We start from the raw sequence: 57,671 nt of genomic DNA, 5'->3' as shown, positions 1-57,671 counted from the left end.
ATCAGCAAAGTGAAGTTTACCGTTTCGGTAATCCGATCGTAGATGAATGGGAAGGCAAGGTGAATGCTTGGCCTCTAGACGAAGGCTTGATTGATTATGTAGCAGCGGATAGCTACGGTACAGAATCCGATTTAAACCCGCTTTACGCAGCCAATGTGATCGCATCCACTAGCCTAGTCATTGGTGGCGTAAAAGTAGACACCACTAATATTACTCCTGAGCTTATTGCCGAAAGCTTGCAAGAAGCCGATGGCGTTGAAGCCAACGTTGCCAGTGGTTACCACGCCATTGAGTTTTTACTATGGGGGCAAGATCTAAACGGCACCAATCCAGGCGCTGGCGAACGCCCTGCAACGGATTTTGATGTAAATAACTGCACAAATGGCAACTGCGATCGTCGCCGTGATTATTTAGTGGCGGCTACCGATTTGCTTATTTCAGACTTAGAAGAAATGGCAAACAATTGGAAACAAGGTGGTGCTGCTCGTGTTGCTTTATTAGAGCAAACGCCTGAGCAAGGCCTGGCGACTATTCTTACCGGCATGGGAAGCCTTGCGTACGGTGAGTTGGGTGGCGAAAGAACGAAACTTGGTTTGATGTTACACGACCCTGAAGAAGAGCACGATTGCTTTTCTGATAACACACATTGGTCACATTACTATGATGCAAAAGGCATCAAAAATGCGTACTTAGGCGAATATCAGCGTGTCGACGGTAGCTGGGTGAAAGGCGCGTCTTTGTCTAACCTCGTTGCTAAGCAAAACAAACAGCTCGACAACGAAATGAAGCAAAAACTTAATGACACTGAGGCCGCAGCACAAGCAATGGTTGATGCTGCAGGAAAAGGCCAAACCTTTGATGTCTTGATTGCCATGAACAACACCAAAGGCAATCAACTTGTGCAAAATTTTGTCGATTCATTGGTCGATGAAACTCGCACTACCGAAGACATTATTCACCTACTCAACCTTGAGGGCATTGCGCTAGAAGGTTCAGACAGCTTGGATAACCCTAGTGCTGTCTTTGATAATTAATGATGCGCTTGCAATAAAAACGGCTCTGCATTTAAAACATGGATGAATAAAATGTGTCATATGAGACCTTTACTACCATAAGGTAAAGGTCTCTGTATATTAAGTTGTGGTATTCGTCTGTTTATGACAGCAAATTTCAAGGCTTGTGTGTTTTTCGTTGCTGGCGCGTGCGCTGGCTTTTTTTGCTTTCAGAACCTAGCAATGGCCAGTGATTATTCCACGCCGTTGTCAGGTCTTCGAGTAGAAGACAAATTTGAATTTCATATCGGTGAAGGCGTTTTTCAAAAATTTTGGGTGCCTGCCCCCTCTTCGACAACAGCCAGCGATGGATTAGGCCCTCTATTCAATACTCGTTCTTGCAACAATTGTCACATCAACAATGGCCGAGGACACGCCCCAGAAGCGAATATTAGCGGCCTATCCGTACCGTCTTTTTTAATTAGACTAGGCAAGAGCTATCCCGTATTGGATGAAAACACGATCTACCCTCACATTGGTGACAAACGTTACGGCCATCAGTTTCAAGGCCAAAGCACCCTTGGCGTTTTGCCGGAAGGTGATTATTCTCTTACCTACAGCACGCACATTGAAACATTAAAAGATGGCACCCAAGTCACACTGAGACAACCTAACCTGCATTGGAATACGCTTCATTATGGCGATTTTGAAACCGACACGGGGTTTACTATGCTGGTATCACCTGCCCTCGTTGGAATGGGATTATTGGATAACATTCCAGACGAAATGATTATGGCAAATGCCGATCCTGATGATAAAAATAACGATGGCATTAGTGGCCGAGTAAGTTGGGTTTTCAATAAGCAAGAAAAAGTGATTGGCCGTTTTGGTTATAAGGCGTCTGTCGCCAACATCAGTGCGCAAAATCAGTCCGCTTTTAATACCGATTTGGGGCTATCAACGCCACTAAATCCGTCAGCCTCTGGCGATTGTACCGCATTACAGACAGACTGCATGACCAGCGCAAACGGTAACAGTACACATTTAGACAACCTAGAAGTTGACAAGCAACAAGCCAGACTGGTTGATCTTTTTATTTCCCTCTCCTCCCCCCCAGCAATGAGAAACCTAACCAGCACAGACTTTTTAGATGGGAAACGTCTTTTTGACGACGGTGGCTGCGCCAGCTGTCATACTCCCAAAATGCAAACTGGTGACCATTCAAGCTTTGCTGTGCTCAACAACCGTACCTTTTACCCTTTTACTGACATGCTACTGCACGATATGGGAGAGGGTCTTGCTAGCGGATTTCCTAGCTTTTCAGCCAGTCCAAGAGAATGGCGCACAGCACCTTTATGGGGAATCGGCTTGTCTGAAAAAGTGTCTGGCAGAGTGGGCTTTCTTCATGATGGTCGAGCGAGAAATATTGAAGAAGCCATTTTATGGCATGGCGGTGAAGCCAAAGGCAGTCAAGAATTTTATAAAAGCCTACACAAAGAGCATCGCAACAAACTCATTTATTTTCTGGAGTCTCTCTAATGAAACATCTGTCAAAACTCATGGCATTCACCATGAGTACCATTACACCTCTATTGGCATCAGCCGGTACGTGGGAAGGCCCTCTTACTGGCATCACGTCTCAGATTGTTACCCAAGGTTATCAAGCCTACTCAGCGTCCTCAAAATCATTACAAGATCTTAGTAGCGCCTTGTGTGCTTCGCCATCAGCACAAACATTAGAAGCAGCAAAGACCGCCTTTAAAATCAACGCTCAAGATTGGCAGCAGGTACAGTGGCTCAATTTCGGTCCTGTTACGTATTTCATGCGCTATTACGCCTTCGAATATTGGCCAGATAAAAAAGGGGTTACCCAACGTCAGTTAAGAGCGCTGGCACAAGGTGATCCATCTATCATGGATGCGCCAAAATTTTGGACATCCGCTAGCATAGCGGTAAGAGGCTTAACAGCCATCGAAAGCCTACTTTATCACCCTGATTTTACGCCAGTACAATCAACCAGCCATTGTCTGCTACTTGAGAAAATCACAGCACATCACGCAAAGAGTGCGGATGCTGTATTCAAACAATGGCAAGAAGGCAAGGCAGAAGATTGGGTCTTTGACGAAGAGGGTATGGGCTTTGATCCTGAAAAAGTAGCATTAGAGCAATTTTTACAACAATGGCTAGAGCACATGTCAGCAGTAAAAGACGCTAAGCTTGAAACCCCCATTGGCTATAATGGCCGAGAAAATCTCAAACTTGCTGAATTTTATCGCAGTAATCTCTCTTTAAAAGCTATACAAAAAAACGTGCAAACCTACCGGGAAATTTATCACACGGGTTCGCCTTCTTTGTTTGACCTTGCCAAGCAAAGCGATGCAAATCTGGCCGAGCAATTAGAGCAGCAGTTAACGGAAAACACCAAATTAGCGCTACAGTTGCCCGATGACTTTTTTCACGGTAACTACACAAAAGAGCAACGCTTTGATCTTGCACAACCTCTCGTAAAATCCATCTCAAACAGCCAATCTTATTTATCCAGTCTCGTCACGAAACTTGGCTTTCAAATTGGCTTCAACAGCAGGGACGGAGATTAAGCATGTTATCGAGACGATCATTTTTACTGTTGAGTGGCGCTCTTATAACTACATCATCTTGGGCGGCTCTTAGTCAGCAAAAAACAGGCGAAACACTATACGCTTCAGCCTACTCACTCGACAAAAACACGCATTTTTTTGGCTTATTTAACGATGAAGGTACGATCCTTTGGACGGCGCCATTACCGGATCGGGCCCATGCGCCAGTTGTCCACCCTAACCAGAGCATCATTGGCATTGTCGGTAGACGGCCAGGTTTTTTTATGGATTTCTTTGATGTGTCAAGCAGCCAGAGAATAAAACGTATTGAACCAAGTAAAGACCATCATTTCTACGGGCATGCACTTTTTTCCGCCGATGGCACTCAGCTCATTACGCAGGAAAATTACTATCCAACTGGCGAAGGAAGGATCTTTATACGGGATTGGCCAAGTGGAAACATTTTACAATCGTTCAACAGCAATGGCATAGGTCCCCATGAGTCTGTTTTTTTAAATGACCAAGTGTTGATTATCGCCAACGGTGGGCTCATGACCCACCCAAGAGAAGACAGAGACATATTAAATCTTGATACCATGCAACCCAATGTCACTTACCTTTCCTTGAAAGATGGTCGTATTTTAAATCAAGCTTCCCATCGTGACGAATTACACCAATTGAGTATTCGGCATCTTGATGTGAACCCTAAAGGGACGGTTGCACTGGGTTTTCAGTATCAAGGCGATATATGGGATCAAGTTCCATTGGTGGCTTTATCTCGACTAGAACACCCCGAACTGGATTACCTTCCTATGCCGGAAGACATTAGAATTCGCTTTAAGCAGTACTGTGGTAGCGTTTGTTTCGATAAGTCTGGTGACATCTTGGCTATCAGTACCCCCAGAGGCGGCCTAGTTGCCTATTGGCATGTGGATACAAAAACCTTTTTAGGCGTTGAAAATTGCCGCGATGTTTGTGGTCTTGTTGCAACAAGTAATGCCCATGAGTTTTTATTGACCAGTGGCACAGGGGCGCAGCTAAAAAGCAACCCAGTACAAAATATCAGCAAAATGGTCAAGAATCATACCAACATTCAATGGGATAACCATTTTAGGCACATTAATATTTAAATTTTTATCTAAAATTTAAAACTAACGTGGTGAAATTCATATTTTTTAGGTAATGTCTCATTTCGAGCCGCAAATAACTGCGGCTTCTTTTTTGACATTATGAAGTTGATTAATGTTTATTGATTTTCTAAAGCGGTATTTTTTACTTAATTCTGACTCAGCGACTGAAGGACATGAAAAAGTCTTCCAGCAAAGCGCGTTAAGGATTTTACTCGCCCTCACCATCTGTATCTTTGTTGTCTCTGAATTTCACACTCTTTATTTTATTAACGAAACCTCTTTTCTAACAATAAACGCAGGCTACCTCTGCTTACTCACTGGCTTACTTTACTTTAGTAGAAAGTACACCCAACTCACCGCCATCTTATTTTTACTTACATTAATCACCACCAGTTTTTTATTGTTGACCCTGAGTGACGAATTTCACGCTGAAAAGTACGCCCTCATCTCTCTTTATTCGTTACCCTTGATCACACGACTGCTCTTTAGCTTTAAAGCCTCGCTGGCGGCAATGGTGATCAATATATATCCTTTCTATTTGATGACAACAGACAGCCTTAGCAACATACAAACCGATCTTACCGCGTCTTTTTACTTCCAACTGCTCACCTTTGTCACACTCAATATTGGCTTACCACTTGCCGTTTCTCGAATTATTCAGACTCTCGAAAACAACGCTTCGCACATGCAACTGCTTTACCAAAAACTCAATGACAATTACGCACTCTATGAAGAGTTCTTTGAGAATACAGGCACACCAACCTTACTGTGTGACCAGCGCGGAAAAATACTAAAAGCCAATCAACTCGCTCGGGAGCTATTATCTGATTCGGAGCAAAATACTGTTAGCAATTCCACTATCGCTAATTGGCTGTCGCCAACAGGCGCAGCAGGAAGATTTTTCTGGCAATCTAACGTCGCAGAATGCACTCTCAAGCAAAAAGCCAACGTTCATATTGAAGTACGTCGAGCCTCTTTAACACAACATGGCTACTATGTTTTGCACTTACAAAACACCACGCAACTAAAAGCCATCCAGCAAGAGCTTGAAAACACACAACAAACAAATAGCCGACTTGCGCATTTTGATTTACTCACTCTCTTACCTAATTACAGACATTTTTGCAGTCAAACCAATCAACGTATTAATGAACAAAATCGGCATCTAACTGGCGCCATGTTCATTATACGCATTAGTCAGTTCAAACTACTTAATAAACAATATGGCAAGGACAATGCCAACAAAATCATTCTTAACTTCGCCAAAATGCTACAAAAAAAGCTCTCAGAACACACCATTATTGGTCGACTACGTGGCGTTAAGTTTTCGTGTTTCGTGCCTCTGAGTCAGGCTTACCTTATTCAAAAAAATCTCTCCGCCCTGATTCATTCTGTTCTGCCTAGCCAGATAACCGTTGAAGGCAGTAAATTGAATATGGACTACCAAGTAGGCATTGCCTACTATCAAACGGATGGTAAAACAGCGGAAGAATTACTAGAACACTGTGAAATGGCATTAGAATATTCCAGTAGCGCTGAGCGTTTCTCCTATTACAATCGCACCCTAGAAAACAAGCTGATAGAAGAACACAAACTTGGCCTAAAACTTAGTACAGCCATTAAGAACAAACAAGTCAGTATATGGCTGCAGCCTCAAGTAAGGCCAAATGGGCAAATTTGCTCGTTTGAAGCTCTAGCTCGCTGGCAAACTGACGGGCAATTTATTCCTCCGACCACCTTTATTAAAATTGCCGAAAAACTGGGTTTATTACCACTGCTTGCGGAAAATCTCGTTCGCGAACTTGTTAATACTCTATCCTCATGGCACAAAGAACGCATTTACACTCCGATTGCTTTTAACCTAGCGGGTCAAGAATTGATGAACGATGCTTTTTTTGCATTGTTAATGACGCTAATTGCTGATAACCCGTGGCTAAAAGACATGTTAGAGTTAGAAATAACAGAGACTAGCTCTGTTATGACACATCCGCTTATCCATAAACGCCTAAGGAGTTTGTCTCAATATGGTTACTCAATCGCCATAGACGACTTCGGCACAGGCCAAGCGTCGTTAGGGCAGCTTGTTGATATCCCTGCCAACATACTCAAAATAGACCGTCGTTTTGTTTCTCCGCTACCTGGGGATCAGCGCCATGTGGATATTGTAAAATCCACCATTCAGCTCGCAGAGTCTCTTGGTATGACAGTCATCGCTGAAGGCATAGAAACCAAAGAGCAGGCCAACCTTCTTGCTGCACTGGGCTGCCAGACACTACAAGGCTACTACTTCGCCAAACCGTCACCAATGTCGGACTGGACGGCTAAAGACAATGCCAAAGCAAAAGAATTGCGCATGGTATACTGACGCCATCAGCCCTTTCCCGTATATCTATGCCTTTCTTAATTCAGACACAAAAAAGCCAGCATTCATAATAGAACACTGGCTTTTGAATCAAATCAAATGACCGAACTGAATATGCTAGAACGCCATGTTCACAGCCACAGAGACAACATTGGCTGAAGATTCATAGTCAGCTTTTAGCTTGCCACGGGCAGTATCTTCTGTAAGATTCGTACGATTGACAGACACATCGTCGATCATCACATGGGTAAAGGCCAAAGTTGCTGATGTCATATCATTGAAATCATACGTGCCCCCCACAGAGATCCACTTACGATCCCCATCTGGCGTACGTGCTGAGCGATATTTATCCGTCACAGGAGAGTTATCCATGGCCACACCGGTTCGCAATGTCAATTTATCAGAATAGGCGTAAGTCAAACCAGTTGAATACATCCATTGATCTTCAAAACCAAAAGTAAGCACAGAATTACCTTGAGTGCTAGGGCTCTCAAAATCAATATTTAGACCATCAAGAGCACCCCAACCTGTTTTTATGGCGGAAAAACCAATTATTAATTTCTGGGTTAAATCATGCTCCATGCTTAAAGTCAGTACGGAAGGTAGCGTTATCGAATCACTGACTGTCGTATTAATTAAGTTTGGTTGACCTAAGCCTGTTAGAGCAGCATTTAAACCAGTGACATTCGTATATTTAACATCCCCTTTAAAATCAAAGTCCACTTCACTACGATAACCCAACCCTAGCCGTGTCCCTTTAATTGGTTCCAACGCCACACCCAAGCTATATCCATAGCTAGTATCATCAGCTTCAATACGGCCATCACCCTCTCGACCAACAAACCCAACAGCGGACGCTAACACTACTTCCGCTTTATGCGCCTGTACACTGGCGCCAACGGATGCCCAGCTGTTAATTCGATGCGCTAGTGAAAAACTCAACGCAATGTCCTGAAGTGAGGTTTCAGTGGCATGAAAACGACCCGCCCAGTCATCGCCATAATCTCCCGATAAACCAAATGGGGCGTTTAAAGATATGCCAGCGACGGTTTTATCAGACAGAGGCTTTGCAAAGTAAAACGACGGCACAAACGTATCATCAACAGAATCACTGTTTGTCGTAGAACCTACAATAGCCGTTCCACCTGCTGCAGCTGCGTTATTGGCTGCAATATTCGTCACGTCCATACTCGGCATAACGTAAGCACCGGACACGAACACAGTCGTTTCTTTAGCATTCACAAAAAGCGCTGGGTTCCAGAAACTGGCAGAGATATCCGCATTAGACGCCGCGACACCAGCCAAGGCTTTACCTGACGCTGTCGCACTATGATCATTTAAAGCAAAACCTGCGGAGTATGCAGAAGACGCTGCTGCCACAGAGGCCGCAACAAGACTTGCTCTAAACAAGAATTTTGAGGAGGTAGTCATAAATAAGCTCCATTGTTATTTTTATTGGGAATAATATTGTTATCTTACAAAACACTTATACGCTTCAAGTATAGAAGCACATACCCTGATATTACCAGTAAGTATTTCTTCCGCAATAGCATATTTACACAATATCATTCGAAAAAACAAAAACAGCTAGGAAAAAATAGCATCTAGATAACGAGCTAATAAAAAGGTAGCAGAGAATTTAACATATTGGGAAATAACGTAACATAAAGACAAAAAATGTCTTATGACAGAGCAAGTAAGAGGAGAAAGTAAAAATAAAAGGAATGAACTGAGAAGTGAGTCACATGTACTGTCGTACTTTGATAGATTTGCAAAGCGTCACCTACTTCACAATGTTTAACTCTGCGTTAAGGCTAAGCACAAAACTTAGTCGTTAACAGCATCCATTATTTAGATAAAAAAATAATGGCGGAATGGACGGGACTCGAACCCGCGACCCCCTGCGTGACAGGCAGGTATTCTAACCAACTGAACTACCACTCCAACACAATTGTCTTTAACGTCTCAACAGACGTGCCTTTTGCATCGGCAAGATGGTGGGTGTGGAGGGGTTCGAACCCCCGACATTCGCCTTGTAAGGGCGACGCTCTCCCAACTGAGCTACACACCCGTTCGAAAAGCTATACTCTTTGCCATACTCATCAAGTAAGTAATGGCGGAATGGACGGGACTCGAACCCGCGACCCCCTGCGTGACAGGCAGGTATTCTAACCAACTGAACTACCACTCCAACACAATTGTCTTTAACGTCTCAACAGACGTGCCTTTTGCATCGGCAAGATGGTGGGTGTGGAGGGGTTCGAACCCCCGACATTCGCCTTGTAAGGGCGACGCTCTCCCAACTGAGCTACACACCCGCTCGTTAGTTTTACATCCTCTGGGAAGAAGATGGCGGAATGGACGGGACTCGAACCCGCGACCCCCTGCGTGACAGGCAGGTATTCTAACCAACTGAACTACCACTCCAACACAATTGTCTTTAACGTCTCAACAGACGTGCCTTTTGCATCGGCAAGATGGTGGGTGTGGAGGGGTTCGAACCCCCGACATTCGCCTTGTAAGGGCGACGCTCTCCCAACTGAGCTACACACCCAACAGTATCTAACGCCATTACCAAGCTTACTTATTAAGTAAGTGGTGCCGCCACCAAGAGTCGAACTCGGGACCCTCTGATTACAAGTCAGATGCTCTACCAACTGAGCTATAGCGGCTTAACGCTAAATCAAATTGTGATTTACTTATTATCACTAAGTAAATGGTGCCGCCACCAAGAGTCGAACTCGGGACCCTCTGATTACAAGTCAGATGCTCTACCAACTGAGCTATAGCGGCTTAACGCTAAATCAAATTGTGATTTACTTATTATCACTAAGTAAATGGTGCCGCCACCAAGAGTCGAACTCGGGACCCTCTGATTACAAGTCAGATGCTCTACCAACTGAGCTATAGCGGCATTACATGACGCAGTTTACTTTTAAAAACTTCCTAAGAAGTGGTGCCGCCACCAAGAGTCGAACTCGGGACCCTCTGATTACAAGTCAGATGCTCTACCAACTGAGCTATAGCGGCATTACATGACGCAGTTTACTTTTAAAAACTTCCTAAGAAGTGGTGCCGCCACCAAGAGTCGAACTCGGGACCCTCTGATTACAAGTCAGATGCTCTACCAACTGAGCTATAGCGGCTTTACTAAAAGCAAAATCTTTTTTTACTCTTTTCCATATTAAGAAAAGAACTTCGACCAAAACTGGTGCCGCCACCAAGAGTCGAACTCGGGACCCTCTGATTACAAGTCAGATGCTCTACCAACTGAGCTATAGCGGCATTTCTCAAATTTTGGTCGGGACGGCAGGATTTGAACCTGCGACCACTAACACCCCATGCTAGTGCGCTACCAGGCTGCGCTACGCCCCGAAAACTTACATCGAAAGAGTTAAACTCTGTCTCTGTCAGCGGGTGCGTATATTACTATAACAAATTGAAAAGGGAAGACTTTTATTAAGTTTTTTTCAATTTAATCATCATACTAAAATTCAGCCAGATATTTGCTTAAACATTGATCTAAATATCTTTCTCGTTCAAGTTTATGGCCAACATCGAAGGGTGGCAAATATCACATAGAAAGCCCCAGAAAGACTCAGCAGTATCCCTCCCCTATTCTGTAGAATTAAAAAAGCCATCCTACTGGATGGCTTTTAATAACCTAAATAGCAACCTTACTCTTGCATATAGTCTTCCACTTTCGACTTAAGCTTCTGCCCAGGCCGAAAAGTAACAACGGTACGCGCTGTAATTGGAATTTCTTCGCCCGTCTTAGGATTTCGACCAGGACGCTGACTCTTCTCGCGCACTTCAAAGTTACCAAAACCTGACAACTTAACTTGCTGTCTTTCTATTAAAGAATGACGCACGACATCAAAAAAACCTTCTACAAGGTCTTTTGCGTCTTTTTTGCTTAAACCAATAGTGTCCACCAAGTTTTCAGCAAGATCCGCTTTTGTCAACGATCCCATAAATCTACCCCCTTACAACGGCTCCCAACTGCTCAGACAAGGCTGCGACAGTTTGTTCGACTGAGTTGTTCACTTCTTCATCACTAAGAGTGTGTGAAGGATGCTGCCACGTCAAGCCCAAAGCGACACTTTTTTTCGTTTCATCAATGCCTTGCCCCTGATAAACATCAAAAACCAACACATTTTTTAGCGCCTCACCGGCAGCCGAAGCAATGACTTTTTCCAACGCGCTAACAGGCACAGAACGATCAACCAACAAGGCCAAGTCACGACGAACTTCAGGGAAACGAGAAACCGCCTCGTATTCTGGCAAGGTCGCATTTAACACAGCCGACAAAGCAATATCAAAAACATAAATAGGCTGATTTGCACCTAATGTCTTAGAGAGCTGAGGATGCAACTCCCCCATCAAACCGACAAACTGACCATCCAAGAAGATATCAGCAGAACGGCCTGGGTGTAAAAACTCGCACTCAGAACGCTCATAAGTTGGTTTGCCGCCATTATTCAAAGCAAACAAAGCTTCTACATGTGCTTTTAGATCATAAAAATCGACTTTTTCATTGCCGTGGTACCAAGCTTCAGCATGACGAGAGCCTGCAATTAAACCCGCGACCTGTTGCTGCTGGTCTAATTCTGCCAATGCCTCAACTGATCCAATGAAGCGACGACCCGTTTCAAATAGACGAACACGAGACTGCTGACGATTTTGATTATAAAGATACGCTCTCACTAAGCCTGGGACCAAACTAGGACGCATTACTCCCATATCAGCCGAAATAGGATTCGCTAATGGCACTGGCTCAATATTCGGCAAAAACTGTTTACTCAATACGGGATCGATAAAACTGTAAGTGACCGCTTCTTGATAACCCTGAGATACCAGAATAGAACGCAACACTTGAATTTGTGTTTTTGATTCTGGCAAAGGCGTAAAATTCACCGCCGCTTGAGGCATAGAAGAAGGAAGGTTATCGTAACCGTAGATACGAGCCACCTCTTCGATTAAATCAGCCTCAATCGCAATATCAAAACGATGGGATGGCGCTTTGGTCGTCCAGGCATCGTCTGTCACCTCAACCATCTCTAAGCCAAGACGAGTCAGAATATCTGTCACCAAGTCCTTGTCAATCGACATTGCCAAATACTGATCTAGCTTTTTACGACGTAACGTCACAATCGCAGCGTCTGGCAACGCCGACTCAGCGACGGCATGAGTGATAGGCCCCACTTGACCGCCAGCAATCTCAACCACCAACGCGGTAGCACGCTCAATGGCTTTTTCTTGAAGTGTAGCATCCACACCACGCTCAAAACGGTGAGAAGAATCCGTATGCAAACCATAAGAACGAGCCTTACCAGCCAACGCCAATGGAGCAAAGAAAGCACTTTCAAGAAAGATGTCTTTCGTCTGTGCACTTACACCAGAACCTTCACCTCCCATTATACCAGCAATAGCCAGTGGCGTATTCTCATCGGCAATCACCAAGGTATCATCACGAAGCGTTACTTTCTGACCATCCAATAAGACAATTTGCTCATCTTTCTTCGCCATGCGCACAACGATCGAACCCGACAAATTCGCCAAATCGAAGGCGTGCATAGGCTGGCCTAATTCAAGCATGACGTAGTTGGTAATATCGACAATTGGATCAATAGAGCGAATGCCACTACGGCGAAGCTTCTCTACCATCCATAGAGGCGTTTGTGTGCTTACATCAACGCCACGTACAACACGCCCCAAATAACGAGGACAAGCGTCTGTCGCCTCAACTCGCACTGGGAAAACATCATCCACAACAACCGTAGAGGGTGTAATTTGTACCGGAGTCACATCCAACTTGTTTAACACGCCCACTTCACGAGCTAAACCAGCAATACTCAAACAGTCACTGCGGTTTGGCGTTAAGTCGACATCAATAATCTGATCATCAAGCCCTAAAAACGCTCGGAAATCTTCGCCCGTTTGGGCACTGGCGGGCAGTTCCATAATTCCGTCATGGTCATCACTCAAGCCCAATTCAGAAGCAGAGCAAAGCATTCCAAAGGATTCCACTTGGCGCAGTTTGGCCTTTTTGATTTTAAAATCCGCACCCAATACGGCACCAATTTTAGCAAAAGGTATTTTGATACCAGGACGTGCATTTGGTGCGCCACAGACAACCTGAAACGTTTCTACGCCATCAGATACTTTGCACACTTGCAATTTATCGGCATCCGGATGAGGTTCAGCACTGATAATTTCGCCTACGACAACACCTGAAAATGCAGATGCCACAGGCAAGACTTCATCCACTTCAAGGCCAGCTAGGGTAATCTGAGCAGCCAAGTCATCACTACTGATACCTGGATTGACCCACTCTCTTAGCCAATTCTCACTAATTTTCATAACAATATCCTAGGTCGACTGGTTACTTGAACTGTTTAAGGAAACGCAAATCGTTCTCAAAAAACATACGAAGATCATCCACTTTATAGCGCAGCATAGCGAAACGCTCTACCCCCATGCCAAAAGCGAAGCCTGTGTATTTTTCGGAATCAATTCCTGACATTTCAAGTACTTTCGGATGCACCATGCCACAACCCAACACTTCTAACCAAGACTCTTCGCCCTTGCTATTCGTTCGCATGATATCCACTTCAATGGAAGGCTCAGTAAATGGGAAGTAGCTAGGACGGAAACGCACTTTCAAATCGTCTTCAAAGAAAACGTTCAAAAATTGCTGCAAAATTCCCTTCAAGTCTGCGAATGAAATATTTTCGTCAATAAGCAGACCTTCCACCTGATGAAACATCGGTGTATGAGTTTGATCTGAATCACAACGATACACACGACCAGGGCAGATAATACGAATTGGCGGCTGAGTCGTTTCCATTGTGCGCACTTGAACAGGCGATGTATGCGTTCTTAGTACAGTTGACGGATTAAAATAGAAGGTATCTTGCATCGCACGCGCAGGGTGATGCGCAGGAATATTTAACGCTTCAAAATTGTGATAATCGTCTTCGATTTCTGGCCCTGAAGCCACATCGAAACCAATACCACGGAAAAAAGTTTCGATACGCTCCATGGTGCGAGTCACAGGATGCAAGCCACCCACGTCCTGACCTTTACCAGACAAAGAGATATCAATTGTTTCGGTTGCTAATTTAGCGTTTAGTGCCGCTTCTGCAAGAAACTGTTTACGCTCAGTGATTTTTTCCTGAACTTGGTCTTTTGCTTCATTGACCATTTGACCGAATTTTGGTCGGTCCTCTGCAGAAACATTACCAAGCTGTTTCAACAAAGCAGTCAGAGCGCCCTTCTTACCCAAATAATGCACACGTACATCATCCAGAGCGGACTCACTCTCAGACGCAGCCACTGCGCTTAGCGCATCAGCAAGAATCTGCTTTAGGTTCTCCATTTACACACTCCAAAAAATAAAATAGGGGAAGAACCATTGGCTCTCCCCCTATCAAAGACTGCATTGAATGACTCGCTCTATTAAGATTACATCTATCAAGATTGAATCACCCTAAGGCTACGTCAGAAATTAAGCCAAGCTTACTTTCGCTTTTTCAACGATAGCAGCAAAAACTTCTTTCTCGTACACAGCTAGGTCAGCCAAAACCTTACGGTCAATTTCAATTGCCGCTTGTTTCAAGCCAGCAATGAAACGGCTGTAAGACAGACCATTGATACGTGCAGCAGCGTTAATACGAGCAATCCACAATGCGCGGAATTGACGTTTACGCTGACGACGGTCACGGTACTGATACTGACCAGCTTTGATAACAGCTTGTTTTGCTACACGAAATACACGGCTACGTGCACCGTAGTAACCTTTAGCTTGCTTTAAAATCTTTTTGTGACGGCGACGAGCCTGAACACCACGTTTTACGCGAGGCATAATATAAACCTTATACTAATAAATTAATGAACTAAAAAAAATCTAGACTTAGATGTATGGCAACATGCGTACAATAGACGCTTTATCGCACTGCGCGATCTGTCCCATAGGACGAAGATGACGCTTACGCTTAGTCGATTTTTTAGTCAAAATATGACTAGTATGAGACTGTTTATGTTTAAAACCATTCGCGGTACGTTTGAAGCGCTTAGCTGCGCCACTGTGTGACTTAATTTTGGACATGATAAAACCACTCTCGCATTCGTTAATGTTAGTGTAATTTTTCCATAGTTTAGTCTTTAAGAGCCGAAGCCCTTAAAGCCAAATTATTTAAAATTACTTCTTCTTTTTGGGGCCTAGCACCATAGTCAATTGACGACCTTCCATTTTCGCAGCTTGCTCTACTACACCATAATCCTCTAAGTCTGCTGCGACTCGATTCATAAGCTGCATACCAAGCTCCTGATGGGCCATTTCACGACCGCGGTATCGTAACGATACTTTGGCCTTATCCCCGCCTTCAAGGAAACGTATCAGGTTGCGGAGTTTTACCTGATAATCCCCTTCCTCCGTCCCTGGACGGAATTTCATTTCTTTAACCTGGATCTGCTTCGCATTTTTCTTTTGCGCAGCTTTCGCTTTCTTCGCTTCAAAAATATGCTTGCCGTAGTCCATGATTTTGCAAACAATCGGATCTGAATCAGCAATTTGCACTAAGTCTAAAGTAGCTTCTTGAGCTGCTTTTAGTGCCTCTTCAAGAGAGACAACGCCAACTTGTTCACCATCAGCAGCGATCAAACGCACTTCGGTAGCTCGAATGTTCTCGTTGATTAGAGGACGCTGCTTACTAGCGGTACGTCCACGATTCATATTACCTTTTATAGTACTATCTCCATTTCTTGTTTACGGCTACGGCGAGCAACTTCTTTTTGAAGCAAACCTTCAAATTCGGAAATACTCATCACTCCAAGATCTTCACCAGTGCGAGTACGAACAGCAACTTGTTTCTGTTCTACTTCTTTATCACCAACTACGATCATGTACGGCACTCGTTGAAGAGTATGCTCGCGGATTTTAAACCCGATCTTCTCGTTTCTCAAGTCAAGTTTTGCTCTAAAGCCATTTGAATTCAATGTTTTTGCCAAATCAGAGCAATAGTCTGCTTGGCGGTCTGTAATGTTCATGATAACAACTTGTTCAGGCGCAAGCCAGACCGGAAAGGCACCTTCTGTCTCTTCAATCAAAATACCGATAAAACGCTCAAGTGATCCTACTATCGCTCGGTGCAACATTACCGGTGTTTGACGTGAACCATCTTCCGACACATATTGCGCACCTAAGCGAGTTGGCATTGAAAAATCGACTTGAATGGTGCCGCATTGCCACACACGACCAATGGCATCTTTCAAAGAGAACTCAATTTTAGGTCCGTAGAAAGCACCTTCACCTGGCAGCTCTTCCCATTCTAAACCGGCAGAATCCAATGCGTCTGATAAAGATTTTTCAGCCTTATCCCAAACTTCATCTGATCCCACACGTTGCTCAGGACGAGTAGACAAGCGATAAATAATATTGTCAAAACCAAAGTCTGCATAAACTTCGTGCAACAAAGCAATAAATTCAGACACTTCTTGTTGAATCTGCCCTTCTGTTACAAAAATATGGCCATCGTCTTGAACGAAATTACGCACACGCATAATACCATGTAACGCACCAGAAGGCTCGTTACGGTGACAAGAGCCAAATTCCGCCATACGAAATGGTAAATCACGGTAACTTTTCAGCCCCTGATTATAAACCTGAATGTGGCAAGGACAGTTCATCGGCTTAACGGCATAATCACGATTTTCAGAATGCGTAGTAAACATATTCTCATGGTATTTGCCCCAGTGCCCAGATTTCTCCCACAGCACACGGTCAACAATTTGCGGTGTTTTCACCTCTTGATAGTGGTTATCAAGTTGCTTCTGACGCATATATTGCTCAACGGCTTGGTATAGACGCCACCCTTTAGGATGCCAAAATACCATTCCAGGCGCTTCTTCTTGAAGATGAAAAAGATCTAATTTCTTACCTAACTTACGATGGTCGCGCTTTTCAGCTTCTTCAATTCGAGTTAAATAAGCGTTTAATTCTTTTTTATCATTCCACGCCGTTCCATAGATACGCTGAAGCATTTCATTATTAGAATCACCACGCCAGTATGCACCCGCCAGCTTCATCAACTTAAAGTGACGCAACACTCGAGTGTTTGGCACGTGAGGGCCACGACACATATCCATGTATTCTTCATGATGATACAAGCCAACTTCTTTTACAGATTCGTCCATATCATCGATCAAGGCGACCTTATAGGTCTCGCCACGCTCAACAAATTGCTGACGTGCATCACCAATCGGCGTCATTTTCTTAACAACATCGTAATCGGTTTTGACCAACTCACCAATGCGCTTTTCAATAGCCGCCAAATCTTCTGGAGTAAAGGGACGCTCATACGCAATATCGTAATAGAACCCTTCATCAATCACAGGACCAATTGCCATTTCGGCAGTTGGGTATAGCTGCTTAACAGCATGTCCAACAAGGTGTGCAAAAGAGTGGCGAATAATCTCCACACCCTCTGAATCCTTTCCAGTAATGATGCTTAAGGTAGCGTCATCAGAAATCAGCTCACAGGCATCAACCAACTGACCATTTACACGACCAGCTACAGTGGCTTTAGCAAGACCTGGACCAATATCCTCAGCCACTTGCATGACAGTCACAGGATTTGAAAAAGAGCGTTGGCTGCCATCAGGCAAAGTAATTACAGGCATTTTATTCCCCTATCGGAGTCAGTGGTGCTCCATACCAAAGAGCACATGTAAATTTCAGCGCATAAATTAGCATTTTTCGATTATGCATGCGAATCTAATTTAATTGCTCTTTATAGTAGCGCTAAACAGCAACATACAAAAATCAAGCCTTTTTTCTGTCTTTAAGGCATAGACATTCTCTGCATGCAGAGTAAAATTAGCATCCGTTTCACACAGACTTCATTTATCAAAAGGCTCTATGGATCTTTCAACTCTTGACGACTACTGCATTGAGACAACTCAAGCGGAACCTGACCTATTAATTGAATTAGTTGAAAGAACTTATTCTGAAATGGGCTATCCGAACAAGTTATCAGGAAAAACCATTGGCCGCACTTTGAAGCTTCTGGCAAAAATAGCTCAACCTAAACGCGCGCTAGAGATCGGCATGTTTACTGGTTATTCAGCACTCTCTATCGCCGAAGGCATGCCCAATGATGGCAAACTCATTTGCTGTGAAACTAACCCTAGAGCGATTGAATTCGCTCAGTCATTTTTTGATCGTAGCGAGCATGGCACAAAAATCCAAACGATTTTTGGCCCAGCACTCGATATAATCGAATCCCTTGAAGGGGAATTTGACTTTGTCTTTATTGATGCCGATAAGCGTAACTATTTAAATTACTACCAAGCAGTACTACCGCTTGTAAAGTCTGGTGGCCTTATCATCATTGATAACTCCTTATGGCAAGGAAGAGTTCTAGACCCAAAAGAAAACAGCGATATCGCTGTAAATCAGGTCAACCGCTTAATTGCGCAAGACACACGAGTTGAGAATGTTCACTTGAATGTTCGTGACGGTCTCAACATCGTCGTAAAACACTAAACCCATTTCTTATAAACCCCAGTCACCTTTGGGTTACCTCAGGTGACTGGGGTTTATGTGCTATTAAAAAGATATTACGTAAGAGGCAGCGATTTTGGTCGTTTTTAAAATCACAAATAACATCTCCGGCAAACACTACATTGGAACGTCTTTCAATAGTGGCTTCCAACGTTTCGAACAGTACGTAGAAGCAACAAGCGAAGGTTTGGACTTTCCTTTATACAACGACATTAGGGAGAATGGCGTTGAAGCTTTTACAGTTGAAGAACTATTTGAAACAAGCGACAAAGAAGAGCTTTATGAATTAGAAACGGATTACATTTCTATTTATAACGGTGAAAGTTTACGCGGCTACAAAATTGCGCAGACGGCTGAAAAAGCCACAACTTTAAATCTTGGCAAAAAAGCGCTATTTGATGCAAATGGCGTATCAACAGCCGAACAACCCAAAAAAATAAGAAAAGTCGCGGAAAAAAAAACAGTAGAACTACCAAAAAAGACAATTGAGCCCGCGCCAACGGCCAAATCTTTTTTTGGCGAGCTTATCGGTGAAGACAGACTAGGAACACCAGTTGCTGCCACCGCGACTGAAAAGAAAAAAGCGCCCCCTCGCGCCAAAAGCAAAGCCAGCATTCAAAAAATGCTGAATGAGGCGGAAAGAGCCGCCAAAAAAGAACGCGAAGAAAAATTAAAGTCACAGCAACAAGCGGAAGCAGAAGAAATGGCACTCATCATGGCAAAAATTGATGTAACGTCCAAATCTGCCACGTCTGCATTTCGTCGCCGTAAAGGCTGATTGTCTCAGCAAATAAAAAGGCCCAGATTGATGACAGTTCAATCTGGGCCTTTTTTATGCTATCAGTACATCACGCTCTTGCTTTTTTTAGCGTCTCAGAAATCATGAAAGCCAACTCTAAAGACTGATCTGCATTCAAACGAGGATCACAATGTGTGTGGTATCGATCCGCCAAATCCGCTTCCGTCACTTCAAAGGCACCACCAACGCATTCGGTCACATTTTGCCCTGTCATTTCAAAATGCACACCGCCGGCATAAGTACCTTCTGCATTGTGAACTTGGAAGAATTGCTGAACTTCCCTTAACACATCATCTACACGACGCGTTTTGTAGCCCGTTGATGCCTTCACTGTGTTACCGTGCATCGGATCACTACTCCAAACCACTTGCTTTCCTTCGCGTTGAATGGCACGAATCAGCTTAGGCATTCCCTCAGCCACTTTATCTACCCCCATCCTAACAATGATGTTCAAACGACCCGGCTCATTCTCAGGGTTCAACACATCACACAGACGAAGCAGATCCTCAGGATCCATAGATGGGCCAGCTTTAACACCAATGGGGTTCTTTACGCCGCGCAGAAATTCAACGTGTGCACCATCTAACTGACGAGTCCGATCACCAATCCATAACATATGGGCGGAACAATCGTACCAATCCCCCGTCAAGCTATCTTTACGCGTTAAAGATTGTTCGTATGGCAACAACAGCGCTTCATGAGACGTATAGAAATCTGTCTCTCTCAGTTGAGCCAAACCAGGACCGATACCACAAGCTTCCATAAATTGTAGTGCATCGTCGATTTTGTCTGCGACACCTTGATAACGACTTCCAGCAGGGCTCGCACTTAAAAAATCTAAATTCCATTGATGCACCTGATGCAAATCTGCAAATCCACCTTGAGCAAAGGCACGAAGTAAATTCATGGTTGATGCACTCTGGTTATATACTTGCACCAAACGCTCAGGATCAGGAACCCTAGCTTGCTCAGTAAATTCAATACCATTAATAATATCGCCGCGATAACTTGGCAACTCAACACCATTTATTGTCTCTGTACCCGCCGATCTTGGTTTAGCAAACTGCCCAGCCATTCGCCCAACCTTGACAACCGGGCACTTACCGGCATAAGTCAAAACGACGGCCATTTGCAACATAACCTTAAACGTGTCGCGAATATTATTCGCGTGAAACTCCGCGAAACTCTCTGCACAATCTCCACCTTGCAGTAGAAATGACTGTCTATTGGCGACCTGCGCTAGGGCTTTTTTCAACTGCCGCGCCTCACCAGCAAAAACCAGCGGAGGCATCTTCCCTAATGTCTTCTCAACCTGCGCCAAATGCTCTGCATTAGGATAAACCGGCTGCTGTAGTGCCGTTTTTTCTCTCCAACTTGTCAATTCCCACTGCTTCATAATGTTCTACAACCTTCTTCTATAAATCACTTATTAACGGGCAACCACCCAAAGTATTTCTGCATCTTTTATTGATGTCGACACAACAGCATGCCCCATAGTGGCATCATAATACACACTGTCACCTTCTTTTAATTCAATTGGCTCATAGAGTTCAGAGAAAAAATTAATCTTCCCTTGCAACACCAACAGAAATTCTTCGCCATCATGACGAACCCACTCTTTAAACTCGGTAAAAGATCTTGCTCGAACGGTTGTTTTAAAAGGCACCATCTTTTTACGACTAATGGAATAATTTAAAAGCTCATGCTCATATGTCGCCGTCGGATGAGGCTCACCTTTACCTTTTCGAGTAATGTCTCGCCTTCCCGCAATAGAATGCTCACTGGCCTCAACAAACAGTTGCGGCAAATCCATTTCCAAGCCCTTAATCAACTTTTGTACAATGGTAAAACTTGGCGACACTTGATCATTCTCAATTTTCGACAATGTAGAACGAGCAATACCTGTTCTTTTTCCCACCTCTTCAAGTGTCCAACCTTTTGCAAGACGAATTTCTTTTACTCGCTTGCCAAGCTCCAAAGGCTCAACAAACCGGTCTGGATCTGACGCTGTAGCAGTTTCTAGTGACGGACGACTAACCATAATTTCCCAATACTGTTTTAAAAAAGCTTAACAAAAGCCTATTAAGCAAAAAATTTATCCGTTTTCATTAGTCTATTTAAGCAATGGAGCCATGGCAGACGCACAACGAGAAAGATCAAACCCTTTGCCTGATACCAGCTCGATCAGCTCGCTATAATCCACACCCTTACTATTTTCTAATAACACCCATAAAACCGAAGAACGCGTACCAGTTCGGCAAAACGCCAAGGTCTTTTTCTCACTCAACAAAACATGCCTCTGAAAATCAACTTGATCCTGAGAAAGCGCCGCCAAATTAATAGGGTTGCTAACATACTCCATACCCAAAGACTCAGCCACAGCACGCAAACTATCACCAGAAGGCTGATCATCCGACTCAGCCTCCGGACGATTATTAATGATTCGCTCAAACCCCTGCGCCTTAAGTAAAGCGATATCAGACTCAGCAAGCTGGGGCGCCACAAAATACAATTCATCAAGCTGAACAGGATGACTCATAGCCTTTTCTCCTCTTAAATAGACTCAGGAACGATATAACACTTTAATTAGATGAAAGCCAAACTGGGTTTTTACTGGCCCCTGCACTTTTAATAAAGGCCCAGTAAACACAGCCTTATCGAAAGCAGCAACCATATCACCTTTACGAAACTCACCAAGATCGCCACCCTTCTTACCTGATGGGCAAGTAGAAAACTGCTTGGCTAATTTATGAAAATCGGCCCCCTTGTCTAATTTCTCTTTAAGCGACTCCGCTTCCGCCTTTGTTTTCACCAAAATATGACACGCACTTGCCGTTGCCATCAAAACCTCTACTATTCAAATTTACTAGATAAAACATGTTAACCTATTTAGTATAATGGAATTCACTATAAGCAATCATTAAGCTTAAATTAGTCTGAGCAAAAAAAGCAGTATTAACATCAATATAGGCGGTTTTACAGTATGAGCAGTTACGCAGCAATAAGTGATCTTTCCTTTCTCCTTGTGGAACCCTCAGACACTCAAAAGAAAATCATTACCAAAGCACTGGAAGATGCTGGCATAAGTAAAATTGACTATGCAAATAACATTCAAGAAACCATAGAATCCCTGGCGTCATTCCCACCCGATCTGGTGATCTCATCCATGTACTTACCTGATGGCAGTGCAAATGACTTAATTGACAAAATCAGAGCCAATCAAGCAACAGAAAACCAATGCTTCATGCTCATTTCCAGCGAGCGTAATAGAGATCACCTCGAACACTTAAGACAATCTGGCGTTCTTGCCATACTTCCCAAGCCCTTCAGCAAAACAGACTTACAGAGAGCCATTCACGCGACTCTGGATCTTATCGTAGAAGAAGAAATAGACCTAGAAATGTTCGACCCAAAAATGCTACGCGTGCTAGTGACCGATGATAGCCTTATGGCTCGAAAACACGTCAGCAGAACACTCAATACGATGGGAATAGAAGACATACAATTCGCAGAAAATGGCAAAGAAGCCATCGAACTACTCAGTAGAATGGAATTTGACCTAATTGTGACAGACTATAATATGCCGGAAATGGATGGTCGAGAATTGACCGAAGCCGTTAGAAAAGACCCATCGCTGGCCCATATCCCCATACTCATGGTGAGTTCAAACTCAGAAGACAGTCAACTATCCAACATCGCCCAAGAAGGCGTAGATGCGATATGTGGCAAACCTTTCGAACCCAGCGTCGTCAGAAAACTGCTGGCTAAAATACTCAGCTAAAATAAAAAAAGAGCTTCAAATTGAAGCTCTTTTTTTCACCTACACGGCGCTTAATATCAGCACACTGATTGACAGTCTACGCTTGTACTATGTCACTTCCGCCATCAAAGCTTCAACAATAACTTTGTTTGCCTCAGGAAACTCATAATACAGCAAATCAGACACCGTCACCCAGCGTACCTCTTGCCCTTCTTTACCCATTGGCTCATCTTTAAAACCAGTGACTTTATAGAAATGCAATTCAACTTGTTTATCACCGTAATCATGCGAGATCGTTTTAAAAAAAGAATGCTCCGTAACGGAAATACCGCATTCTTCTTTTAATTCACGCACCAAGGCAGCATCGACAGCCTCAGAAGGCTCACATTTGCCACCAGGAAACTCCCACAAATCCCCTTGATGCTGGTTCGATTGTCTAAGGGCAATAAAAACAGAGTCATTCCGAAGAATGACCCCAGCCGCCACTTTCACCAACATTAGGTGCGATACTCTGCGTTGATAGTAACGTACTCATGAGAAAAATCTGTTGTCCAAACCACGTCAGATTCGTCTCCCATACCTAGATCAAGCACTATATGAATTTCTTGTGGTGCCATAGCTTGCTTACCGTGCTCCTCCAAATAATCTGGAGAACGACCACCATTACGAGCCACCTCAAAACCATTGATATGCAACTGCACTTTATCAACATCCAAATCTTGCACACCAGCACGACCCACAACAGCTAAAATGCGCCCCCAGTTTGGATCAGAAGCAAACAATGCCGTCTTAACCAAAGGCGAATGTGCAATTTCAAATGCCGTTTTGGTTGCATCAGACTGAATAGCAGCACCGACCACTTCAACCGTCACAAATTTCGTCGCCCCTTCGCCATCTCGAACGATAGCATGAGCCAACTCTTGCATCACTTCGGTAAATGCCGCAATAAAGGCTTGAGCAAGGGGCTCATCAACAGACGTTACTTTGGCATTACCCGCCATGCCTGTCGCAATGGCAACGCAAGAATCATTGGTTGACGTATCACTATCAATAGTAATGCGGTTAAAGCTTTTATTAACAACGTCTTTGAGTATTGACTGGAGCACTGAAACATCCATAGCAATATCACTACACACGTATCCCAGCATAGTCGCCATATTAGGACGAATCATACCCGCGCCTTTTGAAATACCCGCAATACTGTAAGTTTTGCCTTCAAAATCAAAAGTACGAATCGACCCCTTTGGCAAAGTATCGGTCGTCATAATACCAACACCGGCTGAATGCCAGTTATTTGCCGACAAGTTAGCCAATGCTGCTGGAATAGCAGCAATAATCTTATCAACCGGCAGCGGCTCGCCAATCACACCCGTTGAAAACGGTAGGATGGCTTCTACATTCACGCCTGCTTGATCAGCCAGAAACTCACACGTCTTTAACGCAGTAGCCAAACCCAATTTGCCCGTTCCTGCGTTAGCATTACCGGTATTAATCAGCAAATAGCGACTTCCAGATAACCCCAAATGCTGCTGGCAAATTCGAACAGGAGCTGCACAAAAAGCGTTTTGCGTAAAAACACCCGCTACCGATGCGCCTTCACATACTTCAAAAATAACGACATCTTTTTTATTCGGTCTTTTGATACCCGCTTCAGCAACACCTATGCGAATCCCTTTTATTTCTGGGATAGCTGGAAAATCATGTAATCCTACCGCCATTTAAACACTCTCCAATTAAATCAGACGACCGTGACATTGTTTGTACTTTTTACCAGAACCACATGGGCACGGCTCATTTCGACCCACTTTAGGATACTCCTGAGAATCATCCGCGCTTGCAGGAGAGTCGGACAGTGCATCCAAAGAATCATGAATCATGCTCATCGTCATTTTCTCTTCTTGCTTTCTACGGGCCTCTTCAATTTTCGAAGCCTCTTCAGCCGACTGAACTTTCACACGAGTAATGATTTGAATCACTTCAAACTTAATTTGCTCTAACAAACCCTGAAATAATTCAAACGCCTCACGCTTGTATTCTTGCTTAGGGTTTTTCTGCGCATAACCACGCAAATGAATACCTTGTCTCAACATATCCATGGTTTGCAAATGCTCTTTCCACAAGGTATCAAGCACCTGTAAAAGCACCTGCTTCTCAAACGCCCTAAAAGGCTGCTCACCTGCAATCGCTTCTTTCGCTTGATAATCTTCTAAGAAACTGTCCAATATCTTCTGACGCAGCGGCTCCTCATAAAGCTTCTTATCCTCTTCAACCCATTTAACAATAGGCAAGGACAAGCCAAACTCGTTGCGGATCTTCTCTTCCAACCCTGCAAGATCCCACATATCAAAGATACTTTGCGGCGGAATAAACTCATCAATCAACCCTGCAACCACCTCTTCACGCATCGCTAAAATGGCTTCAGATAGATCTTCAGACACCATCATTTCAAAACGCTGGCGGTATATAACCTGTCTTTGATCGTTAGCAACGTCATCGTATTCTAACAGCTGCTTACGAATATCAAAGTTACGACCCTCGACCTTACGCTGGGCTTTTTCAATCGCGTTGGAAACCATCTTATGTTCAATGGCCTCACCTTTTTCCATACCAAGCGCCATCATCATCTTTTTAATACGATCAGACATAAAGATGCGCATTAAGTTGTCTTCAAGAGACAAGTAGAAGCGAGACGACCCCACATCCCCCTGACGACCTGCACGACCACGCAACTGATTGTCTATACGTCGAGATTCGTGACGCTCAGTACCAATAATATGCAAACCACCTGCTGCCAACACCGACTCGTTACGCGTTTTCCAGTCAGCCTTTAACGCGTCAATACGCTCTTGACTGGCATTTTCGCCCAACTGTGCCAACTCAACCTGTAAATTGCCACCTAAAACAATGTCAGTACCACGACCAGCCATGTTTGTCGCAATGGTAACCGCTCCTGGACGACCGGCTTCAGCAACAATCTCAGCTTCACGCTCATGCTGCTTCGCATTCAAAACATTGTGCTTAACGTTCTTTTTAAGAAGATAGTTAGAAAGGAGCTCTGAATAATCAATAGAAGCGGTACCCACCAAAACAGGTCGGCCTTGTTTTACATTCTCTTCAATGTCCAACACAATGGCTTCAAACTTGTCTTCCGTTGACATGTAAATCAAATCATTGAAGTCTTTACGCTGCACTTGACGATTGGTCGGAATAACAATAACCGACAATCCGTATATTTGCTGAAACTCAAACGCCTCGGTATCAGCCGTACCTGTCATACCAGACAGTTTTTCATACAAACGGAAGTAATTCTGAAAGGTAGTTGAGGCAAGCGTTTGACTTTCCGCTTGGATAGTCACACCCTCTTTCGCTTCAACCGCCTGATGAATACCCTCAGACCAACGACGCCCAACCATGGTACGACCAGTATGTTCATCCACGATGACAATCTGATCACCTTGAATAACATAATCTACGTTCTTCTTGAAAATAACATGGGCTTTTAAACAGGCATGCACATGATGCAACAAAGAAAGATTACCTGCTGCGTAGAGGCTCTCTCCTTCACCCAACATTCCTTGCTCTACCAGCCAATTTTCAACAAACGAGTGGCCTTCTTCAGTCAATTCAATACTGCGTTGTGATTCATCAAAAATATAGTGCCCAGTGGACTCTTCGGTCTCACTTTCTTCCTGTTTAACCAAAAGAGGAGCAAGCATATTGATTTTTCGATACTGCTCAGAACTGTCTTCAACCGCACCAGAAATAATGAGCGGCGTTCTGGCCTCGTCGATCAAGATAGAGTCAACCTCATCGACAACAGAAAAGTGCAAATCACGCTGCACACGGTCTTCTAAACGAAAGACCATGTTGTCACGCAAATAATCAAAACCAAATTCGTTATTAGTACCGTAGGTAATATCGCACAGATAAGCCGCTTTTTTATCTTCACGGTCTTGTCCGGAAAAAACCACACCGACACTCATGTCTAGAAATTCATAAAGAGGTCTCATCCAGTTAGCATCACGCTTCGCCAGATAATCGTTCACTGTAACAACATGGACACCTTTAGAAGACAAAGCATTTAGGTAAACAGCCAGTGTCGCAACCAGTGTTTTACCTTCACCCGTCCGCATTTCTGCAATTTTACCTTCGTTAAGCACCATCCCGCCAATGAGCTGAACGTCAAAATGACGCATTCCCATCACACGCTGACTTGCTTCACGGACAACAGCAAATGCCTCCGGTAGAATAGAATCCAGTGATTCCCCTTTATCAAGACGATCACGAAACTCACTGGTTTTCCCAGATAGATCATCATCAGATAACTTATGGAAGGACTCTTCAAGTTGGTTAATTTGTACAACGATTTTTCTGTATCGTTTTACTTCTCGGTCATTCTTTGTGCCGACAATTTTTTTAATTACAGTTCCTAACATCTTGAACTCATCGTAGCCAATTAGTAATAAAGACAGTCTATCATGGTAATGTGTGACAAAACATGAAATATCAAGGACCTAAATACAAAAAAACCAGACATATAGTCTGGTTTTTCACAATCCGATCAAGAATTAATCACTTATTAAGCACCAACAAATGCTGGCTCTACATAAGAAATCGGATTCATTTGAGCTTCATCTTCAAATACCACGTATTCCCAAGCATCTTGATGTTCAAGTAACGCCAGCAAAAGCTTGTTGTTTAGTGCATGACCTGATTTGTAAGCTTTATACTCACCAATAAGGCTGTGCCCAAGAAGATATAGATCACCAATCGCGTCCAATATCTTGTGGCGCACTAATTCATCGCGGTAACGTAAACCTTCATCGTTTAAAACACGGTAGTCATCAAGAACGATGGCGTTTTCCATGTTTGCTCCACGAGCAAGGTTATTGTTTTTAAAGTACTCAAGATCCTTCATAAAACCAAATGTTCTTGCACGACTAATCTCTTTAACAAAAGTTGTCGTTGAGAAATCAAATGATGTGCTCTGAACATCTTCACCTATGGCTGGATGCTGAAAGTCAATAGTAAAGGACAAGCGAAAACCTGAGTGAGGCTCCAATGAAGCGAACTTATCACCTTCATCAACGCGAATCGGTTTTTTGACTCGAATGAATCGTTTCAAAGCATTTTGCGCTTCTAGACCAGCTGACTGCAGAAGAAAAACAAAGGGACTAGCACTTCCATCCATAAGCGGAATCTCACTAGCACTCACTTCTACATAAGCGTTATCAACACCCAATCCTGCCATGGCAGACAACAAATGCTCTACAGTACTTACCTTCACATCACCTTGACATAAAGCCGTAGCAAAATTTGTTGACCCAACTGCTCGTGCATCACCATGAATCTCAACAACTGGATCCAAGTCTGTACGAACAAATATAATACCTGTGTTAACAGGGGCAGGCTTTAGTGTCAAATACACTTTTTCGCCAGAGTGTAGTCCCACTCCAGTTGCTCGAATAATGTTTTTTAGTGTGTGTTGGCGTACCATTATATTCCTACATTTTTATGACTGGATACTATTCTTATAAAAAATAGTATCAATAACACATTTTTTATACAATCCAACATACTGATATTGCATCGTTTTTACTCAAACTAGTCAGCTTGACGACGTAAAAATGCTGGAATGTCCAAATACGATAATTTATCGCCACTTGAAATCGAAGTTGAATCCACTGACTCATTCTTCTCGCTCAAGCTTTTCTCCACCTTTTCCACCTTCATCGTTGATGAAGGCTTCGACACAGGCTGAGCAACCGCCGCTTTTACATCATTACTACTTTCAGCAGATTGCCCGACCTTTGCCATAACCGGTTGAGAGACAACAGATTCACCAACAGCAGATTGAAATTCAGCTGTAGAGCGACCCTCTAAACCAGTTGCAACCACCGTGACTCGCATTTCATCCCCTACGCTAGGATCAATTGCACAACCAATCACGACGGTAGCGTCCTCAGACGCATATTCTTCAATAATCGCGCCAACCTCAGTAAACTCAGACAAACCAACTTCTTCGTTAGCAGTAATGTTTACCAGTACGCCTCGCGCACCCCTGAGATTGATATCTTCCAATAACGGGTTATGAATTGCCGCCTCAGCAGCCACTCTTGCTCTATCGTCACCAGAAGCAGACCCTGTTCCCATCATCGCCATACCCATCTCAGACATAACCGTTCTTACATCTGCAAAGTCGACGTTGATTAAACCTGGGCGCATAATCAAATCCGTTATACCTTGAACGGCATTAAACAAAACGTTATTCGCTTCACCAAATGCCTTCAATAACGAAATATTCTTACCTAAAACAGGCAAAAGACGCTCATTCGGAACCGTGATCAAAGAGTCGACATTTTCTCGCAACTCTCTTACACCCTCTTCTGCCACTCTGGCACGACGACGACCTTCAAAAGGAAAAGGCTTGGTCACAACAGCGACCGTCAGTATACCGAGTTCACGAGCGACCTTTGCAATAACTGGTGCAGCCCCTGTTCCCGTACCACCGCCCATACCGGCCGTAATAAACACCATGTCAGCACCCGTTAGTAACTGGGTGATTTTTTCCTGATCTTCCAAAGCAGAATCACGACCAACCTCTGGATTCGCACCAGCACCCAACCCTTTGGTGATGGTTGACCCTAACTGCAAAGAAACACCCGTTTCGAAACCGATTAATGCTTTGGAATCCGTGTTGGCACAAATAAACTCAACACCTTCCAAACGATTTTCAAGCATGTGACGAACAGCATTACCACCGCCACCGCCAACACCAATTACTTTTATAACAGCGTTATCTGATAGATTATCTTCGGCTAAATCAAAGACATTCATGGGCTTATCGCTCCTCAATAAATTCATAATCAATTCTGACTAAATATAACTTTGAAACCAGTGTTTTAATTTCTGCCACGCCTTCGTTGCACTGAAAGATGGTCCGATTTCTTTAGGAGCCAGAACTGATGTTTCTCGTTTAGTTTGCGTCTTAGACATCATCCGTTTCGAGATTTCAGTTACGTCAGCCTCTTTACTACCATAAGCCAATAATCCAACGCTTGTTGAATATATAGGGTTATCGACAATGTCAGACATTCCTTTAGTACAATCTGGTAAAGATAATCGAACTGGCATCTGAAATACCTTTTCTGCCAGCTCTGCCGCACCTTCCATAAGCGACGTCCCCCCAGTAATTACAATACCTGCAGGGATTCGCTCGGCATAACCGCTGCGTCTTAACTCATCTAAAATTAAATTGTAAATTTCTTCATATCGAGCCTCAACCACCTCAGTCAAAGCATGACGAGTGATGGATCTTGGCTGACGATCGCCCACACTGGGCACTTGCAAAACCTGCTCTGCAGACGCCATTGAGGACATAGCACAAGCGTATTTTACTTTAATCTCTTCAGCATGTTGAGTCGGGGTACGCAAAGCCATTGAAATATCATTAGTCACCTGATCACCTGCAACAGGCACAACGGCAGTATGGTGTAGCGCACCATCAAGCCAGACGGCAATATCAGATGTTCCGGCACCAATATCAATCAGGCACACACCCAAGTCTTTTTCATCTTCACTCAAAGATGACTCACTGGAAGCGAGCTGAGACAAAATAACGCCATCAACCCCAAGCCCACAGCGCTTAATACACTTCTCAACATTCATTACGGCGTTAACCGCACCAGAAATCAAATGCACATTCGCTTCAAGACGAACACCAGACATACCCAAAGGATCTTTAATGCCTTCTTGAGAGTCTATGTGGTATTCCTGAGGCAAAATATGCAATACTCGCTGATCAGAAGAAATCGGCACAGCTTGAGCCGCATCAATCACTCGATCAATATCTTCTTTTTGCACTTCACCATTTTTAACAGCAACAATGCCATGCGAGTTCAAGCTTCGAATATGGCTACCTGCCACACTGACATAAACTGAATGTATGTTACAACCCGCCATTAGCTCCGCCTCTTCAACTGCACGTTGAATCGATTGAACCGTTGACTCTATGTTTATAACAACACCACGCTTCATGCCTTTTGAACTATGAGAGCCAATACCGACAATTTCCAAACTACCATCAGCCAGAACTTCGCCAACCAAACAAATAACTTTCGATGTGCCTACATCCAAACCGACTATCATTTCACCTTCCCGGCATCACGTGTTGTTATGACAAGCCCTTCATTACTGTTTAAAAAAGCAACAAACAGGCCAATATCATTTATTTTGCTTCCAACCTACCGCTATCCCATGAGGATAACGAGCATCGACTGATGTTATCTGATCTATTCTACCCGATAAATCACTCTTATACACGGCTATAAAGCGCTGTAATCTTTCTAAAATATCCTCTCGACCCAGCTTAACCTCTACACCATTGGTAAAAATTATATTCCAAGCGCCCCTTGGCTCTAAAGTAAGAGTGGCAACACGCAAAGAAGTAGACGCAAGCACCTGACTAATCAGACCAAACTGCTCAAGCACGACACCACTGGAGTCTTCGGGACCATAAAACCGCGTAAGCGGCAAATCTGGTAACTTAGGCGGCGCAATAATAACCGCTGAGGTGGAGATCAATTGCCTATCTCCCCAGTATGCAAGAGGCGTATGTTCATGAACAAGGACCTGCAACGTATTTGGCCAAACTTTACGAATCTCTGCGCTTGCCACCCACTCTGATGACAAAACGACATCCATCACACTCGACAAAGAGACTCTTAAAAGACTCTGACCCAACAAAGAAGAATAATTAGACTGCAGCTCTTCTTCCGTTGCGTACTTTAGTTGACCCTTTATTTCAACCTTTTGAATAGCAAACCAGGTATCGGGGGAATCGTCGCCCTGAAAAGTGGCAACGATTATCAATAAAATCGCCCCTATTAGTGCCGCTATCCTCATAAATCAATCACGCCCTACTTTATCCCAAGCATTTTGCGCAATTTTTTCAACTAATGAAGCATAATCAATCCCCACATACTTGGCCGCCATAGGAACCAAACTGTGCGACGTCATCCCAGGCGCTGTATTAACTTCTAACACCCAAAACACGCCCGCTTGATCACGCATTACATCAACACGCCCCCAACCAGAACAACCTAATGATCGATACGCATCTAGCGCCAACATTTGCAATTCATTTTCATCATCTTCATTCAACCCACACGGCAACAGGTACTGCGTATCGTTCGCTATGTACTTCGCCTCATAATCATAAAGCTTATGATCTGGAGCAGGCTTTAAACCTATTGGTGGATAAGCGACATCATCAATAATCGTAATCGTGAATTCAGGCCCATCAACAAACTCTTCAACCAAGATGTCAGAATCATATTCAAGCGCCTTCAAAAGAGCCTCATCAAGCTCAGATCGATTCATCGCTTTGTTAATACCAATGGTAGAACCTTCTCTAGAAGGCTTAACAATCATTGGATAAGACATTTGCTGCTCAATCGCATCCGCATCAGCATGATTGACAAAAGACAGATAAGCCGGCGTCGGAATGCCAATACCATTCCAAAAACGCTTCGTTAAGACCTTGTCCATTGCCAGACCACATGACAAAGGCGAACTTCCGGTATAGGGCTTACCAAGCATTTCAAGCAAAGCCTGAACTCGCCCGTCCTCTCCTTCACCGCCGTGAAGAGCAATAAAAGCCAGATCAAACTCAATCGATTGCAACTGAACAATAGGATCGAATGACGCACCAGGCCCATAAAGGTCGAGTTCGACAACATTAAACCCTTTCGAACGCAGCCCCTCAGCAACCAAAGGGCCACTCTGCATGGAAACATCACGCTCAGCAGAACGCCCACCATAAATCACGGCGATAACGGAATCTTTAAGTGTTTGTGCCATATTAAATACCACTCACTGATAAATTTTTGGATACCATACCAATATCGCCTGCCCCTTGCGTGATCAACAAATCCCCATCACGCAAAACGTTGCTCAAAATAGAACGCAAATCCGCCTCACCACCAACATGAATTGGATCAACATTGCCGCGCTGGCGAATGCTGCCGCATAATGAACGACTGTCCGCCCCATTGATGGTGTTTTCACCTGCCGAATACACATCAAGCAACAGCAATACATCCACTTGAGACAAAACGCGCACAAAATCCTCATACAGATCACGAGTTCGAGTGTAGCGGTGCGGCTGATAGACCATCACCAAACGCTTTTCAGGCCAGCCTGCACGTATCGCTTTTATTGTGGCCAAAACCTCGCTTGGGTGGTGACCATAATCATCAACAAACATCACACTTGAGCCGTCAGATAATGCGAGTGGCTTTTGCTCTTGGAAACGACGACCAACCCCCTCAAACCCCATCAGACCGGCTTGAATGGCCGTGGCATCCACACCCAAATCTGTTGCAACCGCAATGGTCGCCAGGGCATTCAGCACATTATGACGACCCGGCATAGGCAAACGAATTTTCAGCGGCTCACCATCTGGACGGTGCGCCAAAAACTCACAATAGCGCCCGATCTGCACAATATCCGTCGCATAAAAATCCGCTTCTTGATCAATGCCATACGTCAAAATAGGTCGACTTAATGATGGCAAAATCTCACGCACGTTTTCATCATCAACGCACATCACAGCGAGGCCGTAAAAAGGCAAATTATGCACAAACTCGATAAAGGTATGCTTGACCTTCTCAAAATCACCGTCGTAAGTGTCCATATGATCTGCATCAATATTGGTGACGATCACGGTTTGTGGCTGTAAGTGCAGGAATGACGCATCACTCTCGTCTGCTTCTGCCACAAGATAAGCACTACTACCCAGCTGCGCATTAGCACCAGCACTGGTCAAACGTCCGCCTATTACAAAGGTTGGCGCTTCACCTGTCGCCGCCAAAATAGACGCCATTAAACTCGTGGTCGTGGTTTTTCCATGCGTACCCGCAACCGCAATACCATGACGATAGCGCATTAACTCGGCTAGCATTTCCGCTCGACGGACGATGGGAATACGATTCTCTTTACCCCAAATAATTTCTGGGTTTTGCTCATTTATCGCCGTAGAAACAACAATGACGTGAGCGTCATAAACGTTTTCTTCCACGTGCCCAAGATACACCTTAATACCGAGCCCTTCTAAGCGCTCTGTTGTCGACGACGATTTCAGATCAGAACCTGACACTTGGTAACCCTGGTTATGCAACACTTCGGCGATACCACACATGCCCACACCACCAATACCAATGAAATGGATATTCTGAATACGGCGCATGGTAGGAATATCGTACTGAGCTTTATTATCAATCATGATTTTATTAACCTTAAACAATGTGCAACAACATCTTGTGTCGCATTGGGATGAGCCATTGACTTCGCTTGCTCACCCATTTTCAATAACGTCTCATCGCCCTCTACAAATTCAGAAAGCAAAGAAATAACTTTTTCGCAGTTCAACTGCGTCTGAGGCAGTAGGTAGGCTGCTCCAACCTGCTCTAAATAACGAGCATTCGCTGTTTGGTGATCATCGATGGCATGCGGAAAAGGCACCAAAATAGAAGGTAGGCCTGCAACAGCTAACTCACTTACTGTCATCGCTCCCGCTCGACACAATACAAGATCTGCCCAATAATACGCTTGATCCATGTTATCCAAGTAAGCCTGTACACGGGCTTTTACACCAGCCTCTTCATACAACTCAGATACCGCTTCAAAATGACGCATACCCGTTTGATGCCAAATATCCAGACGCTGAGAGAAAGGCCATTCGGCTAAGACTTGAGGCATGACATCATTAATGGCTTTTGCCCCTAAACTCCCCCCAACAACCAGCAATCGCAACGGCCTTGCCGAACCGTTTCTTGGCTCACGAACACGCTGCTCTAAAATATTACTGCGAATAGGGTTGCCGACACTAATAGCATTGGTAAGCGCGCCGTCGAAAGCCTGCAACCTCACACTCGCAACTCTGGCAAGCAGCTTATTCGTTGTTCCAGCAACGGCATTTTGCTCATGAATAGCCAGTGGAATACCTAACAGTCGAGCGGCCAAACCTCCTGGTCCTGCAACGAACCCCCCCATACCTAAAACAATATCCGGTTTCACTTTTTGCAAAACGGCCACCGCCTGACCAACAGCGTGCAAAATTCTAAAAGGGGCCGCCAGCAGGCCAAGTATACCCTTACCCCTTACTCCCTTGATCGACAAAGAATGCAACTCTATGTCATGTTTAGGCACAAGAGACTCTTCCATTCCACCTTTAGAGCCAAGCCACTGAACATGGAACCCTTGATCCTTAAAGTTCTGCGCACAGGCCAAAGCTGGGTAAATATGCCCCCCTGTTCCGCCAGCCATTATAATGACTTTTCTTACCTTATTCATTTCCTGCTCTCTTTCAGGCCACTTACACCAGATGAGTCTGTGTCACCACCATACTCAACTCGACGATTCTCAACATCCACTCGCGCTACCACAAACAGGCTACCCAACGTGATAATTAGACTACTACCACCGTAGCTGATCAAAGGTAATGTCAAACCTTTTGTCGGCAAAAAACCCGTATTTACTCCGATGTTTATAATCACTTGCGCCAGAACCAAAATGGCAAAACCAAAGCACATATAACCAGCAAAAGGACGAGAAAGAGCCATGGCTTTATGACCGATTTTGAAAGCACGTCCGACCAGTAAAGCAAACAAACAAATCAGCAGCAGCCCACCAAACATGCCCGTCTCTTCGACCCAAATAGAAAACACAAAATCCGTATGCGCTTCCGGCAAATAAGCCAATTTCTGTACGCTATTCCCCAAGCCCAGACCAAACCACTCACCTCGACCGTAAGCAATTAACGCCTGACTAAGTTGATACCCCTCGTTAAAAGGGTCGGCCCATGGATCAATGAAATTCAACAAACGCTTCAAACGGTAACTTTCCGAAATCGCCACGACACCAAGCATACAAACCGCCGCTACCATCAGTAATAAAAACTGATACAAGGGAGCACCGCCCAAAAAGAGCAGCACCATCACGGTGCCCAGCAACACAACAGAAGCCCCAAAGTCTGGCTCAAATAGCAAAAAGAGAAGAAAGATGCTACATAGACAAAGAGGTAAAACGAACCCTACCCAACTTTCCCTGACACGGTCGGCTCTTCGCACCAAATAGCCAGAGACATAGACCACCATACAAACTTTTGCGACCTCAGAGGCCTGAAGGTTAAACACCACCAAATTGATCCAACGACGACTGCCGTTGACGCTTTTCCCAATACCGGGAACCAGCACAAGAATGAGCAAGATCAAGGACAACCCCATCATAAGGATGCCCCATTGCTGTAACTGGCTCGTCGGTAACGACAAAAGAAGCCAGCCAAACGCCAAACCCAAAACCAGATAAAGTAACTGCCTCCTCATAAAAAAATACGGATGGCCGTGAATACTTTCTGATATAGAAATGGATGCACTAGACACCATCACCATACCCAGTGCCAAAATAGAAATGACAGCGACAAGAAAAAGCGCATCAACCTTTACAAACTCGCGCCAAGACACTCGATCAAATATGCTGAGCCATGTCATAACTCTGCAACCAAACGAGCAAAGTGCTGACCGCGCATTTCGTAGTTTTTATACATATCTAAGCTCGCGCAGGCTGGAGAAAACAAAGCAATGTCCCCTTCCTGACTGTCTTGAGCAATACTTAATACAATTTGATCCAAGGTATCAAAATGCTTAACCTCGACATCTGAGGACAACACGTCAGCAATACGATTCGCGTCTTTACCAAATAAATAAACAATGCGCACAAGATCCTGAATAGGCTTAGCAAGAGCACGAAAATCAGCCCCCTTTCCTTCACCACCGGCTATCAACAACACCTTTTTATTGGCTGTAGAACCAAGCCCCTGTAACGCCGCTAACGTAGCGCCGACATTGGTTCCTTTAGAATCATTAATATACGTTACACCATCTAGCACTCGAACGGTTTCACAGCGATGAGGCAAACCGCCAAAGGTTTTCAATACCTCCCCTACCGCATCAGACATAACGTCTACACCAAGCAACTCAAGCATGGCCAAAGCCGCCAGCACATTAGCGTGATTATGCGAGCCTTTTAGGGCAATTTGAGACGTATGATAAAGGCGCTCAACACCTTTGCACAACCAAGCGCCATCCCCATCTTTGAGCATGCCATACTCTTTGAGATCAGGGCTCTTTGTAGTGAAAGCACGAACAGGAACACCTTCCGCCAACAGGGGAGCGGTTAAAATATCTTGCTTATTGCAAACAGCGGCTTTACAGCCGCGATAGACTTTCTGTTTGGCTCGTTGATATTCATAAAGATCCTTGTAACGATCCATATGATCTTCAGACACATTCAGTAGACAAGCCAAATCAGCTTGTAGGGCGTGAGTTGTTTCAAGCTGGAAGCTAGACAACTCAAGCACGTAGAAATCCGTACCAGGAGAAAGAAGATCCAACGCTGGCAAGCCTAAATTACCGCCTGCTTTGGTATTTTTACCACAAGCTTGCAGCAACATCGCCACTAAAGTCGTCACCGTACTTTTCGCATTAGACCCTGTAATAGCAACAAAGGGCGCGTCAACATAATCACAAAACAAATCGATGTCACCGCGCATCGCCACACCACGCTCAGCCAAACGCGCCAAAACAGGTGTACGCAATGCGATACCAGGACTGACAAACAACTCAGTCACCCCTAGCGTTTCAAGCACATCTAAATCACCGGTAAAAATACGATCTTCGGAACAAAACGCTTTTGCTTGCTCTAAACCCGGAGGATTCTCACGGGAATCCACCACATAAAACTCAATGCCTTTGCTGGCTAAAAAGCGTACGCAAGACAAGCCTGTCGCACCCAAGCCGACAACGGCTCTTACCCGATCTGACCCGATCAACGACATGCTAAACTCCTAACGTACTTTTAAGGTGGCAAAACCCACTAAAACAAGGCAAACCGTAATAATCCAAAAACGCACAATGACTTTTGGCTCAGCCCAACCTTTTAACTCAAAATGATGGTGAATCGGTGCCATTCGGAATATTCGTCGTTTGGTTAATTTATAGGAAGCGACTTGCAGTATTACAGAGACTGTTTCCATCACAAAAACGCCACCCATAATAAACAACACCAACTCTTGACGGACGATAACAGCAATCGTGCCTAACGCCGCACCTAACGCCAGAGAACCCACGTCCCCCATAAAAATTTGAGCAGGATAGGTGTTAAACCATAAAAAGCCCAACCCCGCCCCAGCCAGCGCAGCACAAAACACCAGCAGCTCTCCAGAACCATGTACATAAGGGATGAGCAAGTAATCAGCAAAGCGAATATTACCGGTTAAATACGCAAAAACCCCCAGCGCACCGCCCACCAAGACCGTTGGTAAAATAGCCAACCCATCCAAACCATCGGTTAAATTCACCGCATTACTGGTACCCACGATAACGAAATACGTCAGCACAATAAAAAACACACCTAAAGGAATAGCCACATCTTTAAACAGAGGCACAATCAACGCCGTTTCCGCGGGTGTACTGGCGGTGTAATACAAATAAAACGCAGCGGCGAGACCAAACACACTTTGCCAAAAATATTTCCAGCGACCAGGGAGACCACGTGGGTTTTTCTCTACCACTTTTCGATAATCATCTACCCAACCCACAACGCCAAATGCCAACATCACCAGCAGCACAACCCATACATACTCGTTGCGTAAATCCCCCCACAAAAGCGTGCTCACGGAGATTGAAAAAATAATCAACGCCCCGCCCATTGTTGGCGTTCCCGCTTTCGATAAATGCGTCTGAGGACCGTCATTACGCACTGCTTGACCAATCTGTAAACGTTGCAACAAGACAATGACTTTATTGCCAATCAGAAGAGAAATAGCCAATGCCGTAAGAACACCCAAAATAGCGCGCAGAGACAAATAATTAAATACAGTAAAAAATGTATGGTATTTACTTAAATAAGCCGTTAAGAGAAGTAACATTGGTAAGGAATATCCTAATTAATTAATGCTTCAATGACATTTTCCATCTTAGCCGAGCGAGAACCTTTGACTAAAATAGCGTGTTTTTTATCTAACGGACGAACTACTGTCGCCGCTTCATTATGCGTATTACAAAATATTGCATTACCACCTGCGCTTCGAAAAGCCGCGCCAGCAATACCCGCTACAGGACCAACACAAATCAAACACGAAATCCCTTTACCCTTAGCATACATCCCTAACTCGTTATGAATACTGTCTCGCTGATCCCCAAGCTCGGCTAACGCACCTAAAATCAACCAAGTTTCTTCTACCGACTGTATCGCCAATACATCAATTGCCGCTTTGACTGATGACGGGCTGGCATTGTAACAATCATTAATTAATAGCGCGCCATTTTTTGTCTTAAGACGCTCTAACCTGCCTGAAACCAACACTGGCGAAGCCAATTTAGCGACCGCTTCTTTAAAATCAACCCCGATGACTAACATGGCTAACACCACTGCCATGCCATTCGCGATTTGATGTCGACCTGCACCAGCAATAAGAACAGGAAGCGCTGTCCCACTATAATGGAATATCGCTGTACTGGATTCCGCCCCCAATACTAGATCAGAGGCATATAAGTCCGCAGACTCAGTAAAACCAAAAGAATACACTTTTCTACCGGCTGCGATACCACACCAATAATCAAAAAAGGCATCATCTGCATTAAGAATAATACTGGCATCAGGAGCCGCCCCCGAAATCAAACCACCTTTTTCTTTAGCAATACCTTCGAGACTACCCAAGCCTTCAAAATGACTGCCACTCGCATTCGTTAAAATCACCACGTCAGGAAACGCAATTCTAGCCAATAAAGGGATTTCACCCAAAAAACTAGTACCTGTCTCAATCACAGCAACATCATGATGCTTTTCTAATTCAAGCAGCGTTTGCGGCACACCTATCTGATTGTTCAAATTGGCGCGTGTTTTTAACACATTTTTGCCAGAAAGTGACTGCGCCAACCAATCCTTTACGGTTGTTTTACCATTACTGCCAGTAATACATACAACAGGACCCTTAAAAGCGCCACGGATCAAGCGGGCAATGGCACCATAAGCCAATGAGGTATCTGCCACTTTGACATAATTAGGCACATCAACATCATGCTCAGACACAACCGCGATCGCGCCATTATCAACCGCCTGCTTCACATAATCATGCCCATCAAAGCGGGCGCCTTTCAACGCCACAAAAAGACAACCAGGAGATAGCTTTCTCGTATCAGTAACAACTGCATTAAGCGCGCAGTTCTCACCAACCAGCTTGCCATTACAAGCCAGAGCGATATCCGAAAGAGTCAAATCAATTAACATAAGCTTCTACCGCCTTCAACGCCTCTTCTTTATCATCAAAATGATGCTTAATACCTTCAATATCTTGATAAGTCTCATGCCCTTTACCAGCAATCAAAACCACATCATTTGGGCCAGCCGACAAGATAGCTTGACGTATCGCAACGCGACGATCAGGCTCAAAACTAAACGCCTCACCTTGATTGGTTTGCGCTAAAATATCGGAAAAAATTTGCTCTATCGACTCAGTGCGAGGATTATCAGATGTTAACCATACGCAATCAGCATTTTGCATAGCTGCCGCCATCATTAAAGGTCGCTTGCCTCTATCCCTATCACCACCACAACCAAATACACAAATCAATCGACTACTGGAATGCGCCTTCAAGGCCTGTAACGCCACTGCTAGCGCATCGGGAGTATGAGCATAATCCACCACAACAAGTGGTGAATGAGGTAAATGGACTTTTTCCATTCGACCAGGCGCGCCAGACAAGCAGGACAAACCCGCAATCAAACGCTGTTTGTCATCAACATAAGCCCAAAGACTGGCCAACGCAGCCAATGCGTTTTGCACGTTGAATCGACCCAATAAGGGCAAAAACACTGGCACTTCACCGTCTGGATGACACAGAACAAATCGGCATCCTGCTGACTCCAGCGCTAACTGCTTAACATAAAAATCGGCCTTTGAGTTTTGCTCACTATAATAATAGTGGCGTGAATCAACAGCGCTTTCAGCCATGAAACCTGCATAAGCATCATCCAAACAAAATACGGAATGCGTCACACTGGGAAACGAAAACAATCGCTGCTTGGCCAGAGCATATGAATTCATATCACCATGATAATCAAGGTGATCGCGGGAAAGGTTTGAAAACACCGCCGTCTGAAAGGGCACCCCTTCAAGACGCCCCTGATCCAAAGCATGAGAAGAGGCTTCAAAAGCGACAAAATCCACACCCGAGTCCGCCATTGCCATCAAAATAAGGTGCATAGACAACAGATCTGGCGTTGTTTGTTTTGACTCAGACAACTTATCCAAGGGGCCCACACCAAACGTCCCCACCAACCCGCTCTTAAAACCAACAAATTGAGCCAGTTGAGCCACATAGAAACAAATAGAAGATTTTCCATTCGTACCAGTAACTGCCACCATTTTTTTCGGCATGCGACCAAAATATGCATGCAAACATACCACTAACAACCTAGCTGGATCAGCAACCGACAGAAGCTCAATATCATTGCGCTGCAAATGAAGATATTCAGGAACGACCGCTACTTTGCAACCTAATGCAACCACCTGATCCAAATGATCCCAGCCATTTGATGCGACGCCCGGCAAAGCAAAAAACACCGCATCGCCATCCACTTTTCGACTGTCGGTCTCCAAATGGCTATAAACAGCAGAATGCGGGATATCCTCTAAAGGATACCCCGCCAAATCGAGTAATTGAGTATGATGAATTTGACTCATCTAACCACCCTGCACCACTTGGTAAGGCGCTTTCTTAGGCTGCAAACGCACTTCTCTAAGCCCTTCTGGCAAATCTGGGTAAATATTCAATGTCGTCAGCGCCCCTTCCATTACCCGAGAAAAAACAGGAGCAGCAACTTCACCACCATAATATTCTCGACCTTTAGGGTCATTGATCATGACGACCATTGCCAGTCTTGGGTCAGATGCTGGAGCAACGCCCGCGAAAAGAGCGATATATTGATCGTATTCATACCCCTTTGAACCCACTTTATGAACCGTACCCGTCTTACCTGCCACACGGTATCCTGGGATTTGTGCGGCCTTGCCGGATCCGCGCTGCACAACGGCCTCCATCATTTTCACCACATCTTGAGCAACCTTATTCGGAATCACTTGCTTACCATCGGCTGGAGCATCCTGTTTAAAAATAGTAACCGGCACTCGATAGCCACCATTAGCCAGTGTCATATAAGCTTGCGCCAGCTGAAGAGTGGAAACAGACAAGCCATAACCATAGGATAAAGTGGCAATCTCAGACGGGTGCCACTTAGGATGAGAAGGCAACACACCAGACGCCTCGCCAGGGAAACCAATACCCACTGGAGAACCAATCCCTAACTCATAATCCATATTCCAAATGGCATCCTGTGGCAGTGACAAGGCAATCTTAGAGGCACCAACGTTACTTGACTTGATTAATAGTTTTTCAAAATCGATAACACCATAATTGGCCGCATCACGAATGGTAAAACGCCCAAATCGCATAAAGCCTGGTGACGTATTAATCGTCGTTTCTGTCGTATACTGCCCAGACATCAAAGCAGCAGAAATGGTGAATGGCTTCATGGTGGAGCCAGGCTCAAACAAATCAATCACTGCACGATTGCGCAGTTCTTCATATTCAAGTTTAGAGCGATCATTAGGATTGTAAGACGGCTGGTTCACCATCGCCAGAATCTCGCCCGTTTTTACATCTAAAATCACCGCAGACGCCGATGTAGCGCGATGTTCAGTCACTGCTGCCTTTAGCTCTCGATAAGCCAAATATTGCAATCTTAGATCAATACTCAACTCAATATTTTCGCCTGGATGCTCTGCTTCTTCCACACCCACACCGCGAATAATATTGCCGGTCAGATCTTTTACATAACTGCGACGGCCCGGCTGCCCTTCTAAAGCCTGATCATAAGCAAGCTCAATACCCTCTTGCCCCTTATCATCAATATTGGTAAAACCAACAACATGAGAAGCCACTTCACCAGCAGGGTAAAAGCGTTTATATTCTTTTGTTTTGCTCACACCCACCACGTTCGCCGCCATAATAGCGTCGGCTTCATGGGGGGGTATTTGCCGCTTCAAATACATAAAAGAGCGACCTTTATTCGCTTCAAATCTTTCTTGCAACCAAGCTCTACCAACGCCCATCACCTCAGCGAGACGCTTAATCTCCTCTTCAGGCCCCACGTTTTGAGATGGATCTCGTGGCAACTTCCACAACGCCTTAGGATTGGCAATAATGGTCCACGTCGGCGTACTCACTGCTAAAGGCTCGCCACGGCGGTCTAGTATCATGCCTCGGGTGGCTGGAATAGCCTCTGTTCTCACTGCACGAATTTCGCCCTGATTTTGCAAAAAATCCTTATCCACTACCGTTAAGTAGAAGAGGCGACCTCCGGCGACAAGAAACAACAGCAATGCGATGCCGTATACAAAGATGAAGCGCCATTTTCCTGGGGTTTGAACACTGTTTTCAATATTCATGGTTTCACTATTATCAATTCATCCTGAGAAGGTGCATGCATTTGCAAATCTTTAATCGCCGCCTGCTCTAGGCGACTTGGCTGGGTTAGTGCACTTTGCTCAAGCAACAACTGCCCCCATTTCACTTCATAATCCACTTCATCCTGCTTCAACGTCTGAAGATAAGAGAAGTCTTTTCTAAAATCGTACACTTGAATCACCACAGCCATGGACACTGTGGTCAACACCAAAACCCCAACAATGAATATCAGCGGCAAGAAACGCGCGTTAATCACTGACTCGCTCCAAAACACGCAACACAGCACTTCTGGATCGAACGTTCTCACTCACCTCTGCTTGAGATGGTTTGATTGCCTTACCGACGGTTTTAAACTTAATATCAAGGTGTGCATTTTGAATCGGCAAATGTCTTGGCAACTCAGGCCCTTTTGCTTTTAACTTCATAAAGCGCTTAACAATTCGATCTTCAAGAGAGTGAAAGCTAATAACGGCCAAGCGACCACCCACTTTTAGAGCCTGCGCGGCGGCCTCCAAGCCCACTTCCAAATCCCCTAGCTCATTATTAATATGGATTCGAATACCTTGGAAAGCTCGAGTAGCCGGATTTTTGCCTTTTTCCCAAGCTGGGTTTGCTTCCGCAATAATTTTTGCCAGTTGCAGCGTGGTTAAAATCGGCGTATGTGAACGGTACTCACAGATGGCTTTTGCAATGCGGCGGGAAAAACGTTCTTCACCATATTGATACATCACATCCGCCAACTCTTTTTCATGAACAGAAGCAATCCATTGAGCGGCACTAATGCCCTTCTCTGGATTCATTCGCATATCCAATGGGCCATCATTCATGAAGCTAAAGCCACGCTCAGCATCATCGATTTGAGGAGAAGAAACCCCCAAATCCATCATCACACCATCCACTCTATCCACACCAAAGACGTCCGTAATGTGCTCAGCCATATTGGCAAAGCTGTCTTGAACGATAGTGAAACGAGTATCTTCTTGCTCTAAAGATTTACCATGACGAATGGCCACCGGATCTTTATCAAAACCGAGCAAACGTCCGTTATTAAGTTTTTCCAGCACCAAACGAGTATGGCCACCACGACCAAACGTGCCATCTACATAAAGACCATTCGCGTCGGTTACTAGCATATCGACGGACTCATTAAGCATGACGCTTATGTGTTCTGCCATCGTCTTTGTCATAAAGAAATATCCATCATGGTTTCTGTTTGTAAGTCCGCAAGAGCATCTTGGGATAAATAATCTTCACGCTGAGCTTCCCATTCCTCTTGGCTCCAAATTTCTAATTTTTTGCCTTGTCCAAGGATGGTCAGTTTCTTATCTAAGCGTGCAAATTCACGCAGCGGTGCAGGCAATAAAATTCTGCCCGCGTTATCCACTTCCAGATCAGTTGCATGCCCCACCAGTAGACGCTGAAGACGTCTAGCCTGAGGCTGAAAAGTTGGCAGCTTGTCTAGCTTTTGCTGAATCAACTCCCACTCAGACAAGGGGTAAAGCAGTAAACATCGAGAAACAGGATCTATGGTAACCACTACGCCGTCATCGTCGTATTGGGCAAGATCATCACGCAAGCGTGCAGGAAGCGACATACGCCCCTTTGCATCCATACTTACTTGATGAATCCCACGAAACATTGTCATATCCCACTTATCGACACTTTATCCCACAATTTAACACCTTTTTATCAAAATAGTAAAAAAATATTGCGTAAAAATGAAAACAGATAAAAAGCGGGCACAAAAAAGCCGCTTATGAAGCGGCATTTGATTAAAAACAAAACAAAAAAGAATAAAATGAAGATTCAGGCAATGAGAGACTAAAAAACAACCTAGCTATTAGGTCGACAGCGCGAGCCTGAAAGGGAAACATAAAAGGAAGAAGAAATTGCAAGTTGGCCGATAAGCCGGGTTCTGTCGTGGACAGTCATTCATCTAATACGTACATCACTGCACGTCTTTAGCAACCTACCCGAACTCAGCGCGGGTCACGCCAAAGAGTTCCTATTTGGTCTTGCTTCAAGTGGGGTTTACCTAGCCACGAACTGTTGCCAGTCGCGCGGTGCGCTCTTACCGCACCATTTCAACCTTACCGGCAGTAAACTGCTTAGGCGGTGTATTTTCTGCTGCACTTTCCGTAGGCTCACGCCCCCCAGGCGTTACCTGGCACTTTACCCTGCGAAGCCCGGACTTTCCTCCCCCCAATAAATTGAGCGGCGACTGCCTAGCCAACTTGCGACGGGCATGTTACTTACCTATGAAGACAATAACAAGGGCTTTTTTCCAAAAGAGCAATACAACACACTTTCTAGAAAACCACCTAAGCCACTGGCAGCTGGAAACACACCTCCAATCCACCCTCTTCACGATTGCGAGCCATTATTTGCCCCTTGTGCGCACGAATAATACGCTGAGAAATAGTAAGACCGACACCAAAACCACCGCTATTCGCCTCTCTCGCCTCAGAAGAGCGATAAAAGGCATGAAATATTTTCTCTAACTTATCATCAGAAACACCAGGGCCATTGTCACGCACATAAATAAAGGCCGTGCCTGCCTTTTCCTGAGTTTCAACCTCAATCACTCCACCACAACCTGCATAAAAACACGCATTACGAAGCACGTTTTCAATAGCATGACGCAATTGAAGAGGATCACCTAAAATGGTTTTCGGGATACGACCAATTTTCGTCACCGAAATCCCTTTAAGCTGACTCTCAAAACTCACATCCGCAACAATTTCACTTAACCATTCCTGAAGATCCATCTCTTCTTTTATAAGAGAAGCGGCCTCTAGGCGACTTAAAGTCAACACCTGTCCAATCAATTCATCAAGCTCATGAAGCTCGGTGCGTATGCGGTGAAGATACCCCTTTTGCGCTTCCGTTCCATACTTATCTTCCGCAATAGTGAGCGCCACCTCAATCCTAGCAAGCGGCGTTCTTAACTCATGAGAAACATCTCGCATCAAACGCTCTTTGGACGACAGTAACGTTTCAATCCTCACCGCCATCTCGTTAAACTCACGCGCCAACTTACCGACGGCATCGCTTCTTCGTGCTAACTTATTTTCTACCCTAGCGGTCATATCCCCTTGCCCAAAAGAGCGCGCCACGCGCTGCAACTTGAGCAAAGGCCCCAACAACCAATAAGCCAACACACCACTTGAAACAAACAAGCCAAGCAAAGAGAAACCAACCACAGCCTCAGGCGCTAACGAACTAATTTCAGGATCAGGCTTGAATATCAGTAGATATTGGACATTATTACCACCAATCACCTGAATAAACTGACTGTGTAAAAAATCCGCCGCTGGCCGAGTGGATGAACTCGGCGTATTCTGCTCTCTAAAATTACGCGGCAAAGGCTTAAGAAGAGGTCGACCATTTTCTTGATACAAGTAAATGGTCCCAGACAAACGCTTCTCAGCCTTTTTCGTTTCTTCTTGCAAAGAAACAATACCAAACTTTTCATACCCAGCGACCAACTGAACACCAACATCACCCAACAAATCAGCGGACACCTGGTTGCGTTTCTGAATAAACTGCACCATCCCTAAACCAATACTAACCACAATAATATTGGACAGTAACACCACCAGAAACACACGCAGAAAAGTATTTTTCATAAAAAATTAAGCACCCTGCTCATTTGACACAAAAATATAGCCAACACCACGCACCGTTTTAATTCGCGGGTCGCCATTTTCCAAATTGCCGATCTTCTTGCGCAGATTACTAATATGCATATCCAAACTACGGTCATACATAGTCAACTTACGGCCTAATGCTTTTTCAGAAAGCTCCTGCTTAGTTAGCACTTGACCTGGGGCCATCAACATACACTCTAACAAAGTATATTCAGAGGTCGTTAACTCTACTAATTCACCCTCAAGATAAACCGTACGATCTTTACGACGCAACAACACACCAGAAAGATCGATATCGGCCGTTGGATCATCTTCGCGCTCTTGACTAGCTCGACGCAGAATCGCTTTAATACGCGCCAGCAACTCACGCGGGTTGAACGGTTTTGACAAATAATCGTCTGCGCCCATCTCTAAGCCAAGGATACGATCAATATCATCGCCTTTTGCTGTCAACATAATAACGGGCACAGCGCTCTTGTTACGAATCTGTTTTAACGTTTCAAAACCATCTAATTCCGGCATCATCACATCCAGAATAATGATATCTGGCATATCAGCCGCCATCAGTTCTAAAGCCTCACGCCCATTCCAAGCATGAGCAACTTCATAACCCTCACCATCAAAGTATTCCTTTATTAGATCCGACAAACGAGCATCATCATCAGCAAGCAATAACTTAACCATAAATATTTCCTCTCATTTTTCCATTATTTAGCAGATGGTTACATCGCCATAAATTCAATTGTAAATATTACCTTAGTGCCCAGCAAACTCCTCCCCCTCTTTTCACTCTATTTACAAAGAATACTAATATGATGAACTTAGCTACTCGCAAGAACGAAAAAAGCCGCAAAATGCGGCTTTTTTTACTACACAATAAAATACGCTACGACTTACTGCTTGAAAGGATCGCGCAATACAATCGTTTCATTACGGTCTGGACCAGTAGAAATAATATCCACAGGCACACCCACTTGCGCTTCTAAGAAACGAATATAGTCTTGAGCATTTTTAGGCAAAGCTTCGAAACTTGGCGCACCGACTGTCGATTCAGTCCAACCAGGCATCTCTACATAAACAGGCTTGGCTTGCTCATACCCTTCACTATCAACCAACGAACCCGCAACTGGATTACCATCAGCATCAGCGTAAGAAACACAAACCTTAATGACAGACGAACCGTCCAATACATCCAACTTAGTTAAGCAGATACCAGAGACAGAGTTAATCTGAACCGCATGACGTAAAGCCACCGCATCAAACCAACCACAACGACGCGAACGTCCCGTTGTCGCACCAAACTCATGACCGCGACGACCTAAACGCTCGCCATCTTCGTCAAACAGTTCTGTTGGAAATGGGCCAGACCCTACACGAGTTGTATAAGCCTTGGTAATCCCCAACACATAATCCAAGTACAAAGGACCAAATCCTGTACCGGCAGGCGCTCCGCCCGCAGTTGTATTGGAAGATGTCACATAAGGATAAGTACCATGATCCACATCCAACAATGAACCTTGCGCACCTTCGAACATAATGTTCGCACCCGCTTTACGCAAATCGTGAAGCAAGGTAATAGTGTCAGCAACCATTGGGCGCAAGAACTCGGCCATTTCCAAGCCTTCAGCGTAAACCTTATCAAAAGAAATAGGCTCTACTTTGTGGTAATTCGTTAGAATAAAATTATAGTACTCAAGCACTTCTTTCAGCTTAGTAGCAAAGCGCTCAGAGTCCAACAAATCACCAACGCGAATAGCACGGCGAGCCACCTTATCTTCATAAGCAGGCCCAATACCACGCCCCGTTGTACCGATCTTTTTCTCACCCTTAGCAAGCTCACGAGCCTGATCAATCGCAATATGGTAAGGCAGAATCAATGGACAAGCCGCGCTGATTTTCAAGCGCTCGACGGCAGGCACACCTTGCTCAAGAAGTTCAAGCACTTCCGTCTTCAATGCTGCCGGAGACAAGACAACACCATTACCTATGATGCACTGAACGCCATCGCGCAAGATACCAGAAGGAATCAAATGCAAGACCGTTTTCTTGCCATCGATCACCAAGGTATGGCCAGCATTGTGACCGCCTTGAAAACGTACAACTGCAGCAACATCTTCAGTAAGCAGGTCGACAACCTTACCCTTACCTTCATCGCCCCATTGAGTGCCTAGAATAACAACATTTTTACCCATAATTTCAGGTCTCATTTAGATAGTTCTTAAAGAAAAGTCTAGCTTCGAACCGGCAGCAACTGCCAAGCCCCATCCACAAAATCCAACTTAAAATCTGCTTTTCCAGTGTAATGGTCATCCAAAACCTCTACAACTTGGTAACCTTCAGCACGCAGAGAATTCACCTTCAACCACAACTCGTTACTTGAGCAAATTGGCGACAGTACTGTTTTTGGTTTATTGACAACAATATCCGTCAAAGCAACCAAGGCTTTTACATCCGTGCTAAAACCGGTCGCGGGCCTGGATCGACCAAAGACCTCGCCGATATTATTGTAACGCCCGCCACGCGCAATCGCATTACCGTGACCTGGAACGTAAGCCGCAAATACCACACCCGTGTGATAGCTATAAGAAACCAAATCACTTAAATCAAAATGCAGCCCAACATTAGGAAAACGCTGACAAATAGAACGGCTCACATCTTGCAACAAAACAATGGCATCACGAATGGATTCATTCACACCGCCAAGCAATTCAGAAGCGCGCTGCAACACATCCTTGTCACCACACAAACGCGGCAACCCTACCAACCACTGCTTCTGAACGTCGCGCAGGCCGTTAAGACCATCCACATATCGATCTAACTCAGGCAAATCTTTCGCTTTGTAAAGCTCAATTAATTTACCCTCCTGTTCTGCAGTTAGATCGCAAGCGGAAAGAACACCACTGACAACATCGACATGCCCCAAATCAAGCACAACATTAGACAAGCCAGCAACAGACAAGGTTTGCAACATCAAAGACAATACTTCAATATCACTTTCTACACCGCCATGACCGTAAACCTCCGCTCCTAACTGAATAGGGCTACGAGTACCATCTAAGCCAGCCGGCATAGTTCTCAAGACACTACCGCAATAACTCAAACGCTGAACCCCATCATCCTTAAGACAATGAGCGTCGATACGAGCCACTTGGGAAGTAAAATCAGCGCGTATCCCCAAAAGCCGACCCGATAGCTGGTCAATCACTTTAAAGGTTTCAATTTCTAGGTCTGAACCAGCACCCGTAAGAAGGGAATCCAAATACTCTAAAAGAGGGGGTATTACTAATTGATATCCCCAGCTTTCGTGGAGATTAAGCAGAGTTCTTCTAAGGTGTTCGATTTTAGCGGCCTGCTCTGGCAACGCCTCATCAACGCCCTCAGGAAGCAACCAACGATCTGCTAATGTCATTAAATTATCCTCTTAGCTTCGTGTCAGCAAAAGAAGCATTAATCCAAGAAACATACTAACCGCCCCCAGAATGCGCAAATTCAAATCTGAGCTCGCGATTGCTTTCACCATTATTTCCCTCCACACATTGGGAGCCAGAAAAGGCAAAACACCCTCGGCGATCAATAAAAGGCTGACGCCAACCAGCAGCGACTGCAACAATTCCTGCATAGATTCTCTTTATTTTGACCATTAAAAAACCGGGCTTGGCCCGGTTTGTGTAATAGTATCATGTTTCCCATTTTAACAAATAGGCTTCACGTACGATTATTAACGAATATGGATGCTATTTCGTACCACCACGAGTCGAACCATTCAAATATTTGAAGAATTCGCTATCTGGTTCAAGTACAAACAAATCATTGCTACCACTGAAGCTTTCGCGGTATGCCTGAAGACTACGATAAAACTCATAGAATTCTGGATCCTGCGTATACACTTTAGAATAGATAGCCGCCGCTTTAGCATCACCGTCACCGCGTATCATCTCTGCATCACGCTGAGCTTCCGCTTCAAGAACGACCTGTTGACGATCAGCGTCAGCACGTATCCCCTCAGCCAGCTCCAAACCTTTCGATCTGTGCTCACGAGCTTCACGCTCACGCTCTGTTCTCATACGCTGATAAACAGATTCACTGACATCAGGCGGCAAATCGATTCGCTTAACACGAATGTCAACGATAGAAATACCCAACTCACTCTGAGCAACTTGGTTTAAATCATCACGCAACTCGGTCATTAACTGGTCTCGCTGACCAGAAACCACCTCATGCATGGTTCGCTCACCAAACTTATTTCTTAGCCCGGTATCAACACGAGAAGACAACACTCGGTTCGCAACAAACTCATCACCCGATGTAGCTTGATAAAACTTCGCGACAGAATCAATCTTCCATTTGACATAAGAATCCACAATAACGGCCTTCTTCTCTAACGTTAAATAACGCTGAGGACGAGAGTCCATTGTTAGAATTCGAGCATCAAACTTCTTAACTTCATTCATAATCGGGAGCTTAAAGTGAATGCCAGGCTGAACATCTTCCCGAACAATCTCACCAAACTTAAGCACAACCGCGCGCTCTGTTTCTTTGACAACAAAAAGTGTCTGAGAAGCAATCAATACACCGAGAAGAACAACAAATAAAACTGAAAAAGAAAAGCCTTTCATTAGTTTCTGCCCTCTCTACGAATGGTTGCACTTTGACGCTTACGTATCTCGTCAAGCACCTGATCTGTCAACGCCCCAATGTTTCCAGAGCTCATAGAACCTGTACCTGTAGATGATTCAGCACGCTGCTTCATAAGCTGATCCAAAGGCAAATACATCATGTTATTGCCACCTTCAGTGTCAACAACAACCTTATTCACATCTTTATAAACCGTTTCCATCGTTTCAATATACAGACGGCGACGTGTTACATCTGGTGCTTTCGTGTACTCACGGTACAAACGATCAAAACGATCTGCCTGACCACTTGCACGAGCAACAATCTCAGAGCGGTAAGCTTCAGCTTCTTCACGAATACGCTGCGCACGACCACGAGCTTCTGGAATGATACCATTCGCATAAGACTCAGCTTCATTTCGTACACGCAACTCATCTTCTTTCGCCTTGATAACGTCATCAAACGCTTCCTGCACCTGAGTTGGCGCCTGAGTATTTTCCACGTTCACTTTCGATATCAACACACCAGTACCGTAAGCTGTGCTGTAATCCTGAATTCTTACTTTCACTTCTTCCGCAAGCAATTCTCGACCTTGCGTTAGAATTTGATCCATCTCAGAACTACCGACAACATGGCGAAGCGCACTTTCTGTTATCTGAGCAAGAGATTCTTCAGGATTACGGACGTTGATCAAGAAATCCTTCGGATCCTGCACTGAGTACTGAACCGAAACACCTACCTCAACAATAGCGTCATCAACCGTCAGCATGAGTGCTTTGTGATCATGAGAACGAACTTTAGTAACATTCACTTTACTGACAGAGTCAATCATTGGTGGATTCCAATGTAACCCAGGCATAACCGTAGAATGATACTTACCTAAACGAAGCACAACGCCTCGCTCTTGTTGATCCACCTGATACACGCCTGTTGCCGCCCATAAGGCAAGCAACGCCAACAAAATAATAGCAATTAAACTGCCACCAAATTTGCCAGACATGCCGGAATCACCACCGTTAGAACCACCAGATTTGCGGGATTTTTTAACTCCCAACATATCCATCAGTTTACGGAAGGCCTCATCCAAATCTGGAGGACTTTGATCTTTACCTCCAGCCGGCTTACGACCCCAAGGATCATTATCGGCGTCTTTCTCACGACCTCCGTCCGGGCGCCCAGCACCATTATTACGGTTCTTATCTGGATTCCATGGGTCATTGTCGTTATTACCCGGTTCATTCCAGGCCATACTACGTCTCCACTTTATTTTAATGATAACCCTGTACGACTCATGCAGTTTCTATCTGATCCTCAGACATACCTGCGCGAGCCAAAATCTGTAAATAGTCTTTTTTAGGCAACTTCACATCAAGAACAGAACGACCACTTTCATCGAAACGCTCCGATCTGACAGCACCATGCTCAAACAGCATCGCCCTTATGCGCCCATACTTACTGGACAAATAAAGTGTTTCACTAAAAACATCCTCCGCCAATAGCTCAGAGATGGCCTGTTTAAGCAAATCAACACCTTGACCATCACGAGCAGACAACCAAACTCGGAAAGGGTTCCCGTCAGCGTCTCTATCGATACGAGGTTCCGTATCTGCCAAAGCGTCTATTTTATTAAATACTTTTAACATCGGCACCTCATCGGCACCAATTTCTTTTAACACAGAATCAACGTGCGCCATATTCTCATCACGCGAAATATCGGCAGCGTCAACGACATGCAAAAGCAAATCCGCTTCAGATGACTCTTTCAAGGTCGCCTGAAATGCCTTGATCAATCGGTGTGGCAACTGACGAATAAACCCAACCGTGTCCGCCAATACGATAGAGCCAATTTGCTCCATCTCAAGGCGACGTAAGGTTGGATCCAATGTTGCAAATAGCTGATCTGCGGCATACACATCCGCCCCTGTCGCTCGGTTGAATAAAGTCGACTTACCTGCGTTTGTGTAACCCACTAATGACACAGTAGGTACAGCAGATCGGTCACGAGATCGACGACTCTGGTCGCGCTGTGACTCGACTTTTTCCAATCTTTTCTGAATAGACTTGATACGCTCTCTTAACAAGCGACGGTCAGTTTCAAGCTGCGTCTCACCGGGCCCACGCATACCTATCCCGCCTTTTTGGCGTTCCAAGTGCGTCCAACCTCGAATAAGACGAGTTGACATATGCTGAAGCTGAGCTAACTCAACTTGCAACTTACCTTCATGGGTGCGTGCGCGTTGTGCGAATATATCAAGAATTAAACCTGTGCGATCAAGCACACGACATTGAAAAACACTTTCTAAATTACGCTCTTGGGAAGGAGACAAAGCATGATCGAAAAGCACGACTTGCGCACCTTCACGATCAACAATGTCTTTTATTTCAGCTAGCTTGCCAGTACCAATGTAGTACTTAGCATCAGGACGCTGACGAGACCCCGTTACAACCGCAACGGGGTCTGCGCCAGCCGAAATAGCAAGCTCAACAAACTCTTCAGGTCCATAAGTTTCACTTTGATCACGAAAATCTATATGGACCAATACAGCTATTTCACCACTATCTGGACGTTCAAAAAACAATCTGGTATTCCTCTGCTTGCCCTGTGAAAGACAAACTATTCAGCAGCATCTTCCGGCTGATCAGGAGACGGGACGCGGATAGTACGAGAAGGTACTACCGTAGAAATGGCATGTTTATAAACCATTTGACTGACGGTATTTTTCAACAGAATCACAAACTGATCGAATGATTCGATTTGACCTTGAAGTTTAATTCCATTTACAAGAAAGATAGACACTGGCACTCTTTCTTTGCGTAGAATATTTAGATAAGGGTCTTGTAATGATTGCCCTTTTGACATTGGAATCTCCTTAAGTTAAGCGCAAAAAATTAAATTAAATATTGATAAAACAATACTGTAGATACTACACCAATTTTTTATCTATTTCCCCTATATAATCCTGCTTTCGATGTAATTCAAGGCATCAGGCACAAGATCTTTTGACAAACTGTCAAAAATCATCAAATCCTCCCATCCTCTTAGCCAAGTAAGCTGTCTCTTAGCCAGTTGACGTGAGGCGACGATACCTTTAAAGATAGCATCATCTAGCAAATCGTCACCGTTTAAATATTGCCATAATTGCCGATAACCGACACAACGCATAGAAGGCATCTCAATAGACAAATCGCCACGTCGATAAAGCCCTTCCACTTCCGCCAAAAAACCTTGATCCATCATATCGTAAAAGCGCTGCTCGATACGCTGATGCAAAACACTGCGCTCTTTCGGCATAACGGCCAAATTGATCATGTCAAACGGCAACGACACAGATTCCTGCTCCGCCCAAAGCTGAGTCATCGACTTCCCTGTCAAGCGAAACACCTCTATCGCTCTTTGTAACCGCTGAGGATCATTGGGATGAATCCGCAAAGCCGCTTCAGGATCCACTTTTTGCAACTCTTCATGCAGCGACGCCCAGCCTTTTATTGATGCTTCCTCTTCAATCATAGCGCGCATTTCAGCATTTGCATTAGGCATTTCAGCCAAACCTTTTTGCAAGGCATTAAAATACATCATAGTCCCCCCGACCAGAAGCGGGGTTTTCCCTTTAGACAAAATGTCTTGTGCATGCTCGACGGCATCCAAAACAAAATCGGCAGCCGAATAGGATTCAACAGGATCGATAATATCAATCAGTCTATGTGGCGCCTTTGCCAACAAAGCAGCATCTGGCTTTGCGGTTCCTATGTCCATACCCTTGTACACAAGCGCCGAATCCACACTAATAATTTCAAAATCATGATGCTGGGCAAGCTCAACCGCCAACCCAGTCTTCCCTGAAGCCGTCGGCCCCATCAAGCAAACTACATGTGGCTTTGCCATATTAACGCCCCCTCAAAAAGAGTTTATCTAAATCAGACATACTCAAATGCGCCCAAGTTGGCCTACCATGGTTACACTGCCCGCTCCGCTCGGTGACTTCCATATCACGAAGAAGACTGTTCATTTCTGCAATGGTTAACTTACGATTCGCACGCACCGCACCATGACAAGCCATTGACGCCATCAACTCATTTGCCCGTGACGCCAACAAATCAGAGACGCCGTTCGCCGACAAATCACTGATGACGTCACGCACTAGACCTTCCACATCACCCCGTATAAGTATAACGGGGACTTCACGCACCATAACACTTTCTAACCCTGTTCTTTCTACACAGAACCCAAACGCACCAAACACCTCACCACTTTCCTCAACAAGATCTGCCTCACTTTGCGACACAGCAATATTAATGGGAACTAAAAGGGGTTGAGATGAAATGTTTTTTTGATAAAAAGCCGCCTTCATACGCTCATACACAATGCGCTCATGAGCGGCATGCATATCCACCAAAATAAGCCCTTGCTCACTTTCTGATAGAATGTACACACCATGCAACTGCGCCACGGCAAAGCCTAATGGCGGCACGGTTTGATAATCAGACTCTGACCTCTCGAATGGGTTCTCATTTTGCCCCACATCGCTTAAAGGAGCGACCTCCCTGACCTCTCCTGTTTCAGGGTCAACCACTTCCGTTGAAGACACATATTGTTGCGCATAACCCGATAGACGACGCATGCCATCAAGCTGCCCGCGCACCTCCGAGGTGCCCACCGAATTCGTCGCTGATCTCATCCAATCCATAGAGGACGCTGTAGCGCGATTAGATAAAGGCAAAGCCGATTGCTCAGTAATATCCGCTGCGCGCGCACCTTCGACACTCCCTACAGGGTCATTCATACCTGTAGGAGCAGCATCAGACTCTGGCCGAACATCCGCGATTGCCTTATGAATTCGACTGAATAAAAAATCATGCACTAAGCGCCCATCGCGAAAACGCACTTCGTGCTTAGTAGGATGCACGTTAACATCCACGGTAGAAGGATCTAACTCAAGGTACAAAACAAACGTAGGGTGCCGACCGTTATATAAAACATCACGATAAGCCTGGCGCACAGCATGAGCCACCAACTTATCTTTAACCACACGACCATTCACAAAGAAATACTGCAGATCCGCCTGAGACCTAGAGAATGTCGGTAGACCAATCCATCCCCACAGACGCAATCCCGCCGCTTCAACATCAAGCGTCAACGCGTTTTCTATAAACTTTTTTCCCAACAAAGTGGCGAGTCTATGCTCAGCATGGAGCTGATCGGTTACGGGCCGAAGATCATAAACCTGCTTACCATTATGACTTAGACGAAAACCCGTTTCGTAACGACTCAATGCCAGTCGTTTCACCACTTCTTCCAAATGGACGAACTCGGTCTTTTCAGTACGCAAAAATTTACGACGGGCGGGGGTATTAAAAAACAAATCTCGCACTTCAATGGTCGTGCCCTGAGGATGAGACGCAGGACGAACCGCTGCGGCCATGTCTTTCCCCTCAGCTTCAACACGCCAAGCCTCTTGTTCGTTTTCGGCTCGAGACGTAAGGTGCATCCTAGATACAGAGCTAATACTGGCCAATGCTTCACCACGAAAACCGAGAGTGCGAACCGCCTCCAAGTCATCCAAGGTGACAATTTTGCTTGTCGCATGACGACTCAAGGCCAACGAAAGATCTTCTTTCATAATGCCGGTGCCATTA

Annotated in this window: 50 protein-coding genes, 13 tRNA genes and 1 other RNA gene (1 of these 64 running past the window's edge); 8 read left to right on the top strand and 56 right to left on the bottom strand. The window is 44.7% G+C overall.

Annotation, left to right across the window (positions count from 1 at the left end; translation table 11 throughout):
* From DK187_RS10490 to DK187_RS10470, 5 genes are all read left to right on the top strand, one after another.
* Nucleotides 1-1,034, top strand: the 3' portion of a protein-coding gene (locus DK187_RS10490) for an imelysin family protein (protein ID WP_111607297.1). It extends 265 nt beyond the left edge of the window; 1,034 of the gene's 1,299 nt are visible here — the last part of the coding sequence; its start codon lies off the left edge, out of view; it ends in the stop codon at nt 1,032-1,034.
* Between the two features lie 123 nt (nt 1,035-1,157).
* Nucleotides 1,158-2,531, top strand: a complete 1,374-nt coding sequence (locus tag DK187_RS10485) for a di-heme oxidoreductase family protein (RefSeq protein ID WP_111607296.1) — start codon at nt 1,158-1,160, stop codon at nt 2,529-2,531.
* Nucleotides 2,531-3,589, top strand: a complete 1,059-nt coding sequence (locus DK187_RS10480; protein WP_111607295.1) for an imelysin family protein — start codon at nt 2,531-2,533, stop codon at nt 3,587-3,589. Before DK187_RS10485 ends, DK187_RS10480 begins: the two co-directional genes overlap by 1 nt.
* A 2-nt stretch (nt 3,590-3,591) precedes the next feature.
* Nucleotides 3,592-4,698, top strand: a complete 1,107-nt coding sequence (locus tag DK187_RS10475) for a DUF1513 domain-containing protein (protein ID WP_111607294.1) — start codon at nt 3,592-3,594, stop codon at nt 4,696-4,698.
* A gap of 112 nt (nt 4,699-4,810) precedes the next feature.
* Nucleotides 4,811-7,063, top strand: coding sequence for a GGDEF domain-containing phosphodiesterase (locus DK187_RS10470; RefSeq protein WP_111607293.1), 2,253 nt, complete (start codon nt 4,811-4,813; stop codon nt 7,061-7,063).
* A gap of 114 nt (nt 7,064-7,177) precedes the next feature.
* On the opposite strand, the gene DK187_RS10465 is transcribed toward DK187_RS10470, so the two are convergent.
* The 21 genes from DK187_RS10465 to thrS all read right to left on the bottom strand — a co-directional run bounded on the left by DK187_RS10465 (nt 7,178) and on the right by thrS (nt 17,743).
* Nucleotides 7,178-8,491, bottom strand: coding sequence for an OmpP1/FadL family transporter (locus tag DK187_RS10465; RefSeq protein ID WP_111607292.1), 1,314 nt, complete (start codon nt 8,489-8,491; stop codon nt 7,178-7,180).
* Nucleotides 8,492-8,927: 436 nt separating this feature from the next.
* Nucleotides 8,928-9,004 (bottom strand) — tRNA-Asp (locus DK187_RS10460).
* A 51-nt stretch (nt 9,005-9,055) separates the two neighbouring features.
* Nucleotides 9,056-9,131 (bottom strand) — tRNA-Val (locus DK187_RS10455).
* 43 nt (nt 9,132-9,174) lie between these two features.
* Nucleotides 9,175-9,251, bottom strand: a tRNA-Asp gene (locus DK187_RS10450).
* 51 nt (nt 9,252-9,302) lie between these two features.
* A tRNA-Val gene (locus DK187_RS10445) sits at nt 9,303-9,378 on the bottom strand.
* A 32-nt stretch (nt 9,379-9,410) separates the two neighbouring features.
* Nucleotides 9,411-9,487: transfer RNA gene (locus DK187_RS10440), tRNA-Asp, on the bottom strand.
* A 51-nt stretch (nt 9,488-9,538) separates the two neighbouring features.
* Nucleotides 9,539-9,614, bottom strand: a tRNA-Val gene (locus DK187_RS10435).
* A 42-nt stretch (nt 9,615-9,656) separates the two neighbouring features.
* A tRNA-Thr gene (locus DK187_RS10430) sits at nt 9,657-9,732 on the bottom strand.
* Between the two features lie 45 nt (nt 9,733-9,777).
* A tRNA-Thr gene (locus DK187_RS10425) sits at nt 9,778-9,853 on the bottom strand.
* 45 nt (nt 9,854-9,898) lie between these two features.
* Nucleotides 9,899-9,974, bottom strand: a tRNA-Thr gene (locus DK187_RS10420).
* Nucleotides 9,975-10,014: 40 nt separating this feature from the next.
* Nucleotides 10,015-10,090 (bottom strand) — tRNA-Thr (locus DK187_RS10415).
* Between the two features lie 40 nt (nt 10,091-10,130).
* A tRNA-Thr gene (locus tag DK187_RS10410) sits at nt 10,131-10,206 on the bottom strand.
* A 63-nt stretch (nt 10,207-10,269) separates the two neighbouring features.
* Nucleotides 10,270-10,345 (bottom strand) — tRNA-Thr (locus tag DK187_RS10405).
* A gap of 13 nt (nt 10,346-10,358) precedes the next feature.
* Nucleotides 10,359-10,435: transfer RNA gene (locus tag DK187_RS10400), tRNA-Pro, on the bottom strand.
* A gap of 302 nt (nt 10,436-10,737) precedes the next feature.
* Complete coding sequence (locus DK187_RS10395) at nt 10,738-11,034, bottom strand: integration host factor subunit alpha (RefSeq protein ID WP_111607291.1); 297 nt, start codon at nt 11,032-11,034, stop codon at nt 10,738-10,740.
* 4 nt (nt 11,035-11,038) lie between these two features.
* The gene (gene pheT / locus DK187_RS10390) at nt 11,039-13,423 is read right to left on the bottom strand and encodes a phenylalanine--tRNA ligase subunit beta (RefSeq protein WP_111607290.1); all 2,385 of its coding nucleotides are present in this window, start codon (nt 13,421-13,423) and stop codon (nt 11,039-11,041) included.
* 22 nt (nt 13,424-13,445) lie between these two features.
* Nucleotides 13,446-14,441, bottom strand: a complete 996-nt coding sequence (gene pheS, locus DK187_RS10385) for a phenylalanine--tRNA ligase subunit alpha (protein WP_111607289.1) — start codon at nt 14,439-14,441, stop codon at nt 13,446-13,448.
* A gap of 129 nt (nt 14,442-14,570) precedes the next feature.
* A complete protein-coding gene (gene rplT, locus DK187_RS10380) occupies nt 14,571-14,927 on the bottom strand; it encodes a 50S ribosomal protein L20 (RefSeq protein ID WP_012070283.1) in 357 nt (118 codons plus the stop codon).
* Nucleotides 14,928-14,975: 48 nt separating this feature from the next.
* Nucleotides 14,976-15,170, bottom strand: a complete 195-nt coding sequence (gene rpmI / locus DK187_RS10375) for a 50S ribosomal protein L35 (protein ID WP_111607288.1) — start codon at nt 15,168-15,170, stop codon at nt 14,976-14,978.
* Between the two features lie 93 nt (nt 15,171-15,263).
* On the bottom strand, nt 15,264-15,797 hold the full coding sequence (infC, locus tag DK187_RS10370; protein WP_111607287.1) for a translation initiation factor IF-3: 534 nt from the start codon (nt 15,795-15,797) through the stop codon (nt 15,264-15,266).
* Between the two features lie 8 nt (nt 15,798-15,805).
* Nucleotides 15,806-17,743 (bottom strand): threonine--tRNA ligase, encoded by a 1,938-nt coding sequence (gene thrS / locus DK187_RS10365; protein ID WP_111607286.1) that lies wholly within the window; start codon nt 17,741-17,743, stop codon nt 15,806-15,808.
* 238 nt (nt 17,744-17,981) lie between these two features.
* Here thrS and DK187_RS10360 point away from each other — a divergent pair, with 238 nt between their 5' ends.
* Both DK187_RS10360 and DK187_RS10355 read left to right on the top strand, forming a co-directional pair.
* On the top strand, nt 17,982-18,608 hold the full coding sequence (locus tag DK187_RS10360) for an O-methyltransferase (protein ID WP_111607285.1): 627 nt from the start codon (nt 17,982-17,984) through the stop codon (nt 18,606-18,608).
* A 94-nt stretch (nt 18,609-18,702) separates the two neighbouring features.
* Complete coding sequence (locus tag DK187_RS10355; RefSeq protein WP_111607284.1) at nt 18,703-19,404, top strand: GIY-YIG nuclease family protein; 702 nt, start codon at nt 18,703-18,705, stop codon at nt 19,402-19,404.
* A gap of 70 nt (nt 19,405-19,474) precedes the next feature.
* Here the strand turns inward: DK187_RS10355 and DK187_RS10350 are convergent, their stop codons facing one another.
* The 4 genes from DK187_RS10350 to ppiC all read right to left on the bottom strand — a co-directional run bounded on the left by DK187_RS10350 (nt 19,475) and on the right by ppiC (nt 22,267).
* The gene (locus tag DK187_RS10350; RefSeq protein ID WP_111607283.1) at nt 19,475-20,821 is read right to left on the bottom strand and encodes a class II 3-deoxy-7-phosphoheptulonate synthase; all 1,347 of its coding nucleotides are present in this window, start codon (nt 20,819-20,821) and stop codon (nt 19,475-19,477) included.
* Between the two features lie 33 nt (nt 20,822-20,854).
* Complete coding sequence (locus DK187_RS10345) at nt 20,855-21,466, bottom strand: helix-turn-helix domain-containing protein (protein ID WP_111607282.1); 612 nt, start codon at nt 21,464-21,466, stop codon at nt 20,855-20,857.
* Nucleotides 21,467-21,538: 72 nt separating this feature from the next.
* Nucleotides 21,539-21,964, bottom strand: a complete 426-nt coding sequence (locus tag DK187_RS10340; RefSeq protein ID WP_111607281.1) for a protein tyrosine phosphatase family protein — start codon at nt 21,962-21,964, stop codon at nt 21,539-21,541.
* Between the two features lie 24 nt (nt 21,965-21,988).
* Nucleotides 21,989-22,267, bottom strand: a complete 279-nt coding sequence (gene ppiC, locus DK187_RS10335; RefSeq protein WP_111607280.1) for a peptidylprolyl isomerase PpiC — start codon at nt 22,265-22,267, stop codon at nt 21,989-21,991.
* 141 nt (nt 22,268-22,408) lie between these two features.
* Between ppiC and DK187_RS10330 the strand changes: the two genes are divergently transcribed.
* A complete protein-coding gene (locus DK187_RS10330; RefSeq protein ID WP_111607279.1) occupies nt 22,409-23,206 on the top strand; it encodes a response regulator in 798 nt (265 codons plus the stop codon).
* Between the two features lie 87 nt (nt 23,207-23,293).
* Here DK187_RS10330 and mutT read toward each other — a convergent pair whose 3' ends face one another.
* The 31 genes from mutT to mutL form a co-directional block, all read right to left on the bottom strand.
* Nucleotides 23,294-23,683, bottom strand: coding sequence for an 8-oxo-dGTP diphosphatase MutT (gene mutT / locus DK187_RS10325; protein ID WP_111607278.1), 390 nt, complete (start codon nt 23,681-23,683; stop codon nt 23,294-23,296).
* Complete coding sequence (gene argJ / locus DK187_RS10320) at nt 23,683-24,903, bottom strand: bifunctional glutamate N-acetyltransferase/amino-acid acetyltransferase ArgJ (RefSeq protein ID WP_111607277.1); 1,221 nt, start codon at nt 24,901-24,903, stop codon at nt 23,683-23,685. Before argJ ends, mutT begins: the two co-directional genes overlap by 1 nt.
* Nucleotides 24,904-24,918: 15 nt before the next feature.
* A complete protein-coding gene (gene secA, locus DK187_RS10315) occupies nt 24,919-27,621 on the bottom strand; it encodes a preprotein translocase subunit SecA (protein WP_111607276.1) in 2,703 nt (900 codons plus the stop codon).
* A 143-nt stretch (nt 27,622-27,764) separates the two neighbouring features.
* Nucleotides 27,765-28,682 carry a UDP-3-O-acyl-N-acetylglucosamine deacetylase gene (gene lpxC, locus DK187_RS10310; RefSeq protein WP_111607275.1) on the bottom strand — a complete coding sequence of 306 codons (918 nt, stop codon included), beginning with the start codon at nt 28,680-28,682 and terminating at the stop codon, nt 27,765-27,767.
* A gap of 107 nt (nt 28,683-28,789) precedes the next feature.
* Nucleotides 28,790-30,022 (bottom strand): cell division protein FtsZ, encoded by a 1,233-nt coding sequence (ftsZ, locus tag DK187_RS10305; protein WP_111607274.1) that lies wholly within the window; start codon nt 30,020-30,022, stop codon nt 28,790-28,792.
* A gap of 39 nt (nt 30,023-30,061) precedes the next feature.
* A complete protein-coding gene (gene ftsA, locus DK187_RS10300) occupies nt 30,062-31,333 on the bottom strand; it encodes a cell division protein FtsA (RefSeq protein WP_111607273.1) in 1,272 nt (423 codons plus the stop codon).
* Nucleotides 31,334-31,408: 75 nt separating this feature from the next.
* The gene (locus DK187_RS10295; protein ID WP_111607272.1) at nt 31,409-32,089 is read right to left on the bottom strand and encodes a cell division protein FtsQ/DivIB; all 681 of its coding nucleotides are present in this window, start codon (nt 32,087-32,089) and stop codon (nt 31,409-31,411) included.
* A gap of 3 nt (nt 32,090-32,092) precedes the next feature.
* Nucleotides 32,093-33,046 carry a D-alanine--D-alanine ligase gene (locus DK187_RS10290; RefSeq protein ID WP_111607271.1) on the bottom strand — a complete coding sequence of 318 codons (954 nt, stop codon included), beginning with the start codon at nt 33,044-33,046 and terminating at the stop codon, nt 32,093-32,095.
* A gap of 1 nt (nt 33,047) precedes the next feature.
* A complete protein-coding gene (gene murC / locus DK187_RS10285) occupies nt 33,048-34,469 on the bottom strand; it encodes a UDP-N-acetylmuramate--L-alanine ligase (RefSeq protein ID WP_111607270.1) in 1,422 nt (473 codons plus the stop codon).
* Nucleotides 34,466-35,539, bottom strand: coding sequence for an undecaprenyldiphospho-muramoylpentapeptide beta-N-acetylglucosaminyltransferase (gene murG, locus DK187_RS10280; protein WP_111607269.1), 1,074 nt, complete (start codon nt 35,537-35,539; stop codon nt 34,466-34,468). The genes murC and murG overlap by 4 nt, the downstream gene beginning before the upstream one ends.
* Nucleotides 35,536-36,735, bottom strand: a complete 1,200-nt coding sequence (ftsW, locus tag DK187_RS10275; RefSeq protein WP_111607268.1) for a putative lipid II flippase FtsW — start codon at nt 36,733-36,735, stop codon at nt 35,536-35,538. The genes murG and ftsW overlap by 4 nt, the downstream gene beginning before the upstream one ends.
* Nucleotides 36,732-38,081, bottom strand: coding sequence for a UDP-N-acetylmuramoyl-L-alanine--D-glutamate ligase (gene murD, locus DK187_RS10270; RefSeq protein WP_111607267.1), 1,350 nt, complete (start codon nt 38,079-38,081; stop codon nt 36,732-36,734). Before murD ends, ftsW begins: the two co-directional genes overlap by 4 nt.
* Before the next feature lie 9 nt (nt 38,082-38,090).
* Nucleotides 38,091-39,173, bottom strand: a complete 1,083-nt coding sequence (gene mraY, locus DK187_RS10265) for a phospho-N-acetylmuramoyl-pentapeptide-transferase (RefSeq protein WP_111607266.1) — start codon at nt 39,171-39,173, stop codon at nt 38,091-38,093.
* Between the two features lie 14 nt (nt 39,174-39,187).
* Complete coding sequence (locus DK187_RS10260; protein ID WP_111607265.1) at nt 39,188-40,534, bottom strand: UDP-N-acetylmuramoyl-tripeptide--D-alanyl-D-alanine ligase; 1,347 nt, start codon at nt 40,532-40,534, stop codon at nt 39,188-39,190.
* The gene (locus tag DK187_RS10255; RefSeq protein WP_111607264.1) at nt 40,524-41,990 is read right to left on the bottom strand and encodes a UDP-N-acetylmuramoyl-L-alanyl-D-glutamate--2,6-diaminopimelate ligase; all 1,467 of its coding nucleotides are present in this window, start codon (nt 41,988-41,990) and stop codon (nt 40,524-40,526) included. The genes DK187_RS10260 and DK187_RS10255 overlap by 11 nt, the downstream gene beginning before the upstream one ends.
* Entirely contained in the window at nt 41,991-43,754 is a 1,764-nt protein-coding gene (locus DK187_RS10250; protein WP_111607263.1) for a peptidoglycan D,D-transpeptidase FtsI family protein, read from the bottom strand. It abuts the gene before it with no gap.
* Nucleotides 43,751-44,029, bottom strand: a complete 279-nt coding sequence (ftsL, locus tag DK187_RS10245; protein WP_111607262.1) for a cell division protein FtsL — start codon at nt 44,027-44,029, stop codon at nt 43,751-43,753. The genes DK187_RS10250 and ftsL overlap by 4 nt, the downstream gene beginning before the upstream one ends.
* A complete protein-coding gene (gene rsmH, locus DK187_RS10240) occupies nt 44,022-44,960 on the bottom strand; it encodes a 16S rRNA (cytosine(1402)-N(4))-methyltransferase RsmH (protein ID WP_111607261.1) in 939 nt (312 codons plus the stop codon). The genes ftsL and rsmH overlap by 8 nt, the downstream gene beginning before the upstream one ends.
* Nucleotides 44,957-45,412: a division/cell wall cluster transcriptional repressor MraZ gene (gene mraZ / locus DK187_RS10235; protein ID WP_111607260.1), complete on the bottom strand. Its 456-nt coding sequence runs from the start codon at nt 45,410-45,412 to the stop codon at nt 44,957-44,959. Before mraZ ends, rsmH begins: the two co-directional genes overlap by 4 nt.
* A 249-nt stretch (nt 45,413-45,661) precedes the next feature.
* An RNA gene (gene rnpB, locus DK187_RS10230) (RNase P RNA component class A) lies at nt 45,662-46,010 on the bottom strand.
* A gap of 84 nt (nt 46,011-46,094) precedes the next feature.
* A complete protein-coding gene (locus DK187_RS10225) occupies nt 46,095-47,402 on the bottom strand; it encodes a HAMP domain-containing sensor histidine kinase (RefSeq protein WP_111607259.1) in 1,308 nt (435 codons plus the stop codon).
* A 6-nt stretch (nt 47,403-47,408) separates the two neighbouring features.
* Nucleotides 47,409-48,107 carry a response regulator transcription factor gene (locus DK187_RS10220; RefSeq protein ID WP_111607258.1) on the bottom strand — a complete coding sequence of 233 codons (699 nt, stop codon included), beginning with the start codon at nt 48,105-48,107 and terminating at the stop codon, nt 47,409-47,411.
* Nucleotides 48,108-48,316: 209 nt separating this feature from the next.
* Nucleotides 48,317-49,615 carry an adenylosuccinate synthase gene (locus tag DK187_RS10215; RefSeq protein WP_111607353.1) on the bottom strand — a complete coding sequence of 433 codons (1,299 nt, stop codon included), beginning with the start codon at nt 49,613-49,615 and terminating at the stop codon, nt 48,317-48,319.
* Between the two features lie 38 nt (nt 49,616-49,653).
* Entirely contained in the window at nt 49,654-50,832 is a 1,179-nt protein-coding gene (locus tag DK187_RS10210) for an ATP phosphoribosyltransferase regulatory subunit (protein ID WP_111607257.1), read from the bottom strand.
* Between the two features lie 12 nt (nt 50,833-50,844).
* Nucleotides 50,845-51,042 (bottom strand): DUF2065 family protein, encoded by a 198-nt coding sequence (locus DK187_RS10205; protein WP_111607256.1) that lies wholly within the window; start codon nt 51,040-51,042, stop codon nt 50,845-50,847.
* A gap of 115 nt (nt 51,043-51,157) precedes the next feature.
* Nucleotides 51,158-52,039, bottom strand: a complete 882-nt coding sequence (hflC, locus tag DK187_RS10200) for a protease modulator HflC (protein ID WP_111607255.1) — start codon at nt 52,037-52,039, stop codon at nt 51,158-51,160.
* Nucleotides 52,039-53,286 carry an FtsH protease activity modulator HflK gene (gene hflK / locus DK187_RS10195; protein WP_111607254.1) on the bottom strand — a complete coding sequence of 416 codons (1,248 nt, stop codon included), beginning with the start codon at nt 53,284-53,286 and terminating at the stop codon, nt 52,039-52,041. The genes hflC and hflK overlap by 1 nt, the downstream gene beginning before the upstream one ends.
* Before the next feature lie 40 nt (nt 53,287-53,326).
* On the bottom strand, nt 53,327-54,616 hold the full coding sequence (hflX, locus tag DK187_RS10190; RefSeq protein WP_111607253.1) for a ribosome rescue GTPase HflX: 1,290 nt from the start codon (nt 54,614-54,616) through the stop codon (nt 53,327-53,329).
* A 35-nt stretch (nt 54,617-54,651) separates the two neighbouring features.
* Complete coding sequence (hfq, locus tag DK187_RS10185) at nt 54,652-54,897, bottom strand: RNA chaperone Hfq (protein WP_111607252.1); 246 nt, start codon at nt 54,895-54,897, stop codon at nt 54,652-54,654.
* A gap of 90 nt (nt 54,898-54,987) precedes the next feature.
* Complete coding sequence (gene miaA / locus DK187_RS10180) at nt 54,988-55,920, bottom strand: tRNA (adenosine(37)-N6)-dimethylallyltransferase MiaA (RefSeq protein ID WP_111607251.1); 933 nt, start codon at nt 55,918-55,920, stop codon at nt 54,988-54,990.
* A gap of 1 nt (nt 55,921) precedes the next feature.
* Nucleotides 55,922-57,671 (bottom strand): DNA mismatch repair endonuclease MutL (gene mutL / locus DK187_RS10175; RefSeq protein ID WP_111607250.1); only part of this gene is annotated, 1,750 nt, incomplete at its 5' end.

The sequence above is a fragment of the Marinomonas arctica genome (assembly GCF_003259225.1).
Taxonomy (GTDB): domain Bacteria; phylum Pseudomonadota; class Gammaproteobacteria; order Pseudomonadales; family Marinomonadaceae; genus Marinomonas; species Marinomonas arctica.
The sequence above is the reverse complement of the archived record's forward strand: the minus strand, read 5'-3'. Positions and strand labels throughout refer to the sequence as shown.

Coding starts and splice junctions, on each gene's coding strand:
- DK187_RS10485 (WP_111607296.1), top strand. CDS start 1,158: ATGACAGCAAATTTCAAGGCTTGTGTGTTTTTCGTTGCTGGCGCGTGC.
- DK187_RS10480 (WP_111607295.1), top strand. CDS start 2,531: ATGAAACATCTGTCAAAACTCATGGCATTCACCATGAGTACCATTACA.
- DK187_RS10475 (WP_111607294.1), top strand. CDS start 3,592: ATGTTATCGAGACGATCATTTTTACTGTTGAGTGGCGCTCTTATAACT.
- DK187_RS10470 (WP_111607293.1), top strand. CDS start 4,811: ATGTTTATTGATTTTCTAAAGCGGTATTTTTTACTTAATTCTGACTCA.
- DK187_RS10465 (WP_111607292.1), bottom strand. CDS start 8,491: ATGACTACCTCCTCAAAATTCTTGTTTAGAGCAAGTCTTGTTGCGGCC.
- DK187_RS10395 (WP_111607291.1), bottom strand. CDS start 11,034: ATGGGATCGTTGACAAAAGCGGATCTTGCTGAAAACTTGGTGGACACT.
- pheT (WP_111607290.1), bottom strand. CDS start 13,423: ATGAAAATTAGTGAGAATTGGCTAAGAGAGTGGGTCAATCCAGGTATC.
- pheS (WP_111607289.1), bottom strand. CDS start 14,441: ATGGAGAACCTAAAGCAGATTCTTGCTGATGCGCTAAGCGCAGTGGCT.
- rplT (WP_012070283.1), bottom strand. CDS start 14,927: ATGCCTCGCGTAAAACGTGGTGTTCAGGCTCGTCGCCGTCACAAAAAG.
- rpmI (WP_111607288.1), bottom strand. CDS start 15,170: ATGTCCAAAATTAAGTCACACAGTGGCGCAGCTAAGCGCTTCAAACGT.
- infC (WP_111607287.1), bottom strand. CDS start 15,797: ATGAATCGTGGACGTACCGCTAGTAAGCAGCGTCCTCTAATCAACGAG.
- thrS (WP_111607286.1), bottom strand. CDS start 17,743: ATGCCTGTAATTACTTTGCCTGATGGCAGCCAACGCTCTTTTTCAAAT.
- DK187_RS10360 (WP_111607285.1), top strand. CDS start 17,982: ATGGATCTTTCAACTCTTGACGACTACTGCATTGAGACAACTCAAGCG.
- DK187_RS10350 (WP_111607283.1), bottom strand. CDS start 20,821: ATGAAGCAGTGGGAATTGACAAGTTGGAGAGAAAAAACGGCACTACAG.
- DK187_RS10345 (WP_111607282.1), bottom strand. CDS start 21,466: ATGGTTAGTCGTCCGTCACTAGAAACTGCTACAGCGTCAGATCCAGAC.
- DK187_RS10340 (WP_111607281.1), bottom strand. CDS start 21,964: ATGAGTCATCCTGTTCAGCTTGATGAATTGTATTTTGTGGCGCCCCAG.
- ppiC (WP_111607280.1), bottom strand. CDS start 22,267: ATGGCAACGGCAAGTGCGTGTCATATTTTGGTGAAAACAAAGGCGGAA.
- DK187_RS10330 (WP_111607279.1), top strand. CDS start 22,409: ATGAGCAGTTACGCAGCAATAAGTGATCTTTCCTTTCTCCTTGTGGAA.
- mutT (WP_111607278.1), bottom strand. CDS start 23,683: ATGTTGGTGAAAGTGGCGGCTGGGGTCATTCTTCGGAATGACTCTGTT.
- argJ (WP_111607277.1), bottom strand. CDS start 24,903: ATGGCGGTAGGATTACATGATTTTCCAGCTATCCCAGAAATAAAAGGG.
- secA (WP_111607276.1), bottom strand. CDS start 27,621: ATGTTAGGAACTGTAATTAAAAAAATTGTCGGCACAAAGAATGACCGA.
- lpxC (WP_111607275.1), bottom strand. CDS start 28,682: ATGGTACGCCAACACACACTAAAAAACATTATTCGAGCAACTGGAGTG.
- ftsZ (WP_111607274.1), bottom strand. CDS start 30,022: ATGAATGTCTTTGATTTAGCCGAAGATAATCTATCAGATAACGCTGTT.
- ftsA (WP_111607273.1), bottom strand. CDS start 31,333: ATGATAGTCGGTTTGGATGTAGGCACATCGAAAGTTATTTGTTTGGTT.
- DK187_RS10295 (WP_111607272.1), bottom strand. CDS start 32,089: ATGAGGATAGCGGCACTAATAGGGGCGATTTTATTGATAATCGTTGCC.
- DK187_RS10290 (WP_111607271.1), bottom strand. CDS start 33,046: ATGGCACAAACACTTAAAGATTCCGTTATCGCCGTGATTTATGGTGGG.
- murC (WP_111607270.1), bottom strand. CDS start 34,469: ATGATTGATAATAAAGCTCAGTACGATATTCCTACCATGCGCCGTATT.
- murG (WP_111607269.1), bottom strand. CDS start 35,539: ATGAATAAGGTAAGAAAAGTCATTATAATGGCTGGCGGAACAGGGGGG.
- ftsW (WP_111607268.1), bottom strand. CDS start 36,735: ATGACATGGCTCAGCATATTTGATCGAGTGTCTTGGCGCGAGTTTGTA.
- murD (WP_111607267.1), bottom strand. CDS start 38,081: ATGTCGTTGATCGGGTCAGATCGGGTAAGAGCCGTTGTCGGCTTGGGT.
- mraY (WP_111607266.1), bottom strand. CDS start 39,173: ATGTTACTTCTCTTAACGGCTTATTTAAGTAAATACCATACATTTTTT.
- DK187_RS10260 (WP_111607265.1), bottom strand. CDS start 40,534: ATGTTAATTGATTTGACTCTTTCGGATATCGCTCTGGCTTGTAATGGC.
- DK187_RS10255 (WP_111607264.1), bottom strand. CDS start 41,990: ATGAGTCAAATTCATCATACTCAATTACTCGATTTGGCGGGGTATCCT.
- DK187_RS10250 (WP_111607263.1), bottom strand. CDS start 43,754: ATGAATATTGAAAACAGTGTTCAAACCCCAGGAAAATGGCGCTTCATC.
- rsmH (WP_111607261.1), bottom strand. CDS start 44,960: ATGACAAAGACGATGGCAGAACACATAAGCGTCATGCTTAATGAGTCC.
- mraZ (WP_111607260.1), bottom strand. CDS start 45,412: ATGTTTCGTGGGATTCATCAAGTAAGTATGGATGCAAAGGGGCGTATG.
- DK187_RS10225 (WP_111607259.1), bottom strand. CDS start 47,402: ATGAAAAATACTTTTCTGCGTGTGTTTCTGGTGGTGTTACTGTCCAAT.
- DK187_RS10220 (WP_111607258.1), bottom strand. CDS start 48,107: ATGGTTAAGTTATTGCTTGCTGATGATGATGCTCGTTTGTCGGATCTA.
- DK187_RS10215 (WP_111607353.1), bottom strand. CDS start 49,615: ATGGGTAAAAATGTTGTTATTCTAGGCACTCAATGGGGCGATGAAGGT.
- DK187_RS10210 (WP_111607257.1), bottom strand. CDS start 50,832: ATGACATTAGCAGATCGTTGGTTGCTTCCTGAGGGCGTTGATGAGGCG.
- DK187_RS10205 (WP_111607256.1), bottom strand. CDS start 51,042: ATGCAGGAATTGTTGCAGTCGCTGCTGGTTGGCGTCAGCCTTTTATTG.
- hflC (WP_111607255.1), bottom strand. CDS start 52,039: ATGAAAGGCTTTTCTTTTTCAGTTTTATTTGTTGTTCTTCTCGGTGTA.
- hflK (WP_111607254.1), bottom strand. CDS start 53,286: ATGGCCTGGAATGAACCGGGTAATAACGACAATGACCCATGGAATCCA.
- hfq (WP_111607252.1), bottom strand. CDS start 54,897: ATGTCAAAAGGGCAATCATTACAAGACCCTTATCTAAATATTCTACGC.
- miaA (WP_111607251.1), bottom strand. CDS start 55,920: ATGGCAAAGCCACATGTAGTTTGCTTGATGGGGCCGACGGCTTCAGGG.